Annotated in this window: 60 protein-coding genes, 1 tRNA gene and 1 other RNA gene (2 of these 62 running past the window's edge); 35 read left to right on the forward strand and 27 right to left on the reverse strand. The window is 65.1% G+C overall.

Annotated features, from left to right (window positions below; genetic code table 11):
* Together ACFOOR_RS12900 and ACFOOR_RS12905 are read right to left on the reverse strand one after the other, a co-directional pair.
* On the reverse strand, nucleotides 1–1,197 hold the 5' portion of the coding sequence (locus ACFOOR_RS12900) for an MFS transporter (protein WP_343162997.1). It extends 45 nt beyond the left edge of the window; the window shows 1,197 of its 1,242 coding nt (coding positions 1–1,197); it begins with the start codon at nucleotides 1,195–1,197; its stop codon lies off the left edge, out of view.
* Between the two features lie 65 nt (nucleotides 1,198–1,262).
* Nucleotides 1,263–2,114 (reverse strand): hypothetical protein, encoded by an 852-nt coding sequence (locus ACFOOR_RS12905; protein ID WP_343162998.1) that lies wholly within the window; start codon nucleotides 2,112–2,114, stop codon nucleotides 1,263–1,265.
* Nucleotides 2,115–2,292: 178 nt separating this feature from the next.
* Between ACFOOR_RS12905 and ACFOOR_RS12910 the strand changes: the two genes are divergently transcribed.
* The gene (locus tag ACFOOR_RS12910) at nucleotides 2,293–2,901 is read left to right on the forward strand and encodes a hypothetical protein (RefSeq protein ID WP_343162999.1); all 609 of its coding nucleotides are present in this window, start codon (nucleotides 2,293–2,295) and stop codon (nucleotides 2,899–2,901) included.
* On the opposite strand, the gene ACFOOR_RS12915 is transcribed toward ACFOOR_RS12910, so the two are convergent.
* From ACFOOR_RS12915 to fumC, 3 genes are all read right to left on the reverse strand, one after another.
* On the reverse strand, nucleotides 2,898–3,122 hold the full coding sequence (locus ACFOOR_RS12915) for a ribbon-helix-helix domain-containing protein (RefSeq protein ID WP_343163000.1): 225 nt from the start codon (nucleotides 3,120–3,122) through the stop codon (nucleotides 2,898–2,900). The genes ACFOOR_RS12910 and ACFOOR_RS12915 overlap by 4 nt on opposite strands.
* Entirely contained in the window at nucleotides 3,119–3,313 is a 195-nt protein-coding gene (locus ACFOOR_RS12920; protein ID WP_343163001.1) for a DUF4169 family protein, read from the reverse strand. The genes ACFOOR_RS12915 and ACFOOR_RS12920 overlap by 4 nt, the downstream gene beginning before the upstream one ends.
* A 309-nt stretch (nucleotides 3,314–3,622) precedes the next feature.
* Entirely contained in the window at nucleotides 3,623–5,014 is a 1,392-nt protein-coding gene (gene fumC / locus ACFOOR_RS12925; protein WP_343163002.1) for a class II fumarate hydratase, read from the reverse strand.
* A 139-nt stretch (nucleotides 5,015–5,153) separates the two neighbouring features.
* Here fumC and ACFOOR_RS12930 point away from each other — a divergent pair, with 139 nt between their 5' ends.
* Nucleotides 5,154–5,495, forward strand: a complete 342-nt coding sequence (locus tag ACFOOR_RS12930) for a RusA family crossover junction endodeoxyribonuclease (protein ID WP_343163003.1) — start codon at nucleotides 5,154–5,156, stop codon at nucleotides 5,493–5,495.
* Here ACFOOR_RS12930 and ACFOOR_RS12935 read toward each other — a convergent pair.
* Both ACFOOR_RS12935 and ACFOOR_RS12940 read right to left on the reverse strand, forming a co-directional pair.
* Nucleotides 5,492–5,992, reverse strand: a complete 501-nt coding sequence (locus ACFOOR_RS12935) for a PaaI family thioesterase (RefSeq protein ID WP_343163004.1) — start codon at nucleotides 5,990–5,992, stop codon at nucleotides 5,492–5,494. The two genes, ACFOOR_RS12930 and ACFOOR_RS12935, sit on opposite strands and share 4 nt — an antisense overlap.
* Entirely contained in the window at nucleotides 5,989–6,474 is a 486-nt protein-coding gene (locus ACFOOR_RS12940; RefSeq protein ID WP_380214893.1) for an SspB family protein, read from the reverse strand. The genes ACFOOR_RS12935 and ACFOOR_RS12940 overlap by 4 nt, the downstream gene beginning before the upstream one ends.
* 140 nt (nucleotides 6,475–6,614) lie before the next feature.
* Here ACFOOR_RS12940 and ACFOOR_RS12945 point away from each other — a divergent pair, with 140 nt between their 5' ends.
* Nucleotides 6,615–7,955 carry a cytochrome P450 gene (locus ACFOOR_RS12945; RefSeq protein ID WP_380214733.1) on the forward strand — a complete coding sequence of 447 codons (1,341 nt, stop codon included), beginning with the start codon at nucleotides 6,615–6,617 and terminating at the stop codon, nucleotides 7,953–7,955.
* A gap of 6 nt (nucleotides 7,956–7,961) precedes the next feature.
* On the opposite strand, the gene ssrA is transcribed toward ACFOOR_RS12945, so the two are convergent.
* Nucleotides 7,962–8,323, reverse strand: a transfer-messenger RNA (tmRNA) gene (ssrA, locus tag ACFOOR_RS12950).
* Between the two features lie 17 nt (nucleotides 8,324–8,340).
* A complete protein-coding gene (locus ACFOOR_RS12955) occupies nucleotides 8,341–9,246 on the reverse strand; it encodes a DUF3667 domain-containing protein (RefSeq protein WP_343163008.1) in 906 nt (301 codons plus the stop codon).
* Nucleotides 9,247–9,666: 420 nt separating this feature from the next.
* Here ACFOOR_RS12955 and ACFOOR_RS12960 point away from each other — a divergent pair, with 420 nt between their 5' ends.
* Nucleotides 9,667–10,101 (forward strand): hypothetical protein, encoded by a 435-nt coding sequence (locus tag ACFOOR_RS12960; protein WP_343163010.1) that lies wholly within the window; start codon nucleotides 9,667–9,669, stop codon nucleotides 10,099–10,101.
* A gap of 141 nt (nucleotides 10,102–10,242) precedes the next feature.
* Complete coding sequence (locus ACFOOR_RS12965) at nucleotides 10,243–10,920, forward strand: aquaporin (protein ID WP_343163011.1); 678 nt, start codon at nucleotides 10,243–10,245, stop codon at nucleotides 10,918–10,920.
* Between the two features lie 77 nt (nucleotides 10,921–10,997).
* Here the strand turns inward: ACFOOR_RS12965 and ACFOOR_RS12970 are convergent, their stop codons facing one another.
* The 3 genes from ACFOOR_RS12970 to ACFOOR_RS12980 all read right to left on the reverse strand — a co-directional run bounded on the left by ACFOOR_RS12970 (nucleotide 10,998) and on the right by ACFOOR_RS12980 (nucleotide 14,106).
* Nucleotides 10,998–13,091, reverse strand: a complete 2,094-nt coding sequence (locus ACFOOR_RS12970; RefSeq protein ID WP_343163012.1) for an amidohydrolase family protein — start codon at nucleotides 13,089–13,091, stop codon at nucleotides 10,998–11,000.
* 93 nt (nucleotides 13,092–13,184) lie between these two features.
* Nucleotides 13,185–13,559, reverse strand: coding sequence for a VOC family protein (locus ACFOOR_RS12975; protein WP_343163013.1), 375 nt, complete (start codon nucleotides 13,557–13,559; stop codon nucleotides 13,185–13,187).
* A 106-nt stretch (nucleotides 13,560–13,665) separates the two neighbouring features.
* Nucleotides 13,666–14,106, reverse strand: coding sequence for a helix-turn-helix domain-containing protein (locus ACFOOR_RS12980; protein ID WP_343163014.1), 441 nt, complete (start codon nucleotides 14,104–14,106; stop codon nucleotides 13,666–13,668).
* 202 nt (nucleotides 14,107–14,308) lie between these two features.
* On the opposite strand from ACFOOR_RS12980, the gene ACFOOR_RS12985 reads away from it, so the two are divergent.
* The 18 genes from ACFOOR_RS12985 to ACFOOR_RS13070 all read left to right on the forward strand — a co-directional run bounded on the left by ACFOOR_RS12985 (nucleotide 14,309) and on the right by ACFOOR_RS13070 (nucleotide 30,819).
* A complete protein-coding gene (locus tag ACFOOR_RS12985; RefSeq protein ID WP_343163015.1) occupies nucleotides 14,309–15,163 on the forward strand; it encodes a thymidylate synthase in 855 nt (284 codons plus the stop codon).
* Nucleotides 15,160–15,606 (forward strand): RipA family octameric membrane protein, encoded by a 447-nt coding sequence (locus ACFOOR_RS12990; protein WP_343163016.1) that lies wholly within the window; start codon nucleotides 15,160–15,162, stop codon nucleotides 15,604–15,606. The genes ACFOOR_RS12985 and ACFOOR_RS12990 overlap by 4 nt, the downstream gene beginning before the upstream one ends.
* Nucleotides 15,591–16,106, forward strand: a complete 516-nt coding sequence (locus ACFOOR_RS12995) for a dihydrofolate reductase (protein ID WP_343163017.1) — start codon at nucleotides 15,591–15,593, stop codon at nucleotides 16,104–16,106. The genes ACFOOR_RS12990 and ACFOOR_RS12995 overlap by 16 nt, the downstream gene beginning before the upstream one ends.
* A gap of 113 nt (nucleotides 16,107–16,219) precedes the next feature.
* Nucleotides 16,220–17,404: an FtsH protease activity modulator HflK gene (gene hflK / locus ACFOOR_RS13000; protein WP_343163018.1), complete on the forward strand. Its 1,185-nt coding sequence runs from the start codon at nucleotides 16,220–16,222 to the stop codon at nucleotides 17,402–17,404.
* Nucleotides 17,401–18,288 carry a protease modulator HflC gene (gene hflC / locus ACFOOR_RS13005; RefSeq protein ID WP_343163019.1) on the forward strand — a complete coding sequence of 296 codons (888 nt, stop codon included), beginning with the start codon at nucleotides 17,401–17,403 and terminating at the stop codon, nucleotides 18,286–18,288. Before hflK ends, hflC begins: the two co-directional genes overlap by 4 nt.
* A gap of 1 nt (nucleotide 18,289) precedes the next feature.
* Nucleotides 18,290–18,475 (forward strand): DUF2065 domain-containing protein, encoded by a 186-nt coding sequence (locus tag ACFOOR_RS13010; protein ID WP_343163020.1) that lies wholly within the window; start codon nucleotides 18,290–18,292, stop codon nucleotides 18,473–18,475.
* A 111-nt stretch (nucleotides 18,476–18,586) separates the two neighbouring features.
* Nucleotides 18,587–19,972, forward strand: a complete 1,386-nt coding sequence (locus ACFOOR_RS13015; RefSeq protein ID WP_343163021.1) for a Do family serine endopeptidase — start codon at nucleotides 18,587–18,589, stop codon at nucleotides 19,970–19,972.
* The gene (gene miaA, locus ACFOOR_RS13020) at nucleotides 19,969–20,895 is read left to right on the forward strand and encodes a tRNA (adenosine(37)-N6)-dimethylallyltransferase MiaA (RefSeq protein WP_343163022.1); all 927 of its coding nucleotides are present in this window, start codon (nucleotides 19,969–19,971) and stop codon (nucleotides 20,893–20,895) included. The genes ACFOOR_RS13015 and miaA overlap by 4 nt, the downstream gene beginning before the upstream one ends.
* A complete protein-coding gene (locus ACFOOR_RS13025) occupies nucleotides 20,895–21,368 on the forward strand; it encodes a hypothetical protein (RefSeq protein WP_343163023.1) in 474 nt (157 codons plus the stop codon). Before miaA ends, ACFOOR_RS13025 begins: the two co-directional genes overlap by 1 nt.
* On the forward strand, nucleotides 21,365–22,342 hold the full coding sequence (ilvC, locus tag ACFOOR_RS13030) for a ketol-acid reductoisomerase (RefSeq protein WP_343163025.1): 978 nt from the start codon (nucleotides 21,365–21,367) through the stop codon (nucleotides 22,340–22,342). Before ACFOOR_RS13025 ends, ilvC begins: the two co-directional genes overlap by 4 nt.
* An 84-nt stretch (nucleotides 22,343–22,426) precedes the next feature.
* Entirely contained in the window at nucleotides 22,427–22,921 is a 495-nt protein-coding gene (locus ACFOOR_RS13035) for a hypothetical protein (protein ID WP_343163026.1), read from the forward strand.
* A 44-nt stretch (nucleotides 22,922–22,965) separates the two neighbouring features.
* Nucleotides 22,966–23,679 carry a TVP38/TMEM64 family protein gene (locus ACFOOR_RS13040; protein WP_343163027.1) on the forward strand — a complete coding sequence of 238 codons (714 nt, stop codon included), beginning with the start codon at nucleotides 22,966–22,968 and terminating at the stop codon, nucleotides 23,677–23,679.
* Nucleotides 23,680–23,790: 111 nt separating this feature from the next.
* Complete coding sequence (locus ACFOOR_RS13045; protein ID WP_343163028.1) at nucleotides 23,791–24,831, forward strand: rod shape-determining protein; 1,041 nt, start codon at nucleotides 23,791–23,793, stop codon at nucleotides 24,829–24,831.
* Between the two features lie 32 nt (nucleotides 24,832–24,863).
* Nucleotides 24,864–25,826 carry a rod shape-determining protein MreC gene (mreC, locus tag ACFOOR_RS13050; RefSeq protein ID WP_343163029.1) on the forward strand — a complete coding sequence of 321 codons (963 nt, stop codon included), beginning with the start codon at nucleotides 24,864–24,866 and terminating at the stop codon, nucleotides 25,824–25,826.
* Nucleotides 25,823–26,335 (forward strand): rod shape-determining protein MreD, encoded by a 513-nt coding sequence (mreD, locus tag ACFOOR_RS13055; RefSeq protein ID WP_343163030.1) that lies wholly within the window; start codon nucleotides 25,823–25,825, stop codon nucleotides 26,333–26,335. Before mreC ends, mreD begins: the two co-directional genes overlap by 4 nt.
* Before the next feature lie 4 nt (nucleotides 26,336–26,339).
* Nucleotides 26,340–28,199 carry a penicillin-binding protein 2 gene (mrdA, locus tag ACFOOR_RS13060; RefSeq protein WP_343163031.1) on the forward strand — a complete coding sequence of 620 codons (1,860 nt, stop codon included), beginning with the start codon at nucleotides 26,340–26,342 and terminating at the stop codon, nucleotides 28,197–28,199.
* Between the two features lie 3 nt (nucleotides 28,200–28,202).
* Nucleotides 28,203–29,348, forward strand: coding sequence for a rod shape-determining protein RodA (gene rodA, locus ACFOOR_RS13065; RefSeq protein WP_343163032.1), 1,146 nt, complete (start codon nucleotides 28,203–28,205; stop codon nucleotides 29,346–29,348).
* 115 nt (nucleotides 29,349–29,463) lie between these two features.
* Nucleotides 29,464–30,819 (forward strand): sodium-dependent transporter, encoded by a 1,356-nt coding sequence (locus tag ACFOOR_RS13070; RefSeq protein ID WP_343163033.1) that lies wholly within the window; start codon nucleotides 29,464–29,466, stop codon nucleotides 30,817–30,819.
* On the opposite strand, the gene pip is transcribed toward ACFOOR_RS13070, so the two are convergent.
* Nucleotides 30,816–31,790, reverse strand: a complete 975-nt coding sequence (gene pip / locus ACFOOR_RS13075) for a prolyl aminopeptidase (protein ID WP_343163034.1) — start codon at nucleotides 31,788–31,790, stop codon at nucleotides 30,816–30,818. The two genes, ACFOOR_RS13070 and pip, sit on opposite strands and share 4 nt — an antisense overlap.
* A gap of 137 nt (nucleotides 31,791–31,927) precedes the next feature.
* On the opposite strand from pip, the gene ACFOOR_RS13080 reads away from it, so the two are divergent.
* Nucleotides 31,928–32,527: a hypothetical protein gene (locus ACFOOR_RS13080; protein WP_343163035.1), complete on the forward strand. Its 600-nt coding sequence runs from the start codon at nucleotides 31,928–31,930 to the stop codon at nucleotides 32,525–32,527.
* A 7-nt stretch (nucleotides 32,528–32,534) separates the two neighbouring features.
* The gene (locus ACFOOR_RS13085) at nucleotides 32,535–33,140 is read left to right on the forward strand and encodes a class I SAM-dependent methyltransferase (RefSeq protein WP_343163368.1); all 606 of its coding nucleotides are present in this window, start codon (nucleotides 32,535–32,537) and stop codon (nucleotides 33,138–33,140) included.
* Here the strand turns inward: ACFOOR_RS13085 and ACFOOR_RS13090 are convergent.
* The 3 genes from ACFOOR_RS13090 to ACFOOR_RS13100 are packed head-to-tail and all read right to left on the reverse strand — an operon-like array spanning nucleotide 33,106 to nucleotide 36,181.
* The gene (locus ACFOOR_RS13090; protein ID WP_343163036.1) at nucleotides 33,106–34,191 is read right to left on the reverse strand and encodes a hypothetical protein; all 1,086 of its coding nucleotides are present in this window, start codon (nucleotides 34,189–34,191) and stop codon (nucleotides 33,106–33,108) included. The two genes, ACFOOR_RS13085 and ACFOOR_RS13090, sit on opposite strands and share 35 nt — an antisense overlap.
* Nucleotides 34,188–34,907, reverse strand: a complete 720-nt coding sequence (locus ACFOOR_RS13095) for a class I SAM-dependent methyltransferase (protein ID WP_343163037.1) — start codon at nucleotides 34,905–34,907, stop codon at nucleotides 34,188–34,190. The genes ACFOOR_RS13090 and ACFOOR_RS13095 overlap by 4 nt, the downstream gene beginning before the upstream one ends.
* A complete protein-coding gene (locus tag ACFOOR_RS13100) occupies nucleotides 34,901–36,181 on the reverse strand; it encodes a glycosyltransferase family 4 protein (RefSeq protein WP_343163038.1) in 1,281 nt (426 codons plus the stop codon). Before ACFOOR_RS13100 ends, ACFOOR_RS13095 begins: the two co-directional genes overlap by 7 nt.
* A gap of 140 nt (nucleotides 36,182–36,321) precedes the next feature.
* On the opposite strand from ACFOOR_RS13100, the gene ACFOOR_RS13105 reads away from it, so the two are divergent.
* From ACFOOR_RS13105 to ACFOOR_RS13125, 5 genes are read left to right on the forward strand one after another with little or no spacing between them, the layout of a single operon-like run.
* Complete coding sequence (locus ACFOOR_RS13105) at nucleotides 36,322–37,527, forward strand: MFS transporter (RefSeq protein ID WP_343163039.1); 1,206 nt, start codon at nucleotides 36,322–36,324, stop codon at nucleotides 37,525–37,527.
* On the forward strand, nucleotides 37,524–38,663 hold the full coding sequence (locus tag ACFOOR_RS13110; protein WP_343163040.1) for an ABC transporter permease: 1,140 nt from the start codon (nucleotides 37,524–37,526) through the stop codon (nucleotides 38,661–38,663). The genes ACFOOR_RS13105 and ACFOOR_RS13110 overlap by 4 nt, the downstream gene beginning before the upstream one ends.
* Nucleotides 38,660–39,439, forward strand: coding sequence for an ABC transporter ATP-binding protein (locus ACFOOR_RS13115; RefSeq protein ID WP_343163041.1), 780 nt, complete (start codon nucleotides 38,660–38,662; stop codon nucleotides 39,437–39,439). The genes ACFOOR_RS13110 and ACFOOR_RS13115 overlap by 4 nt, the downstream gene beginning before the upstream one ends.
* Nucleotides 39,440–39,442: 3 nt before the next feature.
* Entirely contained in the window at nucleotides 39,443–40,399 is a 957-nt protein-coding gene (locus ACFOOR_RS13120; protein ID WP_343163042.1) for an MlaD family protein, read from the forward strand.
* Nucleotides 40,396–41,031 (forward strand): ABC-type transport auxiliary lipoprotein family protein, encoded by a 636-nt coding sequence (locus ACFOOR_RS13125; protein ID WP_343163043.1) that lies wholly within the window; start codon nucleotides 40,396–40,398, stop codon nucleotides 41,029–41,031. Before ACFOOR_RS13120 ends, ACFOOR_RS13125 begins: the two co-directional genes overlap by 4 nt.
* Here the strand turns inward: ACFOOR_RS13125 and ACFOOR_RS13130 are convergent.
* Both ACFOOR_RS13130 and ACFOOR_RS13135 read right to left on the reverse strand, forming a co-directional pair.
* Entirely contained in the window at nucleotides 41,028–42,989 is a 1,962-nt protein-coding gene (locus ACFOOR_RS13130) for a hypothetical protein (protein ID WP_343163044.1), read from the reverse strand. The genes ACFOOR_RS13125 and ACFOOR_RS13130 overlap by 4 nt on opposite strands.
* Before the next feature lie 103 nt (nucleotides 42,990–43,092).
* The gene (locus ACFOOR_RS13135) at nucleotides 43,093–43,341 is read right to left on the reverse strand and encodes a hypothetical protein (RefSeq protein WP_343163045.1); all 249 of its coding nucleotides are present in this window, start codon (nucleotides 43,339–43,341) and stop codon (nucleotides 43,093–43,095) included.
* A 153-nt stretch (nucleotides 43,342–43,494) separates the two neighbouring features.
* Between ACFOOR_RS13135 and ACFOOR_RS13140 the strand changes: the two genes are divergently transcribed.
* Nucleotides 43,495–44,712: a DUF418 domain-containing protein gene (locus ACFOOR_RS13140; protein WP_343163046.1), complete on the forward strand. Its 1,218-nt coding sequence runs from the start codon at nucleotides 43,495–43,497 to the stop codon at nucleotides 44,710–44,712.
* 32 nt (nucleotides 44,713–44,744) lie between these two features.
* Here the strand turns inward: ACFOOR_RS13140 and maiA are convergent, their stop codons facing one another.
* Both maiA and ACFOOR_RS13150 read right to left on the reverse strand, forming a co-directional pair.
* Nucleotides 44,745–45,401: a maleylacetoacetate isomerase gene (gene maiA, locus ACFOOR_RS13145; protein WP_343163047.1), complete on the reverse strand. Its 657-nt coding sequence runs from the start codon at nucleotides 45,399–45,401 to the stop codon at nucleotides 44,745–44,747.
* A complete protein-coding gene (locus ACFOOR_RS13150; protein WP_343163048.1) occupies nucleotides 45,398–46,087 on the reverse strand; it encodes a fumarylacetoacetate hydrolase family protein in 690 nt (229 codons plus the stop codon). The genes maiA and ACFOOR_RS13150 overlap by 4 nt, the downstream gene beginning before the upstream one ends.
* Nucleotides 46,088–46,242: 155 nt before the next feature.
* On the opposite strand from ACFOOR_RS13150, the gene hppD reads away from it, so the two are divergent.
* Both hppD and ACFOOR_RS13160 read left to right on the forward strand, forming a co-directional pair.
* Entirely contained in the window at nucleotides 46,243–47,304 is a 1,062-nt protein-coding gene (gene hppD, locus ACFOOR_RS13155; RefSeq protein ID WP_343163049.1) for a 4-hydroxyphenylpyruvate dioxygenase, read from the forward strand.
* A gap of 5 nt (nucleotides 47,305–47,309) precedes the next feature.
* On the forward strand, nucleotides 47,310–47,819 hold the full coding sequence (locus ACFOOR_RS13160; RefSeq protein ID WP_343163050.1) for a MarR family winged helix-turn-helix transcriptional regulator: 510 nt from the start codon (nucleotides 47,310–47,312) through the stop codon (nucleotides 47,817–47,819).
* A gap of 7 nt (nucleotides 47,820–47,826) precedes the next feature.
* Here ACFOOR_RS13160 and ACFOOR_RS13165 read toward each other — a convergent pair whose 3' ends face one another.
* Both ACFOOR_RS13165 and ACFOOR_RS13170 read right to left on the reverse strand, forming a co-directional pair.
* A complete protein-coding gene (locus tag ACFOOR_RS13165; RefSeq protein WP_343163051.1) occupies nucleotides 47,827–48,282 on the reverse strand; it encodes a MaoC family dehydratase in 456 nt (151 codons plus the stop codon).
* A 32-nt stretch (nucleotides 48,283–48,314) separates the two neighbouring features.
* Nucleotides 48,315–49,244 carry a branched-chain amino acid transaminase gene (locus ACFOOR_RS13170; RefSeq protein WP_343163052.1) on the reverse strand — a complete coding sequence of 310 codons (930 nt, stop codon included), beginning with the start codon at nucleotides 49,242–49,244 and terminating at the stop codon, nucleotides 48,315–48,317.
* Nucleotides 49,245–49,411: 167 nt separating this feature from the next.
* Between ACFOOR_RS13170 and ACFOOR_RS13175 the strand changes: the two genes are divergently transcribed.
* Nucleotides 49,412–49,774 carry a hypothetical protein gene (locus ACFOOR_RS13175; protein ID WP_343163053.1) on the forward strand — a complete coding sequence of 121 codons (363 nt, stop codon included), beginning with the start codon at nucleotides 49,412–49,414 and terminating at the stop codon, nucleotides 49,772–49,774.
* Here ACFOOR_RS13175 and ACFOOR_RS13180 read toward each other — a convergent pair.
* From ACFOOR_RS13180 to ACFOOR_RS13200, 5 genes are all read right to left on the reverse strand, one after another.
* The gene (locus tag ACFOOR_RS13180) at nucleotides 49,771–50,247 is read right to left on the reverse strand and encodes a choice-of-anchor V domain-containing protein (protein ID WP_343163054.1); all 477 of its coding nucleotides are present in this window, start codon (nucleotides 50,245–50,247) and stop codon (nucleotides 49,771–49,773) included. The genes ACFOOR_RS13175 and ACFOOR_RS13180 overlap by 4 nt on opposite strands.
* A gap of 2 nt (nucleotides 50,248–50,249) precedes the next feature.
* Nucleotides 50,250–51,284, reverse strand: coding sequence for a Vgb family protein (locus ACFOOR_RS13185; protein ID WP_343163055.1), 1,035 nt, complete (start codon nucleotides 51,282–51,284; stop codon nucleotides 50,250–50,252).
* A gap of 87 nt (nucleotides 51,285–51,371) precedes the next feature.
* Complete coding sequence (gene ppa, locus ACFOOR_RS13190) at nucleotides 51,372–51,905, reverse strand: inorganic diphosphatase (RefSeq protein ID WP_343163056.1); 534 nt, start codon at nucleotides 51,903–51,905, stop codon at nucleotides 51,372–51,374.
* 247 nt (nucleotides 51,906–52,152) lie between these two features.
* Nucleotides 52,153–52,228: transfer RNA gene (locus ACFOOR_RS13195), tRNA-Lys, on the reverse strand.
* Nucleotides 52,229–52,350: 122 nt separating this feature from the next.
* Complete coding sequence (locus ACFOOR_RS13200) at nucleotides 52,351–53,106, reverse strand: DUF4386 family protein (protein ID WP_343163057.1); 756 nt, start codon at nucleotides 53,104–53,106, stop codon at nucleotides 52,351–52,353.
* A gap of 87 nt (nucleotides 53,107–53,193) precedes the next feature.
* Between ACFOOR_RS13200 and ACFOOR_RS13205 the strand changes: the two genes are divergently transcribed.
* Nucleotides 53,194–53,554 carry the 5' portion of a TetR/AcrR family transcriptional regulator gene (locus ACFOOR_RS13205; RefSeq protein WP_343163058.1) on the forward strand. Its footprint extends 365 nt past the window's final position, so 361 of the gene's 726 nt are visible here — the first part of the coding sequence; its start codon is at nucleotides 53,194–53,196; its stop codon lies off the right edge, out of view.

Consider the following 53,554-nt stretch of genomic DNA (forward strand, 5'->3'; position numbering starts at 1 on the left):
CATCCTCGCCCACAGCGCCGCGACCAGAATGGTTCCGGCGCCGCCGGCGATCACCGTCGCCTTGGCGCCGATGAAGGCGGCCATCACGCCGGCGCGGAACTCCCCGAGCTCGTTCGAGGCGCCGATGAAGACCATGTTCACGGCATTCACCCGGCCACGCACCCGGTCGGGCGTCCACAGCTGGATCAGGGTTTCGCGGATATAGACGCTGACCATGTCCGCCGCGCCAAGGCCCGCAAGCGCGACGATGGACAGCCAGGCATAGGGCGAGGCGCCGAAGACGATGGTGAAGGCGCCGAAGACCGCCACGAAGAAGAACATCCACAAGCCGGCATGGTCGCGGATATTGTGCGTCGCCAGCCAGATCGCGACTGCGATGGCCCCGACGCCCGGCGCGGCGCGCAAGAGGCCGAGACCCTCTTCACCGACCTGCAGGATGTCGCGGGCGAAGACTGGCAGCAGCGCCGTTGCTCCGCCCAGCAGGACTGCGAACAGGTCGAGCGAGATCGCCCCGAACACGATTTTTTCCTTCCAGATGTATTTGAAGCCCGCGAGGAGAAGGTCGAGGCTCGGCGCTTCGGCCTCGGTCCGCTGGTCCGGCCTGGGGATCAGGAAGACGAGGCCCGCCGCGAGCACCAGAAGCGTGGCCGAGCTGCCATAGGCGATCAGCGGCGAGACACCGTAGAGCAAGCCGCCCGCGACCGGGCCCAGCACCGTCGCCAGCTGCCAGGCCGAGGAATTGAGTGCGATCGCCTTCGACAACAGGGTCGGCGGCACGATGTTGGGCAACAGCGCCTGCGTCGCCGGTCCGAAAAAGGCGCGCGCCGTGCCGAAACCGGCAAGCAGCAGGAAGACCACCCAGATCGTCTGACTGCCCGAGGCAGTGAACACGAAGAATCCCGACGAGATCGCCGCCATGCCGACAAGACAGATCGCCATGATCTTGCGCCGCGAAAACCGGTCTGCGACTGCGCCGGTGACGAGCACCAGCAGAAGCGCCGGCAGGAATTGCGACAGACCGATCAGCCCGAGATGCAGCGGGTTGCGCGTCAGGTCGTAGACCTGCCATCCGAGCGCAACGATCTGGATCTGCGCCGCGAACACGGTGGCCGCGCGCGCCAGCCAGTAGATCAGATAGGGCCGGTGCCGGAAGGCGGCGAAATGCCCGCCGGTGTCCTCGGCTGCGCGCTCGTTCATCGGCGGAAAATCCCCTCGCTGGAACGAAGGGATAGTCCGCCGGGGATGGGGCGTCTATGCCGCCGTCAGCGCTGCGGGTTGACCCGCCGCGGCGGGGTCTCTTCCGTGGTCCGCGCCGGGCGCGACGTCCGGGTTGGCGGACCGCCCTCCGTACCGGTGGCCGAAGTCGTCGTGCGGGCACGGTTCGGAACCGGTGCCGCGACGTCTCCGACCGCGTTCACGACGCCCGCACCATCGGTGATGTCCGGATCGCCCTGGTAGAAGATGGCCACGGTCACCGTCTGCTGGCGCACGCCGGGATACCAGCGCCCGTCATACTGGCACCATGCCGTCATGCTGACCGGGATCTCGACCTCGAACACGTCGTCCTGGCGCAGGAAGTCGGCGGCGCTGCCCGCCCCGTTGGAGGTGAAATCCTCGAGATGGTCTTCGACCGTCTTCACCGGGTTGAAGAAGAGCGTCACGAGCGCCTCGGAATCCCAGCTATCGGGCAGGTCCATCACCGCGTCGATGTCGAAATTCTCACCCGTGCGCGCGCCATTGTATTCGACGGCGTCGCTTTCGCCCCAGATGCCGATGGGCATGAGCTCATAGCCATTGCCATTGTTGTGCGGTGTAGTGATGCCGAACAGCACCTGCGCCCGCCTGGCGCGGGATTCGCCTTGCGTGTTCGCCGAATAGGAATTGCAGAAGAACTGGCCGCGGACTGTCACCACCGGGTCGTTCGATACCATCCGAAGCACCCGGTCCGCGGGATCGGGACTGTTGGCGGTATTGCGCACGGTCACCTGCACCTGCGGTGTCATCTGGCTGATGCTGAGGCTTTCGATGCCCGGCGTGAAATGGGTTTCGTCGGCCAGCGCGAACCCGGCGGTCAGCAAGGTGCCGGCAATCGCGGTCGATATCATGCGTTTCATGGCGGACCTCCCCGTTTCGAAATACGGCCCGTGCAAACTCGTGCCGGGCAGCTGAACGTGAATTGAACGCACTTCGAGCGGTGAGCCGCAAGACAATAAAAATTCCGGCCCTTGCGGTCCCGCCCCTGTTTCCCCCGCTCCCGGTGCGCTAGCGTTCGGGCGAACAGGGGAGGACATCATGATCCGCCAACTCGCCGCCGCCGTCCTTTCTGCGGGCTTCGCCGCCAGCGCCGACGCGCAGCAGTACGACAGTGCCTATACCCGCATCGACGACGATTGCGTCCTCGTCGAGCACGAGGACGAACCTGTCTGGGACACGATCTGCGACGGATTCGGCGGCTGGACGGTGGAGATCGTCGCGGGAGAGCACGGTGCCGCGGAAGCCTATCGCGCACCGGACGGGGCGCGCTCCGACTACATCAACCCGCCCATGCGCGGCCTGTTCGGCGGCTATGGCGAGGTGATCGAGTGGCGGCTTTCGGGCGGCGTGCCGTTCGCGACCATCCACCGCTATGTCAACGACACGCCGGCCATGATGGACCCGGACAATGCCGGCGAGTGGCACACCCTCGTCGTCACCGCCCTGCGTCCGAACGAAGCGATGGTCGCGTGTGCCGCGGCCTATATCGACGCCTCCAGCCTGGCCAATGCCAACGAGATTGCGCGTCAGGCGGCGGATCATCTCGCCATCGACTGGCAGTGCGGTGTGGAAGAGCCGCAGATGTTCACCGCCGACAGCGAATACGACGTCATGACGATCGCGGCGCAGCGCCGTCCGGGGCACTAGGTCCCGGACTGAACCCGCTTCAGCGCCCAGACCCGGCAGGCCGAGGCGAGATTGAGCTCGTCTCCTGCCCCGACCCGGGCCTCGTCGATCCGGCCGATCAGTGCGGCCAGTGAGACGCGCTCATCAAGGGCAGCCTGATCCAGCACGTCCCAGAATTCCGCCTCGAGCGCGAGGCTGGTGCGGTGACCGGCGAGGGAGAGGGAGCGTTTTACGAGACTCATTCCGTCTCCCGCCCGGGCTCTCTCTTGTGGCCGTCGAGATGCGAGTTGGCCTTTTCCTTTTCGGTTTTGGCTTTCAGCCGTTCCGCCTTCGTGCGGCCGAAGGCGGCGCGGTTTGCGTCCGCCGCCTTTTCTTTCTCGGCGCGGGCTTTCGCCTTGCGTGCGGCGCGGAGATTGATCGGTTTGGTGGTCATGCGACGTCTCGCCTGGATATTCCCCATCGACAACGTAGCCCGCCCTCCCCTTTGAGGGGAGGGCCGGGAGGATGAGCGTTAGCCAGCCGACCAGGGTGGGGGTGCCTTCAATCACGTTTCTCCGACGCTCCCCGGTTTCGCAAAGCGAAGACCGGGGTCGCGTCTGGATCCCGGACCGGCTTCGCCGTCCGGGAAACGTCAATTGAGATTTTGCTGGGATCCCCATGAAAATGGGGATCCGAATTGGGCACCAAGTTTCGGATTCCCGCTTTCGCGGGAATCCCATGTCATGTGCGAAGAGGCGCAGGTCTATTTCGGCTTGATCATCTCCGACGGCACGACCACGGCGTCGAATTCCTCGGCCGTGACGAAGCCGAGCTTCACCGCTTCCTCGCGCAGCGTGGTGCCGTTCTTGTGCGCCGTCTTGGCGACCTTGGTGGCGTTGTCATAGCCGATCTTCGGTGCCAGCGCCGTGACCAGCATGAGCGAACGTTCCATCAGATCGGTGATGCGGTCTTCATTGGCGACGATGCCGTCGACGCAATTGTCCGTGAAGCTGACGCAGGCGTCGGCCATGATCCGGATCGACTGCAGCATGTTGTAGGCCATCACCGGCTTGAACACGTTCAGCTCGAAATGGCCCTGCGCGCCGCCGACCGTGATCGCGACGTGATTGCCCATCACCTGGGCGCAGACCATCGTCATCGCCTCGCACTGGGTCGGGTTCACCTTGCCCGGCATGATCGACGAGCCCGGCTCGTTTTCCGGCAGCGAAAGCTCGCCGATGCCGCAGCGCGGACCGGAACCCAGAAGGCGGATGTCGTTGGCGATCTTGTTCAGCGAGGCGGCCAGCGTGTTCAGCGCGCCGTGGGCGTAGACGTAGGCGTCATGCGCGGCGAGCGCCTCGAACTTGTTGTCGGCGGTGCGGAAGGGCAGGCCGGTATACTCCGCCACGTCCGCGGCGAAGGCCTTGTCGAAGCCCGGCTTGGCATTGATGCCGGTGCCGACCGCCGTACCGCCCTGCGCCAGCGCGAAGAGCTGTTCCACGCCCTGCTTCACCCGCACGATCCCGAGATCGAGCTGGGCGACATAGCCGGAAAACTCCTGTCCCAGGGTCAGCGGCGTCGCGTCCTGAAGGTGGGTGCGGCCGATCTTGATGATGTCGCCGAAGGATTTGGCCTTGGCGTCGAGCGCATCGCGCAGCTTGATCAGCGCCGGGATCAGCCGGTGGTGGATTTCCTCTGCCGCCGCGATGTGCATCGCGGTCGGGAAGGTGTCGTTCGACGACTGCGACATGTTCACATGGTCGTTCGGGTGAACCGGTTTTTTTGAGCCGATCTCGCCGCCGAGGATCTGGATCGCCCGGTTCGAGATCACCTCATTCGCATTCATGTTCGACTGCGTGCCCGAACCCGTCTGCCAGACCGACAGCGGGAAATGGTCGTTCCACTGGCCCTCGGCGACCTCGGCCGCCGCCTGTTCGATCGCGTCGGCGAGCGCCGCATCAAGCTGACCGTTCGCCTTGTTCACCCGCGCCGCAGAGCGCTTGATCACGCCAAGCGCGCGCACCAGCGGCTTGGGCATGGTTTCCTCGCCAATGGCGAAGTTGATCAGCGAGCGGGCCGATTGCGCGCCATACATCTTGTCGGCGGGCACTTCGAGCGGGCCGAAGGAATCGGTTTCGGTACGGGTGTCGCGCATCGGGCGAGTCTCCTTGCGGGGCCGGTAGTGTTCGCGGAACATGGGCGAGCGAACGATTCGAACGGACGTGTAGCACCGGGGCGGCATGGATCAAGACATCGCCCTTCAGTGGACCGGAAGAGGGAAGGTTCAGGCAGCCATGGCCGGCGACAGTCTCCATCTGCGGGTTGATGCGCTGACGTCGCAGACGCGGCGGTTCAAGGTGTTGATCGGGGAATTCTTCCGCACCGAGTTCAAGCGTGCCCGGCCGAAATGGGGACCGTACGAAGTCACCATTATCATCGAGCGCACGCCGAACTCGCCCGTTCACGATGTCGACAATGTCGCCAAGGCCGTGCTCGACGCGCTGACCGGCGTGGTCTTCCACGACGACAGCCAGGTCGAGCGCCTGCTGGTGGAAAAGATCGAGGGCGAGCGCCCGCGTGTCCGGGTCAAGGCCCGCCCGATGAAGCAGCCAGCGACCGAGGTCGAAGCGGCCTAGTCGCCGGCCAGATTCGCTTCCCCGCGCGCCTGCCGCGCGCGGTCGCGTTTCACCTGTTCGTGCGGGCGGTGGATGCAGGTCGCGGTCGCATGGGTCGTGACTGTCCCGTCCGGCGCATAGAGCCGGCCTTCGGTGAAAAAGCTTTTCTTGCCGCGTTTCAGCACCTGGCCGCGGGCGCGCACCGGGCCGGGCATGACCGGCGCGAAGAAGCTGGTCTTCATCTCCAGCGTTGGCACCACCCCGTCGAAGCCGACGGTCGAGATCGCCGCCAGCGACATCGTGTCGTCCAGCATCGCTGTGACGAAACCGCCCTGGATCGCGCCCCACGGGCTGCACAGCTCCTTGCCCGGATTGAACGTGCATTCGAACCACATCTCATCGACGGACACGTCGGTGAATGCGAATCCGAGCAGGGCGGAGTATCGCGGCGCGAGGTCTTCACGCGCGAAATAGGCGCGAATCTGGGTCTCGTCCCAGGGCGGAACCGGAAAGCTCATTTCTTGCGGAAGCTGTCGAGGCTGACGACTTCGGCGGACTCGCCGTTTCCGTTCGGCTTCGCCTTGACCGGCTTCAATTCCACCGGATCGGCAGCCGGGGCGGCCTCGGCGGGCTCGCTGTCGACCGTTTCGGCGCCGTCGATCGGTTCGAACTGCAGGTGGAAACCCACGGACGGGTCGTGGAAGCGGTGCACGGCGGAATAAGGCACCTTCATGTATTTCGGCACCTTGTTGAATTTCAGCGTGACCTCGAAGAAGTCCTCGGCCGGATTGAGGTCCCAGAACTGGTGTTCCAGGACGATCGTCATTTCCTCCGGATAGCGTTCCATCAGGGTTGGATCGAGGTCCACGCCCGGCGCGGTCGTCTTGAAGGTAATGTAGAAATGGTGCGCGCCCGGCAGTCCCCCCGGACCGGCGGCTCGCAACAGCGCCTGTCTGATCACACCGCGCAGGGCTTCCTGTGCGAGAAGATCATAGCGCATGAGGTCTTTTGCCACGTATACACCCCCCGTGACCTCGGCTGAACTAAGCCTAGTGTCTCCTTGAACCGGGTCAACGAGTTCGCGCGCCTGCGACTGCTTTTGACCGTTGGTCTGTAACATTTGATCGCGGGGATGGCATCTTGCAAGCCAAAGTGGATTTCATACCGCCCATGCCGCCACGGCAGTCCGGTCCTATGGGGCTGATCCCGGTGGCCAGGGTGATGCGCCGCAATCCTGTGGAATCGCTGGCGCATGTGAATTTCGAACTGACTCGCATCTCCGGACCCTTCCTCGGCGTGACGATCCACACCCTGTCTGGCCCGGAAGAGATCCGGGCGGTGATGCTCGACGATGTCGAGGCGTGGCGGAAATCCCCGGTCACTCAGCGCATCCTGCGTTCGGCGCTGGGCGACGCGATTCTGACGGCGCATGGCGACAGCTGGAAGCGCCAGCGCAAGGCGATGACGCCGGCCTTCCTGAAATCGCGCATTCTCGCCCTGTCCGGGGCCATGGATCGGGCCGGGCAGGGGCTGGTGGAGACCTTCAGTAACGCCACCGGGCCGCTCGACGTGTCCGGACCGTTGAATGTCGCCACGCTCAGCGTGATCGAAGCCGCGCTCTTTCCCGATCCCGGCCCGGATTTCGACCGGGCCGCCGTGCGCGCCGCCATCGATGTCGTGATCGGCTCGATCGGCGAGGTGCGCTTCTCGGACCTCTTTCCCCTGCCCGAATGGGTCGCACGGCCGATGGGGCCGAAGGCCTTCGCCGCGATGACCACGCTGCGCCGCGCCGTGGAGGTCCAGATCGCCCGGCGCCGGGAATTGGGCCTTGAGGAGGACATGACCAGCCTGCTCATGGCTGACACGTCGATGACCGACCGGGATGTGCGCGACAATCTGCTCAGCCTTGTCGTCGCCGGCCACGAGACAACGGCGATCACGCTCGCCTGGGCGCTCTACCTCCTCTCGAAATACCCGTCTGTTCAGGCCCGACTCGCCGAGGAGGCGCGCGCCGCCATCGCGTCCGAGGCCGACCCGGCCGCCCGGCTGACATGTCTGCCCTACACGCGTCAGGTCGTCGAGGAGACGCTGCGCCTCTATCCACCCGCGCCGATGCTCAGTCGCCGGGCGATCCGCCCGAGCCGCATTGCCGAGCGCGAGACCGGCAAGGGCGATCTCGCCATCGCGGCCTTCTATGCCCTGCACCGTCACCACCGCTATTGGGACAATCCCGACGGCTTCGACCCCGACCGCTTCGCGCCGGACCGCCGGCCAGCCGACCCCTGGGTCTTCCGTCCCTTCGGCGGCGGGCCGCGCGCCTGTATCGGCAATGCCTTCGCGCTGAACGAGGCGATCCTGGTTCTGGCGCGGGTGGTGTCGGAGCTTGAGGTGCGCGATGCCGGCGACGTCCCCGAACCGGTGATGACGATCACCCTCAGGCCCAGGGACGGGCTGCGGCTGGAATTCGCGAAGCGGGATTGAGAATGAAGTGGCGGGCTTCTGTTGCCAGGCGCCCGCCGAACCCCGCCTGCGACTTGCTAGAGCCGAGGACTTAGATCGAAGTCATCGCGCCGCATTACGCAGCGAGAGCGACCTCTTCAGCATAGTTGTCATTCGCAACTACAATAATGGGCATTTAACGGTACCCATGCGGACGAAAGCCACGTCTTTAGCCGTCTGTCGATCCTGATCGGCCCCGTGCCGGCGGCGGGAATGATCGCCGCGAAGGGATTGGTGGAGCCGCCGGGAATTGCACCCGGGTCCAGTCCGGTTATTACACGCGCGTTTATCGTCATAGCTGGCAAGCCAGCGAGCCCAATATAGGGGTTGATCGTGTTGATTTAAAGTGAGCCTCGCGGTGCGGCTCTCACAAGGCGGTCCAAAGGATCAGCCCGATCGCAACGAAACCGGCGCACGTCGCATAGGCCATGCAGATCACAACCGATCTCACGATCGAGCCGAACCAGCTGGATCCGTAGAAGCCCCGGTCGAACAGGGCAACCCCGAGATTGAGGACGAGAATGCTCGAACCGAGCAGGGTGAAGGCCGCCCATACCGGCAGTCTCGTATAGACTCCAACGATCACGATAGTCGCCAGCGGAAGCAGCAAGGCCGCATGAAAATAGAGCGCGTAGATTGCGTGTTCGATCATTCGCCGTCGCGGATGCATCAGCGCGCACAGAAGCGCGAAGACGATCACCATGAGGATCATCGCTTGGCTCGAGGCCGCAGACGCCTGGTCCTCCATCAGTTCCGGGTGGTTGATCGCGCGCAGTGTCACATCGCGCCATTGGTCGGCGATGCCATTCGTTTCGATAAAATCGAGAATGCTCTGCTCTTGCTCCGCGGTCAGCTCGACGTTCTCGCCCTGCCGTGGCGGCTGGAAGACCGAGACGAACACGCCAACCTCGTCCGCCTCGTCGAGCGTGATGTCCACCCCGACAATCCGGATGCCAGAGAATGATATGGCCGCGAAGAAGATCAGGCTGACGATCAGGTAGAGCCGGACCGGCGGCGTGAAGCTCTGGCGCTTGCCGTCCATATAGTCGCGCGCCACCTGGCCCGGCCGCGTGAAGAGATGTCGATAGGTTGACAGGATGCGCCCGTCCCATGACAGCAAACCGTCCAGCGTGTCGGTGACCAGCGACCAGGCCGGGCGCCGAATATCCTCCCGCGACTGACCGCACGCCGCGCAGAAATCGCCCGACAGGGGCGCGCCGCAATTGGCGCAGGTTTCACCTTGAGTTTGGTTTTGGATTGGTTCCCCTGTCATATCGTTGAGTCTAGGCACGCCGCTCGCATTGGATCAAACGTGAAGTTTGTGATCTGCATCCTGGAAATCTCAAATTTCGAGTAGTTTGGTATTCTTCGATCTTGCGCAATTGGAATTTGGCCGGGACGCGATACCAGACCGGTGGTGTGGGGTGACACAGATGCTTCGAATATTTCTCGCAACGATTTACTCGGTGGCGCTCGCCTCGTGCGGAGAGCTCGACAGCTGCGCCGACGCGAATGGAATGTGGCATGAAGAATCATCGACCTGTTACTGTCGGCGAGGTCGGGTGAGTTCCCAATGTGTGGATGCTCCCTACCCAACTGACACTGACGAACCCACCGAACCTGAAGCGGAACCAGTGAACAATGAAGGCGAAGACGAGCGGATCAGGCAAGGGACGCCCCGCCTGAAACTTCCATGACGAAGTCGACTAACCTTCTGATCTCCATTCTTTGTGCGTATTCGGCGCTCGCGAACTGCGCGGCGTCGACCTCGGCGCGCGCCAACGACGACTTTCTGAATGCCATTCTCAACGATCCCGCGAACCATGACGGAGTGATCGTTGAACTTTCGATCTATCCACTCGACGTCGATCCGGAATCGACGCGGCCCCGCGAAAGCTATGTGATCTGCTGGGAGCCTTGTGCCTTGGAGACCTTCGACGGTTCTCTCTTTTCCGTGATCCGACCCGCGGTTCCAGGCGCTTATGACGGCATGTCCGGCGATGAGCGCGTTACGCTAACCGCAGTGTTCAATGCGGTCTGTATGCAGCAGGAATTGGCGTGCTCGCCGCACGTCCACTTCATTTTCGAAGAAATCCCTGCCTCTGGGGACAGTCAGCAACACGTTTAGCCGCCTCGCTGACGCTTGCTTCGCAGTCGTCTTGTCCGGCGCGCCCGTCTGGCGACGCGGCGAGATTTCGATTGGAAAGATTTTCGACCGGAGTCAGATTTCGTCGGACGTTTTACACAACACCACCCTGGGGAGGGATACATGAAGAAAGCGCTCGCGGAATTTGTCGGCACATTGACACTGGTTCTGTTCGGTTGCGGCGCCGCCGTGCTGGCCGGAGGCGAGGTCGGGCAATTGGGCATCGCCTTTGCCTTCGGCCTGGCGATCGTGGCGATGGCCTATGGCATCGGCCCGGTCTCCGGCTGCCATGTCAATCCGGCGGTCAGCTTCGGCGCCTTCATCGCCGGCCGCATGCCGCTGAACGAGATGCTGGTCTACTGGGCGGCGCAGATCGCCGGCGCGATCGCGGGTGCCGGCCTGCTTCTGCTGATCGCCAGCGGCACGGACGGCTATTCGCTCGCGTCCGATGGGCTCGGACAGAATGGCTGGGGCGCCGGCTATCTCGGCGAATACACGCTGGTCGCGGCTCTGGTCTTCGAATTCGTGATGACCTGCCTCTTCGTCTTGGTGATCCTCGGCGTGACCGGGGCCGGGAACAGCGCCTTTGCCGGGCTGGCCATCGGCCTGACGCTGGTCGTGATCCACATCGTCGGCATCCAGGTGACCGGCGTGTCGGTCAATCCGGCGCGCTCGATCGGACCGGCCCTGTTCGCAGGCGGCACCGCGATCGCACAGCTATGGCTGTTCATTGCCGCGCCACTGGCCGGCGCCGCACTCGCGGGTGTCCTGTTCCGGGCGAAATTGCTCAGCCAGGACTGACGTTCGCTCACGTCAGACATTGCGGGGCGGCCGCGTCGCGGCCGCCCCGATCCTCTGTAGCCTCTGCGCGTTCCGCGCTACTGCGCCGTCGCCACTTCCGGCACGCCGGTGAAGGGTGTGATGCCGAATTCGGGATAGATCTCGGTCGGGAAATAGACCCGGCCATCGGCCACCACCATCGAGATCGTCTTGATCGCGCGCAGGTCTTCGGTCGGGTCGCCGGGCACGAGGAAGAAGTCGGCCAGCTTGCCGGGCTCGATCGAACCGAGTTCGTCGCCCCGGCCAAGATAGTCGGCCATGCCCTGACCGGCCCAGGCGAGAATCTCGCCCGGTGTCATCCCGACCAGCTGATAGAGCTCCAGCTCGCGGTGAAGCGTGAAGGACCCGCCCATATCCGTGCCGGGAACGAGGAAGATGCCCCGCTCATGCATCATCCGCGCGGTTTCGATGATCTGCTCGAAGGCCCCGCGGTAATTGGCATCGTCTTCCGGCGTGGCGATATCGGCCCAGGCGCTGCGGGCGCTGCGCTGCTGATCGACCGGCATGTGGTCGATATAGTCGACCGTACCGGGTGAGACCTCGCCATTGCGCGACAGCAGCAGGGCTTCGTGGATGGCCAGCGTCGGGTCGTGCGCGACACCGCGTTCGGCCATCGCATCAAGGGTCGATTGCACCGGCGCGCTCTGCAGGTCGAGCGCGGGCAGGCGGCGCAGGGCGGTCAGGCGAAGCAGCGTGCGCGTGTCTTCATCCGGCGCCAGCACCCAACCCAGCATGATCTGATTGATATGGGTCAGCTCGTCATAGCCCGCCGCGATCATCGCGTCGGCATTGGTGAAGGCGGGAACGTGACCGGCCACGCGAAGGCCGGCGGCATGCGCCGCCTCGATCATCGCCGGCACAAAGGCCGGGTTCATGCTGTTGTAGATCTTGATCTGGAAGTACTCGCCGGTCGCGGCATAGGCTTCGACGGCGGCAACGGCCTGTTCCTCGGTCTCGACGAGGCTGCCATTGTTGGAGCTGAACGGGCTGCGGCCCTCGATGAAGCCACTGCGTGTCACGCGCGGCCCGGCGATCTCGCCGGACTCGATCCGCCCGATCAGGGCGGCCAGCACTTCGTCATTATTGCCCATGTCGCGGACGCTGGTGACGCCCGCCGCGATGTTCAGGATGGCGCCCTGTTCGCCCAGGTGGGCGTGCATGTCGGTCAGGCCGGGGATCAGCGAACCGCCATCGCCGTCGATCACGGTTTCGCCAGGGGCAGAGGCGGCGTCCGCCGCCTCGATCGCGGTGATGCGATTGCCCTCGAACACGACGGAGACCGGCTCGCCGAGCGCTTCGGTCGCCGGGTCGAACACGCGGACATTCCGGATACGCACCGGGCCGTCATAAGTGTGCGCGACGCGGGAGGTGATCTCCGCGAAGCGGCTGGCGCCGTACTGGGCAGCCAGACCGCGCAGGCGCTCGTCCTCACCCTCATAGCCCGCCTCGATCACCGTGAAGCCGGGCGTGATCAGCGCCACGAAGGCGCGACCGTCCATCATGAAATAGGTCGGGTTGAGACTGATCCCCGACAGGGCGTACACGACGGCATCCCGGCTGGTTTCGCCATTGGAGACGGTCACGCGGTCGATTTCGGTCAGGGACAGCGTGCCGCCGGGCAGGGCCGGCAGTGTGGCGTCCTCAACCTCCATCAGCGCGCGTGCGGCGATCGCCAGCCAGTAGGGGCTGGTGTCGTTCGGGACATAGAAGGCCGGCTCGGCCGGGATGACCTGGTTGCTGCCGGTGGAGTCGGTCCAGCTCGCCTCGCTGTCGATCAGTTCGAAGCTTTCATCGACCGGATTGCCGAAGGTCGTCGCGCCTTCGATCGTCCAGCGCGTCGGAAGGCCGGCCGCGTCAAGTCCGACATCTTCGGCCAGCGTCGGGCCGCGGCCATTGTTGCGGTATTCGTAATCAACCGTATAGCCGTCATCGGTGTGCGTGACGGTCATGCCGCCGATCTCGACGCCGCCGACCAATACCGTGAACTCACTGGATTCGGGCGCGGAAGTTTCCGCCGTCGCAGACGGAGTTTCCGAAACGGCGGGCTCGGAACTGGACGCGGGCTGCTGACCGCAGGCCGCCAGACCCAGAACCAGAAAACCCGTCAGGGCGCTTGCTACGGACCGATGCATGACACTCCCCCTCGCTGCCGATCGCCTGGCGAACCTCCTAGCACCGTTTCGGGCCGGAGTCCGCTTTCGCGAACGGCAGCAGGGGGATGGGCGTTATCCGCCCATCGTGAATACGTTCAGCTTGTTGCCGTCCGGATCGCGGAAATAGCCGGCATAGAAGCCGCTGTCGCCGCGCGGACCGGCCGCGCCTTCATCCGTCGCGCCGAGGCTGATGGCGAGATTGTAGACCTTGTCGACCTGTTCCCTGGAGTCGGCCTGAAACGCGGCCATCACGCCATTGCCGACCGTGGCCTCATTGCCGTCGAACGGCTTGGTCGCGGCAATCCCGCACCCGCCGCCCGGCTTGCCCCAGGCGATGAAGGTGTCGAACTCCATCATCCGGCCGACGCCGAATTCGGCGCAGATCTTGTCGTAGAATTCCGCAGAGCGCTTCAGGTCGTTGGTGCCGACCGTGACATATCCAAGCATTGATGTTCCCCTAATGTTCCGATTTTGGGAAACTATCCGAAACCGGGCGGGGCGCAAGCGAAAACCGATCAACTCGGCGTGAATTCCGCTCGCGCCCGCACCGGTGTCACTTGTCCTGGTGCCGGGTGACCAGTTCGACCAGCGCCAGGGCGACGCCATGTCCGGCCATGCCGACCGTCCACCAGATCATCGCCCACTTCATCACGAAGGCATCCATGCCGACGCTGATCGCGGCGAACAGGATCATGCCGAAGACATAGCTGACGAGGTGGATGAAGAAGGCGAGCCGCATGCCGGAGCGCACCTTCTCGTTTTTCGTCTTGAACAGGGTCGCCGCCTCTTCTTCCGGATCGATGCACAGCGCCATCGCATCGACATTGAACGCCGCAGCGAGCGCCGTCAGCGTGTCCCGTGAAGCCGGCTCGCCAGTCTCGATGCGCTGCACGGTGCGGATTCCCACCCCGGCCAGTTCGGCGAGGTGTTCCTGCGACCAGTGCCGCTCTTCGCGCCAGCGCTTGATCTTCTTCGCGTCCGTCTTGAAAGCCATCATTGTCTCCTTGGGCTCGGGTTGTAGTCAGACCCGGCCCAAAGGCCAAAAACCGCGGCGTCCGGCCACGCCGCGGGCACGCCAGTGACACGCCAGCGAGCCGACACGGGCACGTCAGTGCAGGCGAACCGGGCCAACAATCTTGTGGAAACCCCTGCCGGCGAGAATCGCATTCGGAGCGAATCAACGGAATGATTGCGCCATGGGCGAACCGGCACGCATTCACGACCTTCCCGCACCCGATCACGGTGGCTCCACGATCGAGCGCGCCTATCTCGAACTGTTGCGCGATATCCTGGAGAATGGCGAACGCCAGGATGATCGCACCGGTGTCGGCACGCTCTCGGTCTTCGGCCGGCAATTGCGCTGCAACCTGTCGGAGGGCTTCCCGCTCCTGACGACCAAGAAGGTCCACTTCAAGTCGATCGCCATCGAGCTCCTCTGGTTCCTGCGCGGCGAGACCAATGTCCGCTGGCTGCAGGAACGCGGCGTGACGATCTGGGACGAATGGGCGGACGCGAGCGGCGATCTCGGCCCGGTCTATGGCAAGCAGTGGCGCCGCTGGCAGGGGCCGGACGGCACCGAGATCGACCAGCTTTCCGGCATTCTCGATCAGATCCGGACCAATCCGTCCTCGCGCCGCCTGATCGTGTCGGGCTGGAACCCGGCGGACGTGCCGAACATGGCCCTGCCGCCCTGCCACACGCTCTACCAGTTCAACGTCTCGAAGGGCCGGCTCTCCTGCCAGCTCTATCAGCGCTCGGCAGATATGTTCCTCGGCGTGCCGTTCAACATCGCCTCCTATGCGCTTCTGACCTGCATGGTCGCGCAGGTGACGGGGCTGGAACCGGGCGATTTCGTCCACACGTTCGGAGATGCGCACATCTACACCAATCACATGGATCAGGTCCGCGAACAGCTGTCGCGGACGCCGCGCGCCCTGCCGCGCCTGCACCTGAATCCGGCGCGCACCGACCTGTTCGCTTTCGAATACGAGGACTTTTCTCTCGAAGGTTACGACCCGGACCCGGCGATCCGCGCGCCGGTCGCGGTGTGAGCGCCGAAGACGGGGCCGAGGACGCCCCCCTGCCGCTTTCCCAGCACGAGCTCGACCGGCTCTGGGAGCTCGCCCTGCATGAGGAGCGGGTCCTCAACGAGCGCTCCGGATATTTCCTGATCGCCCATGCGATGCTTCTGGTCTTCGCCGTAACCGCGATCGACAGCCTGCATCCCGGCGCCGTGCTGGCGTCCATCGTCATCGGCGCGGTGATGAGCCTGTTCTGGTTTCTCGTGAACCGCCGCCAGCAGGACGAGATGAAGACCGCCGTGATGCTCGTGCGTGACCAGCTGCCCGGCTACACCGCCTATGTGAAGGCGCGCTCGAATTCGGGCCTGCGCAAATTCGGCCCGGCGGTTTTCATCTACGGCATTCCGATCGCCGTCACCTTGATCTGGGCGGTATTCGCCGCCGAACGGCTCTTCGTATGGCTGACGTCCTGATCGCCCTCATCGTCGCGCGCGCCCGCAATGGCGTCATCGGCCGCGACGGAGACCTGCCCTGGCGGCTGAAGTCCGACATGGCCTTCTTCAAGGCGGCAACGATGGGCAAGCCGGTCGTCATGGGCCGCAAGACCTGGGACAGCCTGCCGCGAAAGCCGCTGCCCGGGCGCCTCAACATCGTCGTGACGCGCCAATCGGACTTCCAGGCTGAAGGTGCGGAAATCTTTGTCAGCCTCGATGCAGCCCTGGACCGGGCGCGCGAACAGGCCGCGAGGGACGGCGCGGGCGAGGTCTGCGTGATCGGCGGCGCCCAGATCTATGCCGCGGTCCTGGGGCGCGCCGACCGTCTCTATCTGACGGAAGTTGAAGCCGAACCGGACGGTGATGCCCGATTCCCGGATCCCGACCCCCGTATCTGGACCGAGGTCAGTGCTGAACGCCGCGAACCGGGTGAGGGCGACGATCACGCCTACACGATCCGGGTGCTGGAACGGCGTTAGGGGGGACGCGACCCTTGCCCCGTCCCGCTTGAACCGCTACGCCCCCGAACCAACATATCCTTCCAACATAACCGGCAGGATAATTCGTGATCCTTGGGAGGGAATTCACCCGTATGCCATGGAATGACAATTCAGGTGGTGGCGGCAGCGGCGGTCCCTGGGGCAATGGCTCCGGTGGCGGCGGCAACCGCAACAACAACAATAATAATCCCTGGGGCCGTCCCGGCGGTCAGGGCGGTGGCGGCGGCAACAACCAGCAACCGCCCGACCTCGATGAACTCGTCGAGCGTATGCAGGCCTCGATCGCCCGCATGTTTGGCGGTGGCGGTGGCCGCAAGGCTGGCGGCGGCGGATCGGGCAGCGGCGGCAAGGGCGGTGGTCTTGCTGGCACGCTGATCATTGCCGGTCTTGTCGGTTTTGCCGTGATCTTCTGGCCCGGCCGCGCCTTCTACACGGTCGAACCGGAAGAAGCGGGTGTCGTCATGCGTTTCGGCAATTATGTCCGCACGACCGAGCCGGGCCTTCACGTGAAGCTGCCCTGGCCGATCGAGACGGTCGAACTGCCGCAGGTCACTCAGACGCACACGATCGAAATCGGGTCCAACAATCGCGGTGAAAGCGAAATGCTCACCCGCGACGAGAACATCGTCGACATCGCGTTCACGGTGCAGTGGCGCGTCGATCTCTCGAGCCCTGACGGCATCCGCAATTACGTGTTCAATGTGCGCGATCCCGAAGGCACGGTTCGCGCGGTCGCGGAAAGCGCGATCCGCGAAGTCGTCGGCACCAGCGATCTTCAACCGATCATCACCACCGCCCGCGCCGAGGTGTCTCAGCGGACCCGGGAACTGATGCAGACCGCGCTCGACGAATACGGGGCGGGCATCCAGGTGCTCCAGGTCAACCTGCAGCGTTCGCAGGCTCCGCAAAGCGTCATCGACGCCTTCCGCGACGTCGACGCGGCGGCGCAGGATGCCGAACGTGCCCGTCTCAATGCGACGGCGCATGCCAACGAAGTCCTGCCGCGCGCTCGCGGTACCGCTGCCCGGCTCGTGCAGGAAGCCGAAGCCTATCGCGACTCGGTGATCGCCGAAGCGCAGGGCGAGGCCGACCGCTTCGTCGCGGTCTACGAGGAATACGCACAGGCTCCGGAAGTGACCCGGCGCCGCATGTTCCTGGAAACCATGGAAGTCGTGATCGGCCGCTCCGATCTCATCATTCTCGACGGAAATGGCGGGGCGGTGCCCTATCTGCCGCTCGACCAACTGGGCCGTCAGCGCGGGGAGGCAAATCAATGACCCGTACCATTTCAATTGTCGGCCTGGTCATCCTCGTGATCGCGGCCGTGCTCGCCTCGATGTCGATCTACACGGTGAACGAACGCCAGAGCGCGCTCGTCATCCAGCTCGGTGACCCGGTGGCCCAGGTCAATGCAACCGGCGGTGAGGAAGGCCTTCACTTCAAGGTGCCTTTCATCTCTGACGTCGTGCACTTCGACCGCCGGAATATCGAATTCAACATGGATCCCGAGGAAATCCAGGCGGCCGACCAGGAACGCCTCGTGGTCGATGCCTTCCTGCGCTACCGGATCGTCAACCCCCTGCGCTTCTACCAGACCGTCCGCAACGAGGCCGGTGCCCGGGCTCGACTGCGCTCGATCATGGACGACTCGCTGCGCGGCGTGATCGCCTCCATTCCGTCCTCGGACGTGATTTCCGGCCGTCGTTCGGAGCTCATGGACCGGGTCCAGCGGGCGGTGGAAATCCAGGTTGAAACCCAGGATCTCGGTATCGAGGTGATCGATGTGCGCATCCTGCGTGCCGATCTCCCGCAGCAGATCGCAGAGCGGGTCTTCCAGCGCATGCGGTCCGAACGCGAACAGGAAGCCGCCCGGATCCGGGCCGAGGGTGAACAGGTCGCCGTTGAAATCCGCGCCAATGCGGACCGTCAGGCGGCCATCATCCAGGCCGAGGCCCGCGCCGACGCCGAACGCCTTCGCGGTGAAGGCGATGCTCAACGAAACGCCATCTACGCCACGGCCTACAATCGCGACCCGGAGTTCTTCGCCTTCTATCGCACCATGCAGGCCTATGAGCAGGCATTGCGCGACGGAACGCCGATCGTGGTTCCGCCGGACAGCGCGTTCTTCGACTACTTCCGCAGCGAGTCCGGCCGCGACTAGCGTGCTTCAGACCCTTGCCATAGGCGTCGGCGTCGCTCTCTGCCTTGAGGGTCTCGCCTATGCCTTGGCACCAGGCTTCATGAAGCGGATGATGTTGCAGATGCAGGTGACGCCGGACCAGACGCTTCGTCTGGCCGGCGTCACGGCTCTGGGGCTCGGCGTGCTTCTGGTTGCCCTATTGCGCTGATGTCATTTCGCTGACGATTCCGTCACACGTGCATTCTTCGCCTTGGGTCCTGGCCGCGAAACGGCCTATAGACGTGTTCAAAAGCGTTAACGCCCATCGGAGTGTCCGCGTATGCGTCTTCTGTCCGCCCTGTTTGCCGTCCTGATCGTTGCCGCGCCGGCATCGGCGCAGCGGTTCCCGACGGAGGGCTTTGCCGATCTGGCCGAGGAATTGTCCCCGGCGGTCGTGAACATCTCGGCGGCGCAGCGCATCGGGTCAGAGGATTCCGGCATGCCGGACTTCCCCGAAGGATCGCCGCTCGAACGATTCAATGAATTGTTCGGCGATGCCCCGCGCATCGCGAACTCGCTGGGGTCCGGCTTCATCATCGATCCGGAAGGCATCGTGGTGACGAACAATCACGTCATCGACGAAGCCGACGAGGTCGAGGTCACACTGTCGGACGGGCGTACCTTCCCGGCGGATTTCGTCGGCCGCGATCCGGCCACCGACCTCGCCGTCCTGCGCATTCAGTCGAGCGAACCCTTTCCCCATGTCGAATTCGGCAATTCGGACAATGCCCGCGTCGGCGACTGGGTCATCGCGATCGGCAATCCCTTCGGACTCGGCGGATCGCTGACCGCCGGCGTTATCTCGGCGCGCGGCCGCGAGATCGGCGGTCGCTACGACGACTACATCCAGACCGATGTGGCGATCAACCGCGGCAATTCCGGTGGTCCGCTGTTCAATCTCGACGGCGATGTCGTTGCGGTGAACACGGCAATCTATTCCCCGACCGGTGCCAGTGTCGGCATCAGCTTTTCCATCCCGTCCAACCTCGCCCGGCACATCGTCGACCAATTGCTCGAATACGGAGAAACCCGCCGCGGCTGGCTGGGCGTGTCGGTCCAGCCCGTCACGTCCGGCATGGCCCCCGCACTCGGACTGACCGCCCCGCGCGGCGCGATCATTTCGCGCGTCGAGGATGGCGGCCCCGCCGCGGAGGCCGGAATCGAGACCGGTGATCTGATCCTGCGCTTCGACGGCCGCGACGTGCCGGACAGCCGCTCGCTGCCGCGCATGGTCGCGGAAACCGATGTCGGCCGCGAAGTCGTCATCGCCCTGCGCCGCCGCGGCGAGAACATGACGATCCGGGCAACCGTCGAACGCCTCGTCGAGGAAGGCGCCCCCGCCGCGCCGACGCGCCAGACGGCTCCCGCTCCGCAGCAGACTTCGGAATCGATCCTTGGCTTGACGCTCGCGCCGCTCGACGAGGCATCGCGCCGCCGCTACCGCGTCCATCCCGATGCCAGCGGCGTGCTCGTCACTGCCGTCGACCCGGAAAGCGATGCCGCCGGCAAGGTCCGCCCCGGCGACGTTATCGAGGAAGTGGCGTGGAGCCCGGTCGCCTCGATCACCGAGGTGCGTAGCGTCGTCGAGGCCGCTTCCGGTTCGGGCGAAATCCTGCTCGTGCTCAACCGCAACGGCCAGTTCGTCCTGCAATCCGTCCGCCCGTGAGTGTGCCGCCGGTCTGGCTGATCGCCGGCCCGACCGCTTCGGGCAAGACCGCGCTGGCCATCCATGCGGCCCGCCGCCTCGGAGGCGAGGTGGTTAATGCCGATTCGATGCAGATATACGCCGACATCCCGGTGCTGTCGGCGGCGCCTTCGCTCGACGAGCAGGCGGACATTCCCCATCACCTGTTCGGCGTGCTGGACGCCTCGGAGCGCGCTTCGGTCGGCTGGTGGGCGCGTGCCGCCATGTCGGCGATCGCCGAAATCCGTTCGCGCGGAAAACGGCCCGTCGTCGTCGGCGGAACCGGTCTATATTTCAATGCCCTGACGGACGGTCTGGCGGAAGTCCCGGACATTCCCGCGCAAGCGTCGCAGGCCGCAGCCCGGATTGCCGACCGCGGGGCTGATGCGCTGCGCATCGAGGCTGAGCGCCACGACACCGAAGGGGCGGCGCGCGTGCTCGGCGATGACGTCCAGCGCCTGCGCCGCATCGTCGAAGTCGGCCTTGCGACGGGCCGGCCGTTGTCATCCTTCCATGGCGACACCGTGCCGCTGCTGCAGCCGGGAGAGTGGCGCGGCGTGGTGATCGAGCCGGATCGCGAGGCGCTTTATGCCCGCATCGACGCACGGTTCGACCGAATGCTCGCCGCCGGAGCCCTTGACGAGGTCGCGGCCCTCGATCGCCGTGAGCTCGATCCCGAACTCCCGGCGATGAAGGCGCTCGGCGTGCCCCAGCTGATCGCCTTACGAAAAGGTGAGATGACGCGGGCCGAAGCGGAGGAGTACGCCAAGCGGGAGAGCCGCCGCTACGCCAAGCGCCAATACACCTGGTTTCGCAATCGCTGCGCGGACTGGCCTCGCATCGGCTCGCTCGACCCGGTCACGGCGCGAGCGGAGTTCGATGCGCTTCTTGAGGGAGAAACCTGATGATCCGCACCATGACTTCCGCCTTCGTCCTGGCTGGCGCTGCAGCCGTTTCGGCGTTCGCACAGGACGCGCAATCCGCGATTGATGGCGCCATGGAGGCTGACCGCGAATTCGCCGCGCATGCGCGCGAGCATGGCCTTGCGGCAGCTTTCAGTCGCTATGCGGCCGAGGACGGCCGTGTCCTGCGGCCCGGATCGGACGACATCGTCGGACCTGACGCCATTTTCGGAGCCAATCCGGACGGCGGCGACATGGTGCTGCACTGGTGGCCGCGCGGGGGGTATGGCTCCGAGGACGGCACGTTCGCCGTGACCTATGGCAGCTGGGAATTCTATCCCGACGGCAATATGGACGCCGCCCCTGCGGGGACCGGTGACTATGTCTCGGCCTGGCGGTTGACCGATGAGGGCTGGCGGTTTGTGCTCGACACCGGAAATTCCGACCCCGCCCCCCAGCCTCCCGAGACCGAATGACCTCACACGATCCGCTGGCCGCCCTCAGATCGCGCAAGCTCGCCATTGTCGGTTACGGCAATCATGGCCGCTCGCACGCGCTCAATCTTCGCGACTCGGGGATCACCGATATCCGCGTCGGCCTGCGGCAGGGCTCGCCCTCCCGCGCCAAGGCTGAAGCGGAAGGGTTCACCGTGGGCACGGTCGCGGAGGTGGCGGCCTGGGCGGATGCGGTCTCGATCCTCGCCGCCGACGAGGCGCATGCCGAGATCTGGGAAAACGACATCGCGCCCAACCGGCCCGCGGGGCAGGCCCTGCTTTTCTGCCACGGATACTCGATCCAGTATGGCCTGCTCGATCCCGCACCCGACGCTGACATCATCCTCGCCGCAGCCAAGGGGCCGGGCGGGGCGGTGCGCACCGAGTACGAAAAGGGTCGCGGGCTGATCGGATACTGGGCCGTCCAACGCGATGCCAGCGGCACGGCCAGGGACCTTGCTCTCGCCTATCTCGAAGGCATCGGCTGCGGCCGGGTGGGGATTTTCGAAACCACGTTCGAGGAAGAGGCGGTGTCCGACCTGTTTGGCGAACAGGCGGTCCTGGTGGGCGGTCTCGTCGCACTGGCCAAGGCGTCGTTCCAGCGGCTGACCGCGGCCGGAGTCAGCCCGCGAATGGCCTATATCGATTGCGTTCACGAGATGAAATATCTCGCCGATCTGATCCACGATCGCGGGATTGAGGGCATGTATGCCGCCATTTCCGACACGGCCGAATTCGGTGCGCGCCTGTGCGAGACCGAGCTCGCCGAAGCGCTCGGCCCTGACTTCGACCGGCTCATGGACAATATCCGGTCGGGGCGGTTCGCCGAAAACTGGAATGGCGAACACCGCGCCGGTGCCCCCCGCATGAAAGCCTGGCGCGCGGGCGACCGTGCCGAACCGGTCGAGCAGGCCGGCCGGGAGTTGCGCGCGCGTCTCAAGGGCGGCCGGGATTGAGATAAAGCCCGTGCCACATTGGTACGATTGCGCTATGCCTCGGCGCGGGAAGGGGCGTTGCAGTGAACAAGGGATAGCAACGGTATGGGATTCAAACCGGTCAAGGTTCGCCCCTATGGCGAAGCCAAAGCGGTCGTGGCGCATTTGTTCGAGGAAGCCGGCGGCGTGCCCGCCGTGATGGAGTTGCTCGATCTGTCACGCACCCGCGTCTACGCGCTCGCCGACCCCGATTCGACGAACGAGATTTCCTACGCCCGGGTGGCGAAACTGACCGAGGCCTCCGGTGCGACCGCCGCGGCCAAGGACCTGGCCTTCCTGGCCGGTGGAATCTTCATGCCGCTCGAAGCCGCGGAAGACGACAACTGGTTGACACTGGCCGGAGACGCCAGCCGCAAGCACGCTCGCAATATTGCGGCCCTGATGGACTCGCTGAGCGAAACCGAACGCTCTCCCGGCAAGATCGACAAGCAGGAAGCCCGCGAGATTCTTGAAGTTCTCGACCAGCAACTTGCCGTTCTGGCGCGGCAGCGCGCCAAGCTCGCCCGCATCGCTGCTGGCGAGGAAGACGGCGGGGCATGAGGATTGCGTTGCGATTCTGAGTCCGGGAGCGCGCAAGGTCAGGCATGAACCGCATTCTGCAATTCATCACCCATATGGATGCCCGCGCCGCGCGCGCGGCGATGGTTTCGGTCGCGCTCCTCGTCGTGGTCGGGCTGGTTTTCGTGTTAGGCAAGCTCTTCTTTGATGCCGGACCTGACGATCTCGGCGCCGTGTTCGAGGCCGCCGCGACGCATTGGTATGCCCTGCCTGCAACCATCCTGATCTATGTCCTTCTTTCCTTCATCGGCGCGCCGCAATTCGTGCTGATGGCGGCGACCGTGCTGGCTTTCGGTCCGATCTACGGTTTTGCCTATGCCTGGGTCGCGACACTGGTATCGGCGAGTGTCAATTTCTGGCTCGGCCGGTTTTTCGGGGCCGACCTGCTCAACCGGTTCGGCGGGGACTGGATGAACCGGGCATCCGATTTCGTCGGCCGCAACGGTCTGTGGGCCAGCGCGCTGGTCCGGATCGTCCCGTCGGGCCCCTTCATTGTCGTCAACATGGCTTTCGGTGTCTCGAAAGTTCCGTACTGGGCCTTTCTCGTGGGCACTTCGATCGGCATTGCGCCGAAGATTCTGGTTGTCGGACTGACCGGACAGAGCGTCATCGCGATCGTCACAGGGCAGGGTCTATTGCTGATCGCGGTAGTGGCCGCTCTGGTCGCGGTCTGGGTCGGAATGATGCTCGCGGCTCGCCGGCGTCTGCCCGCTCCACCCGCTGAGGATGAAAACACTTGACGCGTGGCTGCAAAGCCGCGCTTGCAATCGCGGGCGCTCCATCGCACAAGGACATCTCTGTCTAACGCAGCGGCGCTCTCCCCCTAGGCGCCAGGATTGTGCGCGAATCCCATGTTCTCCAGCCTTTTCGGTCTCCTTTCAGCTGACATTGCCATCGACCTCGGAACGGCCAACACCCTGGTCTTCGTGAAGGGCCGCGGGATCGTGCTCAATGAGCCTTCCGTGGTCGCGTTCAAGATCGACAAGGGACGCAAGCACGTTCAGGCCGTGGGCGCGGAAGCGAAGATGATGCTGGGCAAGACGCCGGGCAATGTCGAGGCAATCCGTCCCATGCGCGACGGCGTGATCGCCGATTTCGATGTCGCGTCGGAGATGATCAAGCACTTCATCCGCAAGGTGCATAACCGCCAGTCCTTCGTGTCGCCTCAGGTCGTCATCTGCGTGCCGTCGGGTGCCACGGCGGTCGAGCGCCGAGCGATCCATGAATCGGCGCAGGAAGCCGGCGCCCGCCGCGTCTATCTGATCGACGAGCCGATGGCCGCGGCGGTGGGCGCGGGCCTGCCGATCGACGAACCGACGGGCTCGATGATCGTCGACATCGGCGGCGGCACCACCGAGGTGGCCGTGATGTCACTGTCGGGCATCGTCTATTCGCGTTCGGTCCGCGTCGGCGGCGACAAGATGGACGAAGCCATCATCAACTACATCCGCCGCTCGGCGAACCTTCTCATCGGCGAGACCAGCGCCGAACGGATCAAGAAGGAAATCGGCAGCGCCATGCCGCCGACCAAGGGCGAAGGCCTGACTCTCGAGATCAAGGGCCGCGACCTGATGAACGGCGTTCCGCGCGAAATCACGGTGACCGAGGCGATGATTGCCGACGCGTTGTCCGAGCCGGTCGAACAGATCGTCGAGGCGGTAAAGCACGCGCTGGAGGCCACGCCGCCGGAACTCGCCGCTGACATCGTCGACAAGGGGATCGTCCTGACGGGCGGCGGAGCGCTGCTGCGCAACCTCGATTCCGAACTGCGCGAGCGGACCGGGCTGCCGGTGTCGATTGCCGACGAACCGCTGTATTGCGTCGTCCTTGGATGCGGCAAGGCGGTTGAAAACCTTAAACTTTGGCGGCCCATACTTTCAGAAGCGGTGTGAGTTGACGCGCCGCGAGGCGGGAGACCTTCCCCTTGGCGCTACGACGGCCGGGACGGCGGGAGCAGGATGACGGCGTACGCTTCTCGCGAACGCTGACCCTGACGCTGTTCATCATTGCGGCATTGCTGATCGCCTTCGACCGTCCCGATGCGCGACCGGGCTTCCTGGTTTCGTTTCGGGCGGCCGTGAGTGACATGGCTGCGCCGCTGCTTGACCTCACCGCACGGCCCCTGCGCGGCATGGGCAATATCGGGCCATACTGGCAGCGCCAGCGCGAACTTGCGGTCGAGAATGCGGAGCTTCGCGAACAGCTCACCGAAACCCGCTACTGGCGCGACCTGGCGCTGCGCCTGCGCGACGAACGCGACATCTATCGCGAGGCACTGAATCTGACGCCGGCCAGCGAGCAGGAGCGGATCGGGGCCTGGGTCCTGGCCGATCCGACGGGGCCTTTCGTGCGATCCCGCCTCGTTGGTGCCGGAGCCGGGCGCGGCGTGAGTGAGGGCGATCCCGTGCTCAATGTCTATGGACTTGTCGGTCACGTTGTCGAAGTGGGAGAGCGCTCGTCGCGCGTGCTTCTGCTGACCGACCTGAACAGCCGTGTGCCCGTCATGGCCGACCGCTCGAACGCCCGCGCAGTTCTGACCGGCGACAATACGAATTTCCCGCGTCTCGAATATCTCGGCCGCGATGCCGACCTGCAGGAGGGCGATCGCATCGTCACGTCCGGCGATGACGGAATCCTGCCCCGCGGCCTGCCTGTCGGTACTGCGGCGCTCGACCGGAACGGACGCTGGCGCGTTCGCCTGTTTTCGGACAATGCGCCGGTCGATTTTGTCTGGGTGCTGCCCTATGACCGCCTGCCGACCCCGGAAGAAGAGCCGGCCGTGACCGGCGTCATGGCCTTGCCTGAAAACGCAGCGGCACCGAATTCCGCTTCCGAGGCCGGCGAGGAACCGGCCGGGACGATCGCGATCACGGAGGACGGCGAATGAGGGCCCCGATCGAACGCCGTCCGCCGTACGGGCTTGCGATCTGGTGCGCGATCACCTTGCTGCTTGCCTTGCTGGTCTATGCGACTCCGGCGCGCCTGACGCGCTCGACCGATCTGATGCCGCTTCTGCCGCTGATCACACTCTTCATCTGGTCAACGATCCGGCCCTATTTCATTCCCCCCATCGTGATCTTCGTCGTTGGCCTGCTGCAGGACCTGTTGACCGGAGGGGCGATGGGAATCTGGGCGTTGTCCTATCTGCTCGCCCTCACGATCATGCGGGTGCGCAAGGAGGATGCGACGACGCGCGAGATGGGCCCGCTGTGGTTCCGCTTTGTCGCGACGGCCGCCATTGCCGTGATATTTGCCTGGCTGGCAGGGAGCCTGGCGAACGGTCATCCGGCACCGGTCCAGCCCATGGCGATCGAGGCTGCGGCTTCGATCCTGATGTTCCCGCTTATCGCGCTCCTCTCCGTACGCAAGCGGCAGTCGCGCGGGGCGTTCAGCTGATCCCATGCGCCACGACCGTCAGGAACAGGAACTGAAATTCACGCGGCGCACACTGCTCCTGTCTGCGGGCGGTGTTGCCGTGTTCGGAGCGCTCGCAGCACGCCTCTACACGCTGCAGATCCTTCAGGCGGAACGCTACCGCCTGATGTCGGACGACAATCAGTTCAACTTCCTGCTTGTCCCGCCCTCGCGCGGTCGCATCCTCGACCGGTTCGGCGAGCCGATCGCGGAGAACCGCGACAGTTACCGTGTCCTGATCGTTCCGGAACAGGCAGGCGATCTCGAGGCCACGCTGGACCGTCTGGGTGAACTCGTCCCGATCAGCGACCGGGAACGTGATCGCATTCTGACCTCGGCACGCCGCGCGCCGGGCTTCCGCCCGGTCACCGCGCTGGAAGATCTCGACTGGGGCGCTTTCTCGGCGGTCAATCTGCGCGCGCCCGATCTCGCAGGCGTCATCCCGAATGTTGCAGAAATCCGGCATTACCCGTCCGGCCCCGCCTTTTCGCACGTCATCGGTTACGTCCAGCCCCCTACGGAAGAAGATGCCGGGAACGATCCGCTTCTGCGGCACCCGGGATTCCGCATCGGCCGGGCGGGTGTCGAGGCCGCGCGTGAGGATACGCTGCGTGGACAGGCCGGCTCGCTCAAGGTCGAAGTCAACGCGTTCGGCCGCGTCATTCGCGAGTTGCCCGATCAGTCAGTGCCGCAGACACCGGGCGAAGACTTGCGCCTCACGCTCGACGCGGGTGTCCAGAGCTTCGCCTACGACCGCCTGACCGGCGAAAGCGCGGCTGCGGTCGCGATGGATGTCGAAACCGGCGATCTGCTGGCCCTGGTGTCGACGCCGGGCTTCGACCCCAACCTGTTCGTCACCGGCATTTCGCATACCGCCTTCCAGGCGCTGCAGAACGATGAGCGCCGGCCGCTGTTCAACAAGGCACTTCAGGGCACCTATCCGCCGGCATCGACCTTCAAGGCCGTGACCGGCCTGGCCGCACTCGAAGCCGATCTGGTCAATCCGACCGAGACCGTGACCTGCACCGGCAGTATCCGGGTCGGGGACCGGGAATTTCATTGCTGGCGCCGGGGCGGACACGGCCGGGTCAATCTGCGCGAGGCCGTGAAAACGTCCTGCGACGTCTATTTCTACGAAATGGCACAACGGCTCGGGATCGACCGCATCCATGACATGGCCCTGCGCTTCGGTCTTGGTCCGGCTCCGGACATCGGTATCGCCGGCGTGCGCGACGGCCTGGTTCCGAACGAACAATGGAAGCGCGCCCGCTATGGCCAGGGTTGGAGCCTCGGGGAAACCCTGATCACCGCCATCGGGCAGGGCTTCCTGCTCGCCTCGCCGCTGCACCTCGCGGTCATGACGGCGCGTCTGGCATCGGGCCGCGCAGTCACACCGCGGCTCTACCGCGACGAAAGGGCGCCGCTCGCGCCCATGATCGGGATTGAACCGGATCATCTCGAACTGATCCATGACGGTCTGCGCGCCGTGGTTCATGAACCGGGCGGCACTTCCTACTACACGCTGGGCGGGCTGGGCGTCGACGGCGTCGAGATGGCCGGCAAGACCGGATCGGCACAGGTGTTCCGCATCACCGAGGCGGAGCGCGCTGCCGGTGTGCGTTCGCAGGATGATCTCCCCTGGCGTCTGCGCGATCACGGCATGTTCGTCTGTTACGCCCCTGCCGACCGCCCGCGCTACGCCGTGGCGACCGTGGTCGAACACGGCGGCGGAGGGTCGCGTGCGGCAGCCCGGCCGGCGCGCGACATTCTGCGCTACATGATCGAGAACGACCCGTCGCGCGCGGGCCCCTTTGCCGCGCGCACCAGCGCGACGCGGGAGGGCTGATCGATGGCCGTCTTCCGCGACACCGTTCCGCGCACTTTCCAGGGCAAGCTCTACGAGATCAACTGGGCACTCGTCCTCCTGCTTTGCCTGCTCGGCGCGGCCGGTATCGGCATGCTCTATTCGGTCGCGGACGGCGCCTGGGACCCCTGGGCGACCCGCCATGCGACCCGTTTCGCGGTCGGGCTGGCGATGATGCTGGTCGTCGCGCTGATCCCGCCGCGCTTCTGGATGGCGATGTCCTATCCGGCCTATCTCGGCGCGCTGGCCCTGCTTCTCGGCGTGGAGTTTTTCGGCCTGACCATCCAGGGGTCGCAGCGTTGGCTGGAACTGGGGCCGATCCGCGTCCAGCCCTCCGAAGTGATGAAAGTCGCGGTGGTGATGGCGTTGGCGCGCTTCTATCACGACCTGCCGCGGGAAAAGGTCTCGGGACCGACCGGCGTGCTCGTTCCGCTGGCGCTCATCGGAATGCCGGCCGTTCTCATCCTTCACCAGCCCGACCTCGGGACCGCCTTGCTGGTGGTCGCGACGGGGGCAGTGTTGATTTTCCTCTCGGGTCTCAACTGGCGGATCATCGGTGCCGCGGTCGTCGCCGCGGCCATCGCCATTCCGCTCGCCCTCAGATACGGGCTTCAGGACTATCAGCGCGAACGGATATTCACCTTCCTCAACCCTGAAGAAGACCCGATGGGCGCGGGCTACCAGATTCTGCAGTCCAAGATCGCACTGGGTTCCGGCGGGTTCACCGGCAAGGGCTTTCTCCAGGGCACGCAATCGCATCTCAACTACCTGCCCGAAAAGCAGACCGACTTCATCTTCACCATGCTCGGCGAGGAGTTCGGCTTCGTTGGGGGCATTGCCATCCTGGCGCTCTACCTCATCGTTCTCGCCAACGCGGTGGCGATCGCGACGTCCTGCAAGTCGACCTATCTGAAGATGACGGTCATGGGCGTCGCAACGACGTTCGCGCTCTACGTCATCATCAATACCGGCATGGTCATGGGCATGCTGCCGGTCGTCGGAGTGCCCCTGCCGCTGATTTCCTACGGCGGCACCGTGATGCTCACCGTCCTCTTCGGTTTCGGTCTGATCCTCGGCGCCCACGTGCACCGCAATGTCGAACTGCCGAAGGGTGCGGGCCTGTTCGGATAGCAGCGGACTGACACGTTTGTGTCACCCCGCTTGACCAAAATCGGCGGATAGGGAAGGGTCCGGCCCCAACGGAGGGGCGCGGTCACTCGCGCCATAAAGTCAGGGGAGACAGAGTATGGCTGCGGCTCACGCGCACTGGTCGTCGCGTTTCGGATTCTTGATGGCTGCGATCGGTTCGTCCGTCGGCCTCGGTAATTTCTGGCGCTTTCCCTACACGGCAGGCGAGAATGGCGGCGCCGCCTTCATCCTGATCTACCTCGTCTGCGTGGCGCTGATCGGCTTCCCGGTCCTGATGGCCGAACTCGCGGTCGGCCGCTACGGCCAGAAGTCGGCGATCGGCTCGGTCGCCAAGGTGGCCGCCGACAACGGATCCTCCAAGCTGTGGACGATAACCGGTGTGATCGGCCTGATCGGCGGCATTCTGGTCCTCTGCTTCTATTCCGTGGTGGCCGGCTGGGTCACCGCCTACATCCTGAAAATGGCGGACGGCGAACTGCTCGGCCAGGCTCCCGAAGCCGTCGCGGCCGCCTTCGGCACCTTCACGGCAGACAGCTATCAGGTGCTCGGCTGGCATACCGCCTTCATGGTTCTGACCATTCTGGTCGTGGCCCAGGGGGTTACCAGCGGTATCGAGCGAGCAGCCTCGATCCTGATGCCGCTCTTCTTCATCATGCTGGTCGGCATGGTCGGATACGCGGCCTATGCCGGGAATTTCGGCGCCGCGGTCAACTATCTGTTTGCGGTCGACTTCTCCGAAGTCAGCGGCGCGACCTTCCTCGCGGCGGTGGGACAGGCCTTCTTCTCGATCGGTCTCGGTTCGGCGATCATGATCACTTACGGCTCCTATCTCGACCGCGACGCGAATATCGGTCAGTCCGCCGGGATCATTTCGGCCGCCGATACCGGTGTGGCGATGATCGCCGGTCTGGCGATCTTCCCCTTTGTGTTCGCCTTCACGAACATCGAACCGAATGCGGGTCCGGCGCTCTTCTTCCAGGCGCTTCCCGCGGCGTTCGCGGCCATGCCGGGCGGCAATATCGTCGGTACGGTCTTTTTCGCCCTCGCGCTGATCGCGGCCCTGACGTCGTCGATTTCGCTGCTGCAGGCGGTCGTGGCCTGGGTTGAGGAGAACTCCTCCTTCCACAAGTCGACCATTGCCTGGACGATGGGCGGCTTCATCTGGCTGGTCGGCGCGGGTGTCGCCTTCTCGATGGGCTTCTTCGACCTGCTGGACTTCCTGTCCGGCTCCATCGCCCTGCCGCTGGCCGGTCTGCTGATGGCGGTCTTCATGGGCTGGGTGGTCGACCGGAAGCTGGCCAAGGCGGAGCTGTCCCACGCCTCGCCCCTGCTGTTCGGCTTCTTCCGCTTCTCGACGCGCTTCCTTGCACCGGTGGCGCTGGTGGTCATCCTCGCCCTGGGCCTGTCGGACCGCTTTGGCTGGGGTCTCAGCGAGATGATCTTCGGCGGCTAGGAAAACTGGCGGGCAAAGGTGTCGGCGGCGCGAATGATCGCGTCGGCGACACCCGGTTCGCCGGTCGAATGGCCGGCGTCGCCGATCACCTCGAACTTGGCTTTCGATCCCCACGCCCGCGCCAGTGACCAGCCGGTCCGCGCGGGCGTGATCACGTCATAGCGCCCCTGGATGATGACGCCCGGGATATGGGCGAAGCGCGGCACGTCACGAAGCAGTTCGCCGTCTTCGGCGAAGAAACCCTTGTTGACGAAGTAATGCGTTTCCAGCCGGGCGATCGCATCGTCTCTGAGCGGATCGCGCGGTTCGGGCGGCGAAGTGGGCAACAGGCTCACCAGCGCGGACTCGTACCGGGCCCAGGCCCGCGCGTCCTCGGCGCGGGCATCGCGCGTGCCGGCCTGAAGGCGTTCGTGGTAGGCACTGACAATGTCGTCCCGCTCGGACGGAAGCAGCCGGGTCACCAGCGCCTCCCACTGTTCCGGGAATAGCGCATTCGTGCCGTCGCGGTAGAACCAGTCGAGTTCGGCCTGCGTGCACAGGAAGACGCCGCGCAGGATCAGGCCAAGGACCCGATCGGGGTGGGTTCGCGCATAGGCCAGGGCCAGCGTCGTGCCCCAGGACCCGCCCAGCACCACCCAACGATCGATGCCGAGCGCTTCACGGATGCGCTCCATGTCATCGACGAGGTCCTGCGTGGTGTTGGCGTGAAGCGCTGCATGGGGAACCGAACGTCCGCACCCGCGTTGGTCGAACAGAACCGCCCGGTAGTGTTTCGGATCGGCGAACCGCCGCAGAACCGGAGAGGCGCCGCCGCCGGGGCCGCCATGCAGAATGACGATCGGAAGCCCGTCGGCCCGTCCGCATTCCTCGACATGGAGCGAGTGACCGTCACCAACCGGCAGTTGCCGGGTTGAATAGGGGGTCACAGCCGGATACAGCGGCCGCCTGACGCCCCGTCTGGCCTGGTCCATGCATTCCCCCGTACCGCGACCAATCGCGGCTAGCGCCAGAAGTCGGGAGAGAGTATCGTGTTTTCGCTGAGGGTGGGGCAAGTGCATTGATCGTGACGGGTAACGGTATTTTTCGAGTTGTCGGACTCTGTGCCGCCTTGGCGCTGACCGCGTGCGTGTCCACGCCGCAGACAGCATCGACCGCCGACGCTGTCGCGCTGACGCAAGGCCAGTCCGACCTGCGGACATCATCCCGCCAACTGGTTACGCATTTTCAGGAAGCCGGCTGGTCCGCGAACACCGGCGGATCCTTCGGTCAGCTGGCCAACATGTTGTTGAACGGCCGCTCCGACACCGATGCGCCGACGCCGTCGGAGACCTATCTGGCTCGCATTGCGTCAGACAATTCTGACAGCAGCGCGATCTTCACCGCGCTTGATACCGATCTGGCGACAGCGGCCGGGATGGCCGGAACCGTCGCGGTGAACGCGCGCGCCATCGGCGAGGGCGGCGCGGCCGACACCGCCGCCTTGGCCGGTGACCTGACCGCCACCGAGGACGCGATCGCCTCTGTATCCCGCGCGCTCGACTTCTTCGACCAGGCCATGTCGGAAGCGGAAGGCCGGATCGAGACCGATCAGGTCATGGCCCTGCGCGCCCGCTACAGTCAGCTCCGTACGGAGTTCGACCGTCTTGGCGAAAGCGCCGACGCGATTGCCGATCGCCGCCGAGCGGTGCGTTCGGGCGCTGTCAGCTGATCCGAACATGATCGATCCCAATACCGTGAAGGGCTTCCTCGATCCCGAGGAAGGCGAAGCCTTGGCCGCCGCCGCGCGCGAAGCGGGCCGTCTCGGCGCCATCGTTGAAATCGGCAGCTATTGCGGCAAGTCCGCGCTCTATCTCGGGCCCGCGGCCCGCGACGCGGGCACGGTCCTCTTCACCATCGATCATCATCGCGGCTCGGAAGAACACCAGAAGGGCGAGGGTTATCATGACCCGGACCTGTTCGACGCCGAAGCCGATGCCGTCGATACCTTGCCGGAACTCCGCCGGACCCTGCACCGCGCGGGTCTGGAGGACTGCGTCATTCCGGTGATCGGTGCCTCGGCAAGCGTTGCGAAATGGTGGGGCGGCGCCCCCGGCATGGTGTTTATCGACGGCGGACATTCGATGCCCGCGGCCCAGGCCGATTACGACGGCTGGGCGCACCGCATCGCGCCGGGCGGCCTCCTCGCCATCCACGATGTCTTCCCCGACCCCGCCGATGGTGGACGCCCGCCTTACGAGATCTGGTGCCAGGCTCGCGACAGCGGCCTGTTCACACCGGTTAAGAGGGTCAGAACGCTGGAATTTCTCCGCCGCGCCGTCTGACCGGATCATCCGGAAGCGGCGTGATGAGCAGATCAGATCCTGGTGTCAGACTGTCGATGGCGTCCGCCGCGAGCATGACTGCGGCCGTCGTCCAGGCGGGCTGTTCCTGCGGCCAGATCACCTCCTCGGCGAACTGCCACCCCATCCAGTAGCCCCCGCCATCCGCGGCGAGCGGCTTCAGGTCGGCGATCAGGCGGCGCGCCCGCTTCGTCCATCCCGCGGCGGCGCAGGCCAGCGCAAGCTCCGCGGTTTCCGCCGCCGTGACCCACGGCTCGTCCGCCACGCAGCGGCATCCCAGCCCGTCGACCACGAAGCGCGACCAGCCGGCCTTGAGCCGCCGCTTGCCGTCCTGCAACGACGAAACGCCTGCCAGGACCGGATAGTACCAGTCCATGGCATAGCGACGCCGATCGATGCCCTCGCGATCGAAGCGCCAGTCCTTGTCATGCAGGGCATCGCCCAGTCGCGCGCGCGCCGCGCGCCAGTCTCCGGTCTTCCAGCCAGCCAGTTCCCCCAGCCGGATCGCGCATTCGAGGCTCTTGTAGAGACAGGCATTTCCCGCCCGCAGGGAGTCGACATTCTCGCGCAGTTCGCCGGCATCGGGCGCGCGCCAGACAATGTCGCCCTGGCTGGTCTGGCAGGACAGGATGAAACCCATCGCGCGCTTCACCATCGCTCCATAGCGTTCGATCAGGCGCGCATCGTCGAGCGCGAGCAGGCTGCGCAAGACGGTCACGGCGGCATAGCCGGCGAAATTCGTGTCGCGCGCCGTCGCCGGCTGGTCCGGTATCAGGTGCTTGTTGTCCGCGTCGAGCGGCACGCCGGCGCCCAGTTCGCCCGTCCAGCCACCATCGCCTTCTTGCCGGGTGGCGAGATAATCCAGGCCTCGCAGGGTCGAAATCTCGTCGCCGGCCACCGCCAGCGCCATGACGCATTCGCCGTGATTCCACGGATCCCATATGCCGGCCTTGAGCCAGGGAATGGACCCGTCCGGCTTCTGGAAGTTGCGGATATGCGCCGCACCGGCGCCGATGTCGGTCAGGGCACTCATTGCGCCGGCCGATGAAAATAGACGACGAGGCTCTTGCCCAGAACCGGGTTGAGCGCCGTCTCCAGGCCGCGCGTCAGCCATGGGCGCTTCATCAGATCCCATTCCAGGAAACGGCGGTAGGCGGCCACGGCCCGGCTGCGATCCTTCCGGTGCCAGAGAGCGCACTGCAACCACCAGTACGGGCTGTGCAGCGCATGGGCCCAGTGCCGCGCAAAGAAGCGAAGACCCGCTCTCCGGGCTGATCCGCGCAGCGCCTCCTCCCGGAAGATGCGGACATGCCCGCCCGGCGTATTGTGGTAATCGGCCGACAGGGTCCAGCAGATCTTCTCGGGCCAATAGCGCGGCACCGACAGTGCCACCCGCCCGCCCGGGCGCGTGATGCGGACAATCTCGTCCAGCACGGCGTCCGGATCGGAGACATGCTCCAGCACTTCACTGCACACCACCGCATCGAACGCGCCGTCCCTGAAGGGCAGCTTCGCCGCATCGCCGGCCGTCAGCGTCGCACTGCGCAGCGGCGAGGGCGAAGGCGGTGGCAGGTCGAAGAAGCCATGGGCGGTCGCCTTCACTTCCGCCTCGGAGAGGTCGAGTCCCGTTACCTTCAGCGGCGTGTCCGACCAGTAGAAGGCGTAGGTATGCCGGCCGCGTCCGCAGCCGAGATCGAGCACCCGGTCGCCGGGACGGAGATCAAGCAGTGCGGGGCGCATGGTCAGCATGGCGCCAGCACCCGTTGGTACAGTGCCTCTGCGGCGGCGGCATGCCGGTCCCAGTCGAATTCGCGCCGCGCCCGCGCCGCGCCCAGTTCGCTCATCCGTCGCGCGCGGACCGGATTGTCCAGGACCGCCGCGATTGCGGCTGTCAGCGCTCCGGCATCGCCGGCGGGTACGATCGCGCCGGCCTCGCCGACCACTTCGGGCAGCGCGCCGCCATCGCTCGCCACGACGGGTGCGCCGCACGCCATCGCCTCGGCAGCGGGGAAGCCGAAGCCTTCGAAGCGGGCCGGGCAGACGACGAGGTTTGCGCGCCGGTAGAGCGCGGCGATCTCTTCTCGCGCCACGCCGTGACGGCAGGACACCCGGCTCATCAGCCCGGCCTCGGTCAGAATCTGCTTCGCCCGGCCGTCTCGCAGCTGGCCGATCAGTTCGAGTTTCAGGCCGGAATTGTCGCGCGCCAGCGCCGCAAAGGCGGTGGCCAGCACGTCCAGCCCCTTGATCGGCACGTCGGCGCTTGCTGTCGCGGCGATCAGTCCGGGAACGCGCTCGATGGCCGGATCGGGATGGAAGACCGTGTGATCGATGCCGTTGAACGCGACGTCGGTACGCATCGGGTCGACGCCGTAATGCGCGACATGGCTGTCGCGCGCTGCCTGCGAAACGGCCAGCAGAGCCGGCAGGCGGCGCGCGGTCCTGCCTTGCATCTCGACGAAATCATACCATCGCTTCGTGAGCCAGCGATCGATCCGCTTCGGCGCCGATTGCACCGCAAATTCGCGGTCGATGGCGATCGGGTGGTGGATCGTCGCCACCACCGGAACACGCTGCGCGATCCGCAGGAAAGGTGTCGCCAGAGTCTGGTTGTCATGGATCACGTCGAACTGGTCTTCGCGGCCCCTGAGCCAGGCCTCCAGCCGGCAGGCAAAGGCATAGGGCTCGCCGAAGGCCGCCGTATTATGACACGCCCATTCGGCGAAATCGGGCCAATTGCCCAGAAAGGACGGCTTGAACGCCAGCAGCGCATTCTTCGCCGAGAAGAGGTCTAGCGCCGGAAGTTCGACGCGGGCGATCCCGTCTTCAAGCTCCGGATAGGGGGGGCCGGAAACCACCGTGACCGAATGTCCGGCGCGGTGCAGCGCCCTCGCCAGGGCGCTCAGATAGACCCCCTGGCCGCCGACATGGGGGTGCGAGCGATATCCGGAAACGAGGACGCGCAACGGACGCTGCACTGCCGGATCCGGCGCGAGCTCCAGGGCATCGCCAGCAATATCTTTCATCGAGCTCCGGCCGTCTGCTGCACTGCGAAAATCCAGAAAGGCGCGCGAAGCTAGCCTGCACCGCCTTCCGGGCCAAGCGCGCATGACTTGTATCTCACGCCCCGCCTTTCCGGGGGCGCCAAGTCAGGCTATGCGGCTGCATGTCCTCGCCCGCGCCCGCCGCAGCCTTTTCCCGCTACGCGCTGCACTACAGCGTCTTCTATCTCGCTTTCGGCGCGGTCCTGCCCTACCTGCCCGTCCTGCTCGAGGAACGCGGCCTGTCGCCCGAAGCGATTGGCGTGGCGATTGCCGGCGGCATGATCGGGCGCAGCATCCTGTCCCCGCTCGGGGCGGGCATTCTCGACCGGTCGGACCACAAGAAGCGGCTTCTGACGATTTTCGCCTTCGCCGCACTGGCCGCCTTCGTCCTGCTGTTTCCCGGATGGCCTGCCGTGCTGACCATAGTGATCGCCGCGCTCGGTTCGGCGCTCAACGGAGCGCAGATACCGTTACTTGATGCTGTCACCATCCGCGCCGCCATGCGCAGCGGGTTCGGATTCGGCCCTGCGCGGGCTTTCGGGTCGGGCGCATTCGTCGTGGCGAATATCGGAGCCGGTGCGCTGGTCGCCCGCTTTGGCGGCGAGGCCGCGCTGATCTGGATCGTCGCCGGGTCGACAATGGCGATTCTCTCGCTTCAGGTCCTGCCGGCGGTGACGATGCGGTCGCACCAGCCGTCATCCGGCCTGAAATGGAATGTCGGGGAATTGCTCACGCCCGGCTTCGTCTTCGCCACTCTGGCGGTTGCCCTGGTGCAGGGGGCGCACGGCTTTCAATACAGCTTCTCGACTCTCGCCTGGCGCGCCGAAGGCATCCCGACCAGCGTTGTCGGCCTGCTTTGGGGATGGGCCGTCATCGCCGAAATCGTCTTCCTGTTCGTGAACGGCCGAGTCTTCCGCAACTGGTCACCCGCAGCGCTGATCGCGGCCGGTGCCGCCGTATCGGTGATCCGCTGGCTGGTTTTTGCGATGTCGCCGCCGGTCTGGGTGCTCTTCCTGTTCCAGACCACACACGCCTTCACCTTCACCGCCACCTATATCGGTTTCATTCGCTATTGCGCCGAACGCGTACCGGATCGCTATGCCGCCAGCGCCCAGGCGATCAATTCCGCCCTGTCGGGCGGGGTGATTCTGGCCGGTGCGACCGTGGTCTCCGGACTGTTGTATGAACGCTACGGTGCCGGGGGATATGCCGCCATGGCGGTCCCGGCTGCGCTTGGCGGCCTTTTTGCCGCCTTGCTGTGGCGGAACCTGAATTCCCAAACGGCGGTTGAATCAACTAAGACTGTCGGTGGAGGGGACGCTGAATGAGTGATGCCGCGGCAGGTCTGACGATCGAGGAGGAGGGCGGCCGCGTCGTACTCGTGCCGACCGGCGACTGGATCGTCGATACGATCGCCCGTTTCGCATCCGAGATTGCGCGCATCGACCATGACATCGATCCGGGCCGGGTCACGATCGACCTGTCCGGCATCGAACGCATCGATACGGCGGGTGCCTACCTGCTTGCGCGCCCGATCCACCGGGCGCGGGATGCCACGACCGAACAGCATTTCCGAGGCGATCACGCGACCGCGCGCCGGCTGATCAGGCTCGTCCTGGACAAGGCGATCACCTGCGAGCCGGAAGTCGAGGACCGGCGCTATGGCTTCATCCAGGCCGCGGCACGGATCGGGGCGGGACTGGAATCGGCCTGGAAGGAAATGATCGCGACCTTCGCCTTCTTCGGTCATGCCATCATCTCCTTCGCTTCGACCAGCGCGCGGCCCTGGCGGTTCCGGATGACGCCGATCTTCGCGGTGATGGAGGTGGCCGGGGTGAATGCCCTGCCGATCATCGCGGTCCTGTCCTTCTTCATCGGAGCGGTCGTCGCCTATATGGGCGCGAACCTGCTCGAGACCTTCGGCGCGTCGGTTTTCACCGTCGAGCTCGTCGGCATCGCGGTGCTGCGCGAATTCGGCGTGCTGATCACCGCCATCATGCTGGCCGGCCGTTCGGACTCTGCCTTCACCGCCGCCATCGGGTCGATGAAGATGCAGCAGGAAATCGATGCCATGCGGGTGCTGGGTATCGACCCCTACGAGGCTCTGGTGATCCCGCGGATTGTCGCCTGCGTGATCATGGCGCCGCTTCTGACCTTCGCGGCGATGATCGCCGGCATCGTCGGCGGCCTCCTCGTCTGCTGGAGCGCGCTCGACATCTCGCCGCAATTCTTCGTCACCCGGATCCATGACGCCGTCCCGATCCAGAATTTCTGGGTCGGCATGTCCAAGGCACCGGTGTTCGGAGCGATCATCGCCATCATCGGCTGCAAGCAGGGCCTCGATGTCGGCGGCGATGTGGAATCCCTCGGCCGGCACGTCACCGCGTCCGTGGTCCAGTCCATCTTCATGGTCATCATCGTCGATGCGCTCTTCGCCATGATGTATCTGGAGCTCGGCATATGAGCGCGGCATCGACCCCGCTCATCGAGGTCCGGGGCCTGAAGACCGCCTTCGGCACGCATGTCGTGCATGACGGGTTGAATCTCGAAGTTCGTCGCGGCGAGATCATGGGACTTGTCGGCGGCTCGGGCACCGGCAAGTCGGTCCTGATGAACACGATGATCGGCCTCAAACGACCCGATGCCGGTGAGATTTTCTACAATGGCCGCGCGCTCGGGAAGATGGCCGACCGCGAACGCGCGCGCCTTGAGAGCCACTGGGGCGTCCTGTTCCAGGGCGGTGCGCTGTTCTCGGCCCTGACCGTGCGCGAAAACGTCATGGCGCCGATGCGCGAGCACACCGATCTGCCGCGCGCGCTGATGGCGGAACTGGCCGACATGAAGATTGCGCTGACCGGCCTCGGCCCCGAAGCGCCTGCGAAGTTTCCGGCCGAACTGTCCGGCGGGATGAAGAAGCGCGCCGGACTGGCGCGCGCTTTGGCGCTCGATCCGGACGTGCTCTTCCTCGACGAGCCGACAGCGGGTCTCGACCCGATCGGCGCGGCGGCATTCGACTCGCTCATCCGCGAACTGCGCGATGCGCTCGGCCTGACCGTTTTCATCGTCACCCACGACCTCGATACCCTGTTCGCGATCTGCGACCGCGTTGCCGTGCTTGCCGAGAAAAGGTGCGTGGCGGTGGCCCCGATCGACGAACTCTTGCAGAATGAACATCCGTGGATCCGCGAATATTTTCGCGGTCCGCGGGGGCGAGCGGCCACGATGGCCCGGGAAGGATAAGCCATGGAAACCAAGGCCCATCACGTCCTGGTCGGCTTTTTCGCGATGTTCCTCGTCGCGGCCGGCGGGTTCTTCATCCTCTGGCTCTCGAACTATTCGGGCGGGCGGGAATATTCGCAGTACGACGTGGTGTTCGACTGGCCGGTCCGTGGCCTGCGCGAGGCCAGCGAAGTGCGGTTCAACGGCATCCAGGTCGGCGAGGTCACCCGCCTCGGTCTCGATCCGCAGAATCCGAACCGCGTGATCGCACGCATCCAGGTGCTTGCCGAAACGCCCGTGCGGGTGGATTCCACCGCCCAGCTTGAACCCCAGGGTTTGACGGGCCTGGCCTATATTCAGCTTTCGGGCGGCTCGCCCGATGCCGCGCGTCTCTACAGCCCGCCGCGCCAGACACCGCCGCGCATCTTCGCGGTCCAGACCCAGCTCGACACGCTGTTCCAGTCGTCCGAGGACGTGCTCTCCTCGGCGCAGACCGCACTCATTCGCGTTGCCGACCTCCTGAGCGAGGACAATCTCGACTCGCTGCGCAACACGCTCGAGAACATCGAGCGACTTTCGGAAACCCTGGCGAATGATGACGAGACGCTCGGCGACCTGCGCGGTGCGGTCGCCACGCTGGAACAGACCGGCCGGGACGTATCGGCCGCAGCCCTAGCGATGCAGCAATTCGCCGAGGAAACCGGCGCCTATGTTCAGGGCGATCTGACAACGGCGACGAACCAGACCAACCAGGCTTTCGCCGACATGCAACTCGCTGCGCAGCAGCTGAATGACATCCTTGAGGAATTGCGGCCCTCGCTTGAGGAATTCGCCGATGACGGCATCGACGAACTGACGTTGGCGGCTGGCGATCTGCGCCGGCTGATCGCCACGCTCGACCGTATCGCCATCGAACTTGAAGACGATCCCGGCGGCTTCGTCGCCGGTGAACCGCGCCGCACTGTGGAGGTGCCCCGATGACTTTCGTGAAACGTCTGGCGGCCGCCGGGGCGGCGCTATTCCTGGCGGGCTGTGTCAGCCTGCTGCCGGAAACCACACCGGCCAGCATCTACCGGCTGTCGACCCCCGAACCCTCGGGTGGAAGCGCGATGAACCGCCAGGTCGTCCGCGTGGACCTTCCGCTCGCGCCGCGCGGCATCGCCAGCGACGAGATCGCCATCTCGCTGCAGCACGGAGAGCTGGCCTTCATCAACGGGGCGAAGTGGATTTCGACCACGCCGCGCCTGGTACAGGATCTCGTGATCAGCGCGATCGACGCCTACGAGCCGGACCTGATCGCTTCGCGACCCGAAGACGGGGTCAATGCCGAATACGAGCTGCACACGGAAGTGCGCTCGTTCGAAGCGGTTTATCGCGACGGGCCGGATTTGCCCCCCACCGTCATCATCCAAATGCGGGTCCGGATGGTCCGGCTATCGGACCGAAGCCTGCTTGGCGTCCAGGCCGTTGGCGCGCAGGCGCTGGCCCGCACGAATACCGTCGGCGACATCGTGGCGGCCTTCGATGCGGCGGCGCAGGAAACGGCGGGTGACATCTCGTCCTGGGCAACACGCCAGGTTCGCGAACATCCGCCGGTCGAGGACGAGGACTAGTCCTCGCCGCGGCGTCCCGGTTTGCGCGGAGCCGGCGCGTCCGTTTCGTCCTCTTCGGGTGCCATCGTTGCCAGCAGGTCCTTCCAGCGCCAACCTGGATCGCTCGCCGCCCGGCCGCGCTCCGGGAAGCCCACATGGTCGCGGCGCTGGGCCGTTTCGTCGCCAGTGTCCGCTTCGGAAACCGCGCTGTCGTCGGCAGACGGAGCGTCCTTCGGTTCCCGCTTGCGCCGGCTGAGCGGGTCGGGGACCTCGTTCGACGGCAGATCGAGCGCACGCCGTCCGCCGGCGACCGAGCCCATTTTCAGCATGAAGTCGCTGAGAAGTTCGTAATTCTGGCGGATCCGGGCCTGGAAGGCGGCGTCGATTTCCTGTGCCTCCTCGGCAGCAGTCAAGGCCGCGGCATTGAGGCCTTCCAGCCCCTGGCGCAGCACATCAACGGTTTCACGCGCGCGGACACGCGCAGTTTCTGGCAGGCTGGACAGGCGGTCGCCGAGCGCCTCGATTTCGCGTTCGATCGCGGTGCTTTCCTTCTTCGCAGCGTCGAGCACGGTTTCCATGCGGCGGCGGACAGCGTCGGCCGCTTCGTCGGCGGCCAGCGCTGCGCGCGCGGTCAGCTTTTCGGCTTCCGCGATGCGCGCCTGGAAGGTCTCGTCGGACTTTCTGGCCGCATTGAACGCGGTTTCGTTGACCTGTTCCACGCGCTCCGCGATCAGGCGGCTCTGCGCTTCGAACGCGGCAGTCGCGTCTTCCGATGCGCTTCGCGCCTTGTCGGCTGCGGCCTGCAGCGTTTCGAGGGCTTCCCGATGCGACCTGCTCGCGGAGTCGGTTTCCCGCCGGACCGCCGACGCCAGTTCGCGCGCATTGGCCAGCGCTTCGTCGACCGTCTTCTTGAAACTGTCCGCGCCCTTGTGCGCGGCGGAGTTCAGGGCATCGGCACCCTCGCGGGCGGTCCTGGCCATGACGTCGAGCTCGGCGCGGTGGAAGTCGAGCGCGGCGGCGATCTTTTCCTGTTCCTTGCGCAGCGCCTCGCTCGCCTCCTTCAGGCGGCTCTGGTGCTTCACATAGGCGGCATCGAGCGTTTCGGTGCGTTCACGCAGCGAGTCGCGCAATTCGGTGAGCCGGTCGCCCTGCGTCGACATCGAGTTGGCCGCGCGCTCGGCCTGTTCGGCGACGGCGGTGCCCGCCCCGGCGAGCCGGTCCGCGCCCTCGCGAAGCTTCCGCTCGCTGGCGTTCGCCTGGTGCTCGGCCAGTTCGGCCGCGGCGGCGACCATCTTTGACTGGTCCGCGATCGCCGCAGCGATCAGCGCGGCCTTGTCGTCGAGCGAATCCGAGACTTCCGACAGCCGGGTGCGTTCGCCGCGCAAGCCTTCCAGCAGAGCTTCGGCGCGCTCGCGTGCGCTGCCGGCGGACTGTTCCAGCGCATCGGCGTGATGGGAGATGACTTCCTCCATCGCCGCCAGGCGGGCCAGTGCACTTTCAAGCGCGCTGTTTATCCGCTCGACCTCGGCCGTGATGGCGCCGGCCAGATGGCTGACATCGCGGTGGGCGGTTTCGACCGGTGCCGCGAGACGCCGCACGGCCATGTCGACACCGCGCGTGCGGTCCGCCATGCGCGCCAGTTCGCTGGCAAGAAAGCCGGTGATCAGGATGAAGAGGGCGGGCGCAACGGCGAAGACAGACAGGCCGACCAGCTGAGCCGGCGAATAGGTGGCAAAGAAATCACCTGTAAAGTCGATGCCCGCATAGCCGATGATGTAGGCCGCTGCGCCGCCGAACCAGACCAGCGCGCCGACAATGCCCAGCCAGGCCATCCAGCCGCGTTGCGGCAGGCGTACGGCGGGCGTGTCGTCCAGAGCCGAAGCCTGGGGCGAGTGACGCACCGGCGCGCGGCCCGGAGTCGCCTCGTCGAATTTCTTCAGCGAGTCGGTTGTTTCGCGTTCGGCCGCTTTGTCCGCCATGCGTCGGTCCACACCATCCTGAAATTCACCCCCCGGCGCGTACGTGCGCACCCGGTCTTTCAATCAGGATACGGCGAATCGAGGCGGGGATATACCGCCCGGATCAGATTTCGATGAGGAAAACCGGCTCGGCTTCCGGCAGCGGCGGCTCATCGCCGGTGAGGCAGGTCTCAGGAAGCTCGGGAGAGTAAGCGGCTTGCTCCCAGAGCAAGGCCCCGGCGTTCTCGACATACTCGACAGTGCGGGTTTCGGCCGGCACGTCGAGGCAGGCATCGACGGTATCGATGCGCACGCCGAATAGGCCAAGCGCGGCAGCTGCTATGATCTCGATCAGGGCAATGAGCCAGCCCATGGCGAACATCCCTCGAAAACGTCCGGTTGCGGTCATGCACCCGGGCGGGACAGGTCTCAAGTCAATTCCGGGTGATTGGCGATGAAATCTTCGTAAGCTGCGCTTTCAAGGGATACGATTTCGGATATGCCTTCGGGGGAGCAGGAGGGACAGATGGCTCAACCCAAACTCGACCGTCATTTCAGCATCGATGCCATTCGCGGCGTCGCCGTGCTGGGCATTTTTATGATGAACATCCAGGCCTTCGCCATGGTGTTCGCCGCCTACCAGTTCCCGCAGGTCCATATGGACTTCACCGGGGCCAACCGGGACGTCTGGTTCTACAGCCACGTCTTCTTCAACATGAAGTTCATCACGATCTTCTCCGCGCTGTTCGGTGCGGGAATTCTGCTGATGCTGGGGGAGGATAAGCAAGCAAACATCGGCGTCCATTACCGCCGCATGTTCTGGCTTCTGATTATCGGCCTTGTCCACGCCTGGGTTTTCTGGGCCGGGGACATTCTCGTTCCCTATGCCGTGATGGGCATGCTGGTCGTTCTGGCGCGCCGGATGAATCCGGTCGGTCTGACCATCATGGGTGTCATCTTCATCGCCTTGACCGGTGGGCTGATGGCACTCGCCTTCGCCCTATTTCCGATGATGCCTCCCGATGCACTCGAATCCATGCGCCCGGGCCCGGAACGCGTCGCCGAACTCGTCGCGACCTATCAGGCGGGCTTTGCGGACCGGCTCGGCGAGAACGCGACCCTGACCTTCTCGGCGGAAATCGCGCAGCTGACCTTCTTCGCCGGGCGACTGGCCGGCGTGATGTTCGTCGGCATGGCGCTGTTCAAATGGGGCTTCTTCACGCTGCGCTGGTCGTTCATCCAGTACCTGATCGCTGCGGTGGTTTCCCTCGGAATTGGCCTGCCGATCTGCTGGTATGGGGCCACGCACCTACTCGAGACGGATTTCGCGCTCGACCAGTTCTGGGTCGGCGAAACGCTGAACTATGTCGGTTCGCTCTTCGTCGCCTTCGGGTACGCGGCGGTGGTGATGCTGCTGTGCAAGCTGGGCGCCATGCTCCGCTTCGTGCTGCATCCCTTCGCGGCGGTCGGGCGGATGGCCTTCACCAATTATCTGACCCACACCCTGGTCGCGACCTTCATCTTCGTCGGTCCGCCAGGACTTGGCATGATCGGTGAGGTCGAACGGGTCGGCCAGTTCCAGATCGTCGCCGCGGTCTGGGTGTTCCAGCTGATCTTCTCGACGTTGTGGCTGTCGGTCTTCCGCTTCGGCCCGATGGAATGGGTCTGGCGCTCTCTGACCTATTGGAAGCTCCAGCCCTTGCGCAAATCGGCCGGTGGCGCGCCGCCGCCGATTCCTGCGTGATCCAGAGAGGCTAACGCTGCAGGAGGACGGGCCTAGTGCCCGTCCTCCGGTGCGTCAGGTTGGGATTCGGGCGCGGCAGTCACAAAAGCCGGGTGCGCCCGGGCGGCTTCGTCGGCCTTCGACAGGGCCGGGAAGGCTTCGACGTCCACGCCGAAGCGGCGGGCATTGTAGAGCTGCGGCACCAGGTAGATGTCCGCCAGCGTCGGTGACGCCCCCCACAGATAGGGCCCGCCCCGGTCATCGGCCTGTGCCATGGCTTCCAGAGCGGTCAGACCGCGCGTAATCCAGTGCCGCGCCCAGGCCTGAACGCCTTCGGCGTCCTGCCCGTATTCGCTTTTCACATGCTGCAGCACGGAGAGATTCTGGATCGGGTGAATGTCGCAGCCGACCACGGCGGCATAAGCACGCACCCGGGCGCGTTCCCGCAGGTCAGACGGCAGCAGAGCCGGCTCCGGCCAGGTCTCCTCGATCCATTCCAGGATCGCCGGCGACTGGATCAGCACGCCCTGATCGTCGGCGAGCGCCGGCACGAAGCCCTGCGGGTGAATGTCGCGATGCTCCGGGCGGCGCTGTTCGCCTTCCTTCAGATCGACCGGCTTCTGGTCGTATGCCACGCTTTTGAGATTGAGCGCGATGCGCAGGCGGTAGCTCGCGCTCGACCGCCAGTATCCGTAAAGCGTCAGGCTCATCGTGTTCGCTCCGTTACCGTGAAGGCCAGTTCCGGCAGATCGGCCGCGCGGGCCTCCACCCGGTCTCCCGGCTGAAGCGCCGCGACCCCGGCCGGGGTTCCGGTGAAGACGAGATCGCCCGGCTGCAGGGTGAACAGGGTCGACAGCTCGGCCAGCAATTCGTCAAAGCCGCGCGTCATCTCCTTCAGGTCGGCAGCCTGCCTTTCCTCGCCATTGACCGACAGCGTGATCCGGCCTTCCGCCGGCGGCATGCCGGGGCGGATCGTGCCGATCGGCGCCGAGGCGTCGAACGCCTTGGCGGCCTCCCACGGGCCGCCGGATTTCTTGGCCGCCGCCTGGATGTCGCGCCGTGTCAGGTCGACCCCCACCGCCGCGCCATAGATCAGCGTGTGCGCTTCAGACACCGGTACATTCGCCCCGCCTGACTTCAGCGCCAGCACCAGTTCGACCTCGTGATGCAGATCCTGCGTCAGCACCGGGTAGGGCACGTCATTGCCGCGCGTCACCAGCGCCGTTGCCGGCTTCATGAAGAAGACCGGTTGCGACCGGTCCGGATCGCCGCCCATCTCCTTCACATGGTCGGAATAGTTCCGCCCGACGCAGAACACGCGGCCGGCGGGAAAGCCGTCCTCGATGTTTTCAACGGGCAGCAGACGAAGCGGGGGCGGGGTGAAGATCGGTTTCATGATGCTGGCCTAGCGCGCTGAGGGGGCCGCCGTCGAGCGGACAATTTAGTTGCAAATGATACTATTTTCCGGCATGACCCGTTCCAAGCCCGCCCATTGCGAACAGCGATCCGGTACGTCCGGCGCGGCGGCCATCAGCAATATGGGAGCGCGACATGCCGCAGACCTTCGAAAATCCGCTTGGCACCGACGGCTTCGAGTTTGTCGAGTTCACCGGACCCGATCCGAAAGCCCTCGAAACCCTGTTCCGCCAGCTCGGCTTCGCTTGCGTCGCGAAACACAAGACGAAGGACATCCTCCGTTTCAAGCAGGGCGATATCAACCTGCTACTCAACCGCGAGAAGGGCGGCCAGGCCGGGGAATTCGGCAAGCTGCACGGCCCCTCGGCGAACGCCATGGCCTTCCGCGTGAAGGACGCGAAATTCGCCTACGCCGAAGCCCTGAAGAAGGGCGGCGAGCCGTTCGGCGAGGGCATCTGGTCCGATCCCGACCGCATCCCGGCGATCAAGGGCATTGGCGGCTCGGTGCTCTATTTCGTCGACAAATATGGCGACGAGTCGATCTACGAGGACGATTTCGAAGCGACCGGCGAGACGGATGACGGCGGCGTCGGCCTGCAGATCCTCGATCACCTGACCCATAATGTCGACAAGGGCCAGATGGCGGTCTGGGCGAAGTTCTACGAGGACATCTTCAACTTCCGCGAGATCCGCTATTTCGACATCAAGGGCAAGCATACCGGCCTGTTCTCGAAGGCGATGACCGGCCCGTGCGGCAAGCTGCGCATCCCGCTGAACGAGAGCCAGGACGACACCTCGCAGATCGCGGAATTCCTGAAGGAATACAACGGCGAAGGCATTCAACACATCGCCCTGACGACGCCGGACATCTACAAGACGGTCGACCAGCTGCGCGCAAACGGCATCGTCTTCCAGGACACGCCGGAAACCTATTACGAGCTGATTGATGCGCGCGTGCCGAACCATGGCGAGCCGGTCGCGGAGCTGAAGAAGCGCCGCATCCTGGTCGATGGCGACCCGGAAAACGGTCAGGGCCTGCTGTTGCAGATCTTCACCGTCACGGTAATCGGCCCGGTCTTCTTCGAGATCATCCAGCGCAAGGGCAATGAAGGCTTCGGCGAGGGCAATTTCAAAGCCCTGTTCGAATCCATCGAGCTCGACCAGATCCGCCGCGGCGTTCTGGCGGAAACCGACTAGGCGCCATGGCTTCGGCGCGGGGGACACCGCAGGGCGGGACCGGCGCGGACGACGCGCCGGCGCTGGATCTGGCAGATTACCTGCCCTACCGGCTGTCGGTCGCGTCCAACCGGACCAGCGCGCTCGTCTCGCGCGCCTATCAGGACCGGTTCGACATCACGCTGTGGGAATGGCGCATTCTTGCCGTGCTGGGCAATGTCGAGCCGAAGACCGCGCAGGAACTCGTCGAAGCCACGGCGATGGACAAGGTGACCGTCTCCCGCGCCGTGCGCGGGCTCGACGAGAAGGGCTTTGTCGCGCGCACCCGCCACAAGACGGATGGCCGCTCCACCCATATCCGGCTCACGGAAAAAGGCCGGGAAATCTACGAAACCGTGGCACCGGTCGCCCTGACCTTCGAGCAGATATTGCTGGAGGACATGACGCCGGACGAGATCGCGGTGCTCAAATCCCTGCTGATCCGGCTTCAGGCCCGCGCCGAGGCGTTGCTCTCCGAGGGCGGGGATATCCGCTAGCGGACGCTCAGGCCTGCGCCAGCATCATCGACAGCCATTCCGCACGCAGCGCCGGGCGGGTCGAATTCTCGATCTCGACCCGGACGTCGAATGTCAGCAGGAACTGGCCCGGCTTGCGCTCCTCGAGCGACTTGAAGGTAAACACGCCGCGGATCCGGGTGCCGACCGGCACCGGGGCCGCAAAGCGCACCGACTCGAACCCGTAATTCACCGGTACGAAGCCGGCCGGGAACACCGGCAGGCATTGCGCGCCGAAATAGGACAGCATCGACAGGCTGAGAAAGCCGTGCGCGATCGTTCCGCTGAACGGCGTTTCGCGCTTCGTGCGCTCGGCATCGATATGGATGAAATTGTGGTCGATCGTGATGTCGGCGAACGCATTCACCCGGTCCTGGTCGATCTGCATCCAGTCCGATGTGAAGTTCTTGCCAACCTGGCTTCGGAATTCGGTGAGGTCAGTCATCGCCACTAGATGCGTCCGTTTGCTGCGCTGCGTCAATCCTGCTGCGCCGGGACGGGGGTCAGCCACCCGTCTTCGGCTTCGGTCTTTCCGGTGAACAGACCGAAGAACGCATCCTGCAGCGCGCGGGTTACCGGACGGTCACCATTGCCCACCGCCATGCCGTCGACGCTGCGGATCGGCGTGACTTCGACAGCGGTGCCGGTGAAGAAGGCTTCATCGGCGGAATAGAGCGCTTCGCGGGGCAGGGTCTGCTCGATGACGGTATAGCCCATCCGCCGCGCCAGCGTGATGATCGTGGCGCGGGTGATCCCTTTCAGGATCGAGGCCGAGAAGGGCGGCGTATAGATCGCGCCATCCTGCACCAGGAACAGATTCTCGCCCGCACCCTCGGACAAGAGTCCGTCCGTGCCGAGTCCGATGCCTTCATGGAAACCGCGTTCCTTCGCCTCATAGGTGATCAGCATCGAGGACAGGTAATTGCCTCCGGCCTTGATGCCCGGCGGGACCGTACCCGGTGCCAGCCGCCGCCAGGACGACACGCAGACATCGACGCCATTCTTCAGCCCGTCCTCGCCGAGATAGGCGCCCCAGGGAAAGGCGGCGATGATGGTGTGGATCGGCGTATCCATCGCCGAGACGCCGATCGGGCCCGCGCCGCGGAAGGCGAGCGGGCGGATATAGCCGGCCTTCAGCCCGTTGGCGCGCGAGGTCTCGACACAGGCGTCGAACACGGCCTGCGGCGTATGTTCGATCCCGATCCGGTAAACCTTCGCCGAGTTGAACAGCCGTTTGACATGATCCATCAGCCGGAAGACCGCCGGGCCGTTCGGCGTGTCATAGACGCGGATGCCCTCGAACACGGAGGATCCGTAGTGCAGGGCGTGCGACATGACGTGGACTGTCGCGTCTTCCCAGCGCTTCAGCGCGCCGTCCATCCAGATCCAGTCGGCTCGCTTCGTCATGCGCCGGTCTCCCTCGCCTTGCGGTTTCATTCAATGCGCAGCGGTGTGCGGGGTCAATGCAGTTGAACTCTGAACCACTTGTCAGGAATGGCAGTTGGCACGGTTGCCGCATCAGGAGGTGAGCCTTAGACGCGGTCCTCCATAGAAGCCACCCCCCCAGTATTCGTATGGCTGCCAAGATCGAGTTCGACCCCGCTTTGGGGGCCGTTGTCTCCTGTTCGCAAGACGCCGTGACGCGCGACAGCATGCGCGACGCAATCCGCCGGATTACCGGCGAACTCGCCGCCAATGACTGCCAGCGCCTGCTCGTCGACATGGTCGCAGCGAATGTCCAGGTCTCCATCGCGGACATGACCTTCATCCTCGACCAGCTGCTCACGGCGACGCACGGCGATCTGCGCATGGCACTGATCCTGCCGGATTCGGCCCGCCCGCACGGTGATTTCGCGCACGACTATCTGACGGCGGAACATGTCGAGGTCGAACTGTTCCGATGCCCGGTCGAGGCGCGCCGCTGGATCGCCGCCTAGCCGGCGATTTCCCAGTTTTTCAGGTGGATGCGGTCGCCGAACTCGCTCTCGTCGCCATTGGCGATATTGACCGCCAGCCAGAAACGCACCGGCCCGCCGATTTCCTGCGGGGCGATCCAGACAACCTGCCATGACGCGCCGGTTTCGACCGAATGCGCTGCGCCCCCGTTGACGGCGGCGGCTGGATCGATGCGTTCGAACCTGCCAGCCGTCGCGGCCAGTTCGAAGCCGTTCGTTTCGCCGCTGTCGACGACCCGCACCGTCAAGGGATAGGTCTGCCCGGCCTCGTAGCGGCCGGGCAATCCCTCGATGACGATTGATTGCGACTGCGCCACGGCGTCATGCTGGAAGTGGCAGGCCGTGCAGTCCTCGCCGCCATCCACGCCGGCATGCCCCCAGGGTGGGCCATCGGGATAGGCGAGGCTGACTGCGGGAAGCCCCGCCGCCATCAGCATCGCGGCGAGCGTGCGCATGCCTATTCCGCTGGCTCCACGACGGCGCGGCCGATCGTATTCGTGTCGGCCCCGAACCAGATCACGCCGTCCGGTGCGTAATACTGCATGTGGCGCACCGTGCCGCCGCCCGACGGGACCGGGGTCTGCGAAAAGAAGGTCTCGCTCGCCGGGTCGAAGCCCACGAAATTGTTCGGCTCCACGCCCGTCTCCACGAACCAGATTCGGTCCTGACCGTCGACCGCCATCGCATAAGGGCCGCTGTCCGCACCGGCCGGGGCTGGCCATTCCTCGACCGCATTGGTTTCCGGATCGAACACGCCGACGAAGCCGTCAGCATAGTCGACATACCAGACCCGTCCGTCGCTGGTATGGCCGATGCGGCGTGGGCGCGCCGTTTCGCGCGGCAGCACGATCTCGGTCAGTTGCAGCGTTTCGGGGTCAACCATGGCCAGCTTGTTCGTCCCGAGGAGGGCGACCCAGACCCTGCCGTCCGGTGTGACCGTCACGCCGTAGGGGCGGGCACCTTCGGTCGGAACCTCGACGATATCGACGGCCCACTCGCCGGGGATCAGGCGGCCGATCACGTTGGCGCCCTGCGCGGAGAACCACAGCGCGGTCCCGTCATTGTTGAAGATCAGCGTATGGGGATCGCGCGGATGCCCGTCAGGCATGTCGATGCGCAGCATCTGGCCCGTTTCCGGGTCATAGCGGCCGATATAGGCCGCGCGGTTCCCGGCGATCCAGACCGCGCCATCCGGCCCGACGATCTGGTTGTGCGGCCCGTCGCCCTCGTTCAGCGCAACCTGTTCGAATTCACCCGTCGCGGTATCCAGCCAGGCGAGATAGTCGCCGCGCTGACCCACGAACCACACCGTCTCGCCATCGGCGGTGAACGGGTCGCGCGGACGCGAGTCCGGGTAGGGGACACTCCATTCCTCGATCAGGATCTGGCCGTCGGCGGGTTCGCTGGAGAAGTCCTGGGCGAACGCGCCCGAAGTCAGAGAGGCAGGCGCGAGGAAAGCGGTGAGGGCGAAAGCGGAAACGGCAAGGCGCATGGGGTCACTCCCTGTGGCGTGTCGGTTCTGAAGGAGAACCTAGCGCGGCGGAGCGTTGTTCCCAACCGGAGGTTTGGAAAATCCGGACTAGCCGTCCTTCTTCGCCGCCTCGATCGCCTTGGCGATCAGTTCGCGGGCCTTGTCCGCGCCTTCCCAGCCCTGCACCTTCACCCACTTGCCGGGTTCGAGATCCTTGTAGTGCTCGAAGAAGTGGGTGATCCGCGCCAGCTGCGCCGGCAGGATGTCGGTGTGGTCGGTGATCTGGTCGTAATAGGGCGTCAGCGCCTTGTGCGGGGCGGCGAGGATCTTCTCGTCCAGCCCGCTCTCGTCTTCCATCATCAGCACGCCGATCGGGCGCGCGCGCACGACGCAGCCGGGGATCAACTGGGTCTGCCCGAGGCAGAGCACGTCGATCGGGTCGCCATCGTCCGACAGCGTGTGCGGGATGAAGCCGTAATTGCACGGATAGCGCATCGGCGTGTGCAGGAAGCGGTCGACGAAGACCGCGCCGGACGTCTTCTCCATCTCGTACTTCACCGGGTCGCCGCCGAGCGGAACCTCCACGATCATGTAGAAATCGTCGGGCGGGTTGAGGCCGGCGGGAATGGCGGAGAGGTTCATCGTGTCTGTCCTGCATGCGCGTTTCGGGGAAGCGCGCGCGGCATAGGCGATGCCAGCCGGATTGGCAATCAGCGAGGGCGGTGGGGGCGGATGCGCGTCCAGCCGAGAGGATCAGGGAACCGGGCCTTCAGGCCCGCAAGCGCGAATAGCCAACTCTGACATTCCAGCGCCGGTTTCGGGGGGTCAATCGGGGTGAGGGGGCCGACGGCGCGCCCGAACGAACGGAGTGAGAGAGGATAGAAAAAATTGGTGCGCCCACAAGGATTCGAACCTTGGACCCGCTGATTAAGAGTCAGCTGCTCTACCAACTGAGCTATAGGCGCGCCGGGCTTCCGTCATGCCAGTCCGCAGGACTGCCGGGAAGGGCGCGGAAAATACGCGGAAATGGGCGAAGCGCAAGGGGGCTGATGCAAATCCGTCATGCACGCCCGGGCAGGGTGGCGCGTCACGCCCGCCTCCGCGGGTCCCGCCCCTGGTCTGCCGGGTCCGCAACGCGTTCGCGCCGCCCCGCCGTGCCGAAATGATGCAGACCGGTTTGTATCAGCCAGAGCGTGAAGCCGAGAAAGCCGGCGATCGTGAAGATCGAGAACAGCTCGCCGTCCTGCCCCTGGGTAGCCAGTACGCCTTCCGTCGTTCCGATCGCAATCAGCGCCGCGGTCGCAAAACCGGTCGCGCTGGTCAGTCTGCGCTGCAGGCGCCATTGAAGCGCCGCGAGGCAGACGATGAAGAAGACCAGCAGCCACTGACCGAGATGCTCGCCGATCGCGATTCCGCCATAGGCATTGAGAATGTCGAATGCGCGTTCAGCCGCGATCCGTGCGGCTTCGTCGCCGGTTGCATGTTCTCGTGCGAGGGCCGGGATCACGAATACCCAGCGCCAAAGGCCCATGGCCTGGATCACCCCGGACAGCGCACCGGATATTGCCGCAGCGATGGCCAGGGTCTCGGACTCGCGGCGATTTTCGTCGGTCAGGGACAGCGCAATGGCAAGCGGTAACAGCAAAAGCGCCGACCAGCCGAAGGCGTGCCAGGTCAGGATAAGGGCGTCCCCGCCCTGAGCGAACCGGGTCAGCGCCTCTCCGGCATCACTTCTCAGGATGTCCGGATAATCGTAGATTCGGGTGAGGTTGGCATAGGGCAGGTTGAAGCCTATCGCCATGGCGATGGCCGCTGTGGCCAGCAGGGGGGATCGGCGCGTCATTCGTCTTTCGCCTTATGAAGTCCGGAGTGACCGGATCGGTCGGAGTGTGCTAAGTCACCAACAGGAGACATTACGTATCACCGGCCGGTGACGTGTCAAGCGCGCCAGTCTGATCGGCCCGGCTTGCCGTTGTCGGCCTATCCGCCTATCCCCGTAGCGAGACTTGGCTTCAGGTACGGGACGGTTTTGACCGGGCGACAACCAAAGCGGACACGAAATCGGTCAGCGACCGAGATTCGGATTCTCGACGCCGCCCGTTCGATTCTCGCCGAGTCGGGCGCAGCGGGCTTCGGCATCAATGCGGTCGCGCGATCGGCCGGTGTCGATAAGCAGTTGATCTATCGATATTATGGCGGCCTTGACGGCTTGCTTGAGGCGCTCGGCCGGCATCTGGCGGTGTGGTGGCAGGACCGGATGATGCAGGACGCCCCGGATCGCACGCCCGAAA

It is taken from the genome of Hyphobacterium vulgare, assembly GCF_042643335.1.
Classification (GTDB): Bacteria; Pseudomonadota; Alphaproteobacteria; order Caulobacterales; family Maricaulaceae; genus Hyphobacterium; species Hyphobacterium vulgare.

Coding starts and splice junctions, on each gene's coding strand:
- pip (WP_343163034.1), bottom strand. CDS start 31,790: ATGGACCAGGCCAGACGGGGCGTCAGGCGGCCGCTGTATCCGGCTGTG.
- ACFOOR_RS13025 (WP_343163023.1), top strand. CDS start 20,895: ATGATCCGCACCATGACTTCCGCCTTCGTCCTGGCTGGCGCTGCAGCC.
- hflK (WP_343163018.1), top strand. CDS start 16,220: ATGCCATGGAATGACAATTCAGGTGGTGGCGGCAGCGGCGGTCCCTGG.
- ACFOOR_RS13185 (WP_343163055.1), bottom strand. CDS start 51,284: ATGCGCCTTGCCGTTTCCGCTTTCGCCCTCACCGCTTTCCTCGCGCCT.
- ACFOOR_RS13035 (WP_343163026.1), top strand. CDS start 22,427: ATGGGATTCAAACCGGTCAAGGTTCGCCCCTATGGCGAAGCCAAAGCG.
- ACFOOR_RS12955 (WP_343163008.1), bottom strand. CDS start 9,246: ATGACAGGGGAACCAATCCAAAACCAAACTCAAGGTGAAACCTGCGCC.
- ACFOOR_RS12915 (WP_343163000.1), bottom strand. CDS start 3,122: ATGAGTCTCGTAAAACGCTCCCTCTCCCTCGCCGGTCACCGCACCAGC.
- ACFOOR_RS12905 (WP_343162998.1), bottom strand. CDS start 2,114: ATGAAACGCATGATATCGACCGCGATTGCCGGCACCTTGCTGACCGCC.
- ACFOOR_RS12975 (WP_343163013.1), bottom strand. CDS start 13,559: ATGCTTGGATATGTCACGGTCGGCACCAACGACCTGAAGCGCTCTGCG.
- ACFOOR_RS13125 (WP_343163043.1), top strand. CDS start 40,396: ATGACTTTCGTGAAACGTCTGGCGGCCGCCGGGGCGGCGCTATTCCTG.
- ACFOOR_RS12980 (WP_343163014.1), bottom strand. CDS start 14,106: ATGGCTTTCAAGACGGACGCGAAGAAGATCAAGCGCTGGCGCGAAGAG.
- hppD (WP_343163049.1), top strand. CDS start 46,243: ATGCCGCAGACCTTCGAAAATCCGCTTGGCACCGACGGCTTCGAGTTT.
- fumC (WP_343163002.1), bottom strand. CDS start 5,014: ATGCGCGACACCCGTACCGAAACCGATTCCTTCGGCCCGCTCGAAGTG.
- ACFOOR_RS13180 (WP_343163054.1), bottom strand. CDS start 50,247: ATGCGCACGCTCGCCGCGATGCTGATGGCGGCGGGGCTTCCCGCAGTC.
- ACFOOR_RS13015 (WP_343163021.1), top strand. CDS start 18,587: ATGCGTCTTCTGTCCGCCCTGTTTGCCGTCCTGATCGTTGCCGCGCCG.
- mrdA (WP_343163031.1), top strand. CDS start 26,340: ATGCGCCACGACCGTCAGGAACAGGAACTGAAATTCACGCGGCGCACA.
- ACFOOR_RS13110 (WP_343163040.1), top strand. CDS start 37,524: ATGAGTGATGCCGCGGCAGGTCTGACGATCGAGGAGGAGGGCGGCCGC.
- ACFOOR_RS13045 (WP_343163028.1), top strand. CDS start 23,791: ATGTTCTCCAGCCTTTTCGGTCTCCTTTCAGCTGACATTGCCATCGAC.
- ilvC (WP_343163025.1), top strand. CDS start 21,365: ATGACCTCACACGATCCGCTGGCCGCCCTCAGATCGCGCAAGCTCGCC.
- ACFOOR_RS13160 (WP_343163050.1), top strand. CDS start 47,310: ATGGCTTCGGCGCGGGGGACACCGCAGGGCGGGACCGGCGCGGACGAC.
- ACFOOR_RS13120 (WP_343163042.1), top strand. CDS start 39,443: ATGGAAACCAAGGCCCATCACGTCCTGGTCGGCTTTTTCGCGATGTTC.
- ACFOOR_RS13165 (WP_343163051.1), bottom strand. CDS start 48,282: ATGACTGACCTCACCGAATTCCGAAGCCAGGTTGGCAAGAACTTCACA.
- ACFOOR_RS12995 (WP_343163017.1), top strand. CDS start 15,591: ATGGCTGACGTCCTGATCGCCCTCATCGTCGCGCGCGCCCGCAATGGC.
- ACFOOR_RS13170 (WP_343163052.1), bottom strand. CDS start 49,244: ATGACGAAGCGAGCCGACTGGATCTGGATGGACGGCGCGCTGAAGCGC.
- rodA (WP_343163032.1), top strand. CDS start 28,203: ATGGCCGTCTTCCGCGACACCGTTCCGCGCACTTTCCAGGGCAAGCTC.
- ACFOOR_RS12935 (WP_343163004.1), bottom strand. CDS start 5,992: ATGAGCTTTCCGGTTCCGCCCTGGGACGAGACCCAGATTCGCGCCTAT.
- ACFOOR_RS12910 (WP_343162999.1), top strand. CDS start 2,293: ATGATCCGCCAACTCGCCGCCGCCGTCCTTTCTGCGGGCTTCGCCGCC.
- ACFOOR_RS12965 (WP_343163011.1), top strand. CDS start 10,243: ATGAAGAAAGCGCTCGCGGAATTTGTCGGCACATTGACACTGGTTCTG.
- ACFOOR_RS13040 (WP_343163027.1), top strand. CDS start 22,966: ATGAACCGCATTCTGCAATTCATCACCCATATGGATGCCCGCGCCGCG.
- ACFOOR_RS12970 (WP_343163012.1), bottom strand. CDS start 13,091: ATGCATCGGTCCGTAGCAAGCGCCCTGACGGGTTTTCTGGTTCTGGGT.
- ACFOOR_RS13135 (WP_343163045.1), bottom strand. CDS start 43,341: ATGGGCTGGCTCATTGCCCTGATCGAGATCATAGCAGCTGCCGCGCTT.
- ppa (WP_343163056.1), bottom strand. CDS start 51,905: ATGAACCTCTCCGCCATTCCCGCCGGCCTCAACCCGCCCGACGATTTC.
- ACFOOR_RS12920 (WP_343163001.1), bottom strand. CDS start 3,313: ATGACCACCAAACCGATCAATCTCCGCGCCGCACGCAAGGCGAAAGCC.
- ACFOOR_RS12930 (WP_343163003.1), top strand. CDS start 5,154: ATGGCCGGCGACAGTCTCCATCTGCGGGTTGATGCGCTGACGTCGCAG.
- hflC (WP_343163019.1), top strand. CDS start 17,401: ATGACCCGTACCATTTCAATTGTCGGCCTGGTCATCCTCGTGATCGCG.
- ACFOOR_RS13140 (WP_343163046.1), top strand. CDS start 43,495: ATGGCTCAACCCAAACTCGACCGTCATTTCAGCATCGATGCCATTCGC.
- ACFOOR_RS13090 (WP_343163036.1), bottom strand. CDS start 34,191: ATGAGTGCCCTGACCGACATCGGCGCCGGTGCGGCGCATATCCGCAAC.
- ACFOOR_RS12985 (WP_343163015.1), top strand. CDS start 14,309: ATGGGCGAACCGGCACGCATTCACGACCTTCCCGCACCCGATCACGGT.
- ACFOOR_RS13150 (WP_343163048.1), bottom strand. CDS start 46,087: ATGAAACCGATCTTCACCCCGCCCCCGCTTCGTCTGCTGCCCGTTGAA.
- maiA (WP_343163047.1), bottom strand. CDS start 45,401: ATGAGCCTGACGCTTTACGGATACTGGCGGTCGAGCGCGAGCTACCGC.
- mreD (WP_343163030.1), top strand. CDS start 25,823: ATGAGGGCCCCGATCGAACGCCGTCCGCCGTACGGGCTTGCGATCTGG.
- ACFOOR_RS13200 (WP_343163057.1), bottom strand. CDS start 53,106: ATGACGCGCCGATCCCCCCTGCTGGCCACAGCGGCCATCGCCATGGCG.
- ACFOOR_RS12940 (WP_380214893.1), bottom strand. CDS start 6,474: ATGCGCTATGATCTTCTCGCACAGGAAGCCCTGCGCGGTGTGATCAGA.
- ACFOOR_RS13130 (WP_343163044.1), bottom strand. CDS start 42,989: ATGGCGGACAAAGCGGCCGAACGCGAAACAACCGACTCGCTGAAGAAA.
- ACFOOR_RS13115 (WP_343163041.1), top strand. CDS start 38,660: ATGAGCGCGGCATCGACCCCGCTCATCGAGGTCCGGGGCCTGAAGACC.
- ACFOOR_RS13100 (WP_343163038.1), bottom strand. CDS start 36,181: ATGAAAGATATTGCTGGCGATGCCCTGGAGCTCGCGCCGGATCCGGCA.
- ACFOOR_RS13070 (WP_343163033.1), top strand. CDS start 29,464: ATGGCTGCGGCTCACGCGCACTGGTCGTCGCGTTTCGGATTCTTGATG.
- ACFOOR_RS13085 (WP_343163368.1), top strand. CDS start 32,535: ATGATCGATCCCAATACCGTGAAGGGCTTCCTCGATCCCGAGGAAGGC.
- ACFOOR_RS13105 (WP_343163039.1), top strand. CDS start 36,322: ATGTCCTCGCCCGCGCCCGCCGCAGCCTTTTCCCGCTACGCGCTGCAC.
- ACFOOR_RS12960 (WP_343163010.1), top strand. CDS start 9,667: ATGACGAAGTCGACTAACCTTCTGATCTCCATTCTTTGTGCGTATTCG.
- ACFOOR_RS13175 (WP_343163053.1), top strand. CDS start 49,412: ATGGCTGCCAAGATCGAGTTCGACCCCGCTTTGGGGGCCGTTGTCTCC.
- ACFOOR_RS13095 (WP_343163037.1), bottom strand. CDS start 34,907: ATGCTGACCATGCGCCCCGCACTGCTTGATCTCCGTCCCGGCGACCGG.